Annotated in this window: 38 protein-coding genes and 1 riboswitch; of the genes, 11 read left to right on the top strand and 27 right to left on the bottom strand. The window is 39.2% G+C overall.

Annotated elements, in window-relative coordinates:
• Positions 1-24 precede the first annotated feature (24 nt).
• The 9 genes from JHD79_RS15260 to JHD79_RS15220 all read right to left on the bottom strand — a co-directional run bounded on the left by JHD79_RS15260 (position 25) and on the right by JHD79_RS15220 (position 9,494).
• Positions 25-909: a sugar phosphate isomerase/epimerase gene (locus tag JHD79_RS15260; protein ID WP_199120163.1), complete on the bottom strand. Its 885-nt coding sequence runs from the start codon at positions 907-909 to the stop codon at positions 25-27.
• Between the two features lie 2 nt (positions 910-911).
• Positions 912-2,138, bottom strand: coding sequence for a nucleoside permease (locus tag JHD79_RS15255; RefSeq protein ID WP_199120162.1), 1,227 nt, complete (start codon positions 2,136-2,138; stop codon positions 912-914).
• Between the two features lie 90 nt (positions 2,139-2,228).
• A complete protein-coding gene (locus JHD79_RS15250; protein WP_199120161.1) occupies positions 2,229-2,918 on the bottom strand; it encodes a DUF1080 domain-containing protein in 690 nt (229 codons plus the stop codon).
• A gap of 40 nt (positions 2,919-2,958) precedes the next feature.
• On the bottom strand, positions 2,959-4,416 hold the full coding sequence (locus JHD79_RS15245) for a Gfo/Idh/MocA family protein (protein WP_199120160.1): 1,458 nt from the start codon (positions 4,414-4,416) through the stop codon (positions 2,959-2,961).
• Between the two features lie 25 nt (positions 4,417-4,441).
• Positions 4,442-4,831, bottom strand: coding sequence for a c-type cytochrome (locus JHD79_RS15240; RefSeq protein ID WP_199120159.1), 390 nt, complete (start codon positions 4,829-4,831; stop codon positions 4,442-4,444).
• 55 nt (positions 4,832-4,886) lie between these two features.
• Positions 4,887-5,945: a sugar phosphate isomerase/epimerase gene (locus tag JHD79_RS15235; RefSeq protein WP_199120158.1), complete on the bottom strand. Its 1,059-nt coding sequence runs from the start codon at positions 5,943-5,945 to the stop codon at positions 4,887-4,889.
• Between the two features lie 6 nt (positions 5,946-5,951).
• On the bottom strand, positions 5,952-7,106 hold the full coding sequence (locus tag JHD79_RS15230; RefSeq protein ID WP_199120157.1) for a Gfo/Idh/MocA family protein: 1,155 nt from the start codon (positions 7,104-7,106) through the stop codon (positions 5,952-5,954).
• A gap of 71 nt (positions 7,107-7,177) precedes the next feature.
• Entirely contained in the window at positions 7,178-8,878 is a 1,701-nt protein-coding gene (locus tag JHD79_RS15225; protein WP_199120156.1) for a GMC oxidoreductase, read from the bottom strand.
• A 31-nt stretch (positions 8,879-8,909) separates the two neighbouring features.
• The gene (locus JHD79_RS15220) at positions 8,910-9,494 is read right to left on the bottom strand and encodes a gluconate 2-dehydrogenase subunit 3 family protein (RefSeq protein WP_199120155.1); all 585 of its coding nucleotides are present in this window, start codon (positions 9,492-9,494) and stop codon (positions 8,910-8,912) included.
• Positions 9,495-10,081: 587 nt separating this feature from the next.
• Here JHD79_RS15220 and JHD79_RS15215 point away from each other — a divergent pair.
• Together JHD79_RS15215 and JHD79_RS15210 are read left to right on the top strand one after the other, a co-directional pair.
• The gene (locus JHD79_RS15215) at positions 10,082-11,026 is read left to right on the top strand and encodes an NAD-dependent epimerase/dehydratase family protein (RefSeq protein ID WP_199120154.1); all 945 of its coding nucleotides are present in this window, start codon (positions 10,082-10,084) and stop codon (positions 11,024-11,026) included.
• A 71-nt stretch (positions 11,027-11,097) separates the two neighbouring features.
• Positions 11,098-11,826, top strand: a complete 729-nt coding sequence (locus tag JHD79_RS15210) for a YebC/PmpR family DNA-binding transcriptional regulator (protein ID WP_199120153.1) — start codon at positions 11,098-11,100, stop codon at positions 11,824-11,826.
• Positions 11,827-11,901: 75 nt separating this feature from the next.
• Here the strand turns inward: JHD79_RS15210 and JHD79_RS15205 are convergent, their stop codons facing one another.
• The 12 genes from JHD79_RS15205 to JHD79_RS15150 all read right to left on the bottom strand — a co-directional run bounded on the left by JHD79_RS15205 (position 11,902) and on the right by JHD79_RS15150 (position 33,737).
• On the bottom strand, positions 11,902-12,360 hold the full coding sequence (locus JHD79_RS15205) for a DUF1569 domain-containing protein (protein WP_199120152.1): 459 nt from the start codon (positions 12,358-12,360) through the stop codon (positions 11,902-11,904).
• Between the two features lie 24 nt (positions 12,361-12,384).
• Entirely contained in the window at positions 12,385-13,161 is a 777-nt protein-coding gene (locus JHD79_RS15200) for a prolyl oligopeptidase family serine peptidase (RefSeq protein ID WP_199120151.1), read from the bottom strand.
• A 212-nt stretch (positions 13,162-13,373) separates the two neighbouring features.
• Entirely contained in the window at positions 13,374-15,668 is a 2,295-nt protein-coding gene (bglX, locus tag JHD79_RS15195) for a beta-glucosidase BglX (protein WP_199120150.1), read from the bottom strand.
• A gap of 64 nt (positions 15,669-15,732) precedes the next feature.
• Positions 15,733-17,064 carry a glucoamylase family protein gene (locus JHD79_RS15190; RefSeq protein ID WP_199120149.1) on the bottom strand — a complete coding sequence of 444 codons (1,332 nt, stop codon included), beginning with the start codon at positions 17,062-17,064 and terminating at the stop codon, positions 15,733-15,735.
• Between the two features lie 12 nt (positions 17,065-17,076).
• Positions 17,077-18,765 carry a glucoamylase family protein gene (locus JHD79_RS15185; RefSeq protein WP_370583343.1) on the bottom strand — a complete coding sequence of 563 codons (1,689 nt, stop codon included), beginning with the start codon at positions 18,763-18,765 and terminating at the stop codon, positions 17,077-17,079.
• A 60-nt stretch (positions 18,766-18,825) separates the two neighbouring features.
• Positions 18,826-19,713 (bottom strand): LamG domain-containing protein, encoded by an 888-nt coding sequence (locus JHD79_RS15180; protein WP_199120148.1) that lies wholly within the window; start codon positions 19,711-19,713, stop codon positions 18,826-18,828.
• A gap of 7 nt (positions 19,714-19,720) precedes the next feature.
• Positions 19,721-21,271 (bottom strand): RagB/SusD family nutrient uptake outer membrane protein, encoded by a 1,551-nt coding sequence (locus tag JHD79_RS15175; protein WP_199120147.1) that lies wholly within the window; start codon positions 21,269-21,271, stop codon positions 19,721-19,723.
• 23 nt (positions 21,272-21,294) lie between these two features.
• Positions 21,295-24,312, bottom strand: a complete 3,018-nt coding sequence (locus JHD79_RS15170) for a TonB-dependent receptor (protein WP_199120146.1) — start codon at positions 24,310-24,312, stop codon at positions 21,295-21,297.
• 256 nt (positions 24,313-24,568) lie between these two features.
• On the bottom strand, positions 24,569-27,469 hold the full coding sequence (locus JHD79_RS15165) for a triple tyrosine motif-containing protein (protein WP_199120145.1): 2,901 nt from the start codon (positions 27,467-27,469) through the stop codon (positions 24,569-24,571).
• Between the two features lie 250 nt (positions 27,470-27,719).
• A complete protein-coding gene (locus tag JHD79_RS15160; RefSeq protein WP_199120166.1) occupies positions 27,720-28,652 on the bottom strand; it encodes a rhodanese-related sulfurtransferase in 933 nt (310 codons plus the stop codon).
• An 88-nt stretch (positions 28,653-28,740) separates the two neighbouring features.
• Positions 28,741-31,161 carry a DUF5686 and carboxypeptidase regulatory-like domain-containing protein gene (locus tag JHD79_RS15155; RefSeq protein ID WP_233164728.1) on the bottom strand — a complete coding sequence of 807 codons (2,421 nt, stop codon included), beginning with the start codon at positions 31,159-31,161 and terminating at the stop codon, positions 28,741-28,743.
• A gap of 122 nt (positions 31,162-31,283) precedes the next feature.
• Positions 31,284-33,737, bottom strand: a complete 2,454-nt coding sequence (locus JHD79_RS15150) for a DUF5686 and carboxypeptidase regulatory-like domain-containing protein (RefSeq protein WP_199120143.1) — start codon at positions 33,735-33,737, stop codon at positions 31,284-31,286.
• Between the two features lie 105 nt (positions 33,738-33,842).
• Here JHD79_RS15150 and kbl point away from each other — a divergent pair, with 105 nt between their 5' ends.
• The 4 genes from kbl to JHD79_RS15130 all read left to right on the top strand — a co-directional run bounded on the left by kbl (position 33,843) and on the right by JHD79_RS15130 (position 37,211).
• Positions 33,843-35,030, top strand: coding sequence for a glycine C-acetyltransferase (gene kbl / locus JHD79_RS15145; RefSeq protein WP_199120142.1), 1,188 nt, complete (start codon positions 33,843-33,845; stop codon positions 35,028-35,030).
• A 149-nt stretch (positions 35,031-35,179) separates the two neighbouring features.
• The gene (gene pheS / locus JHD79_RS15140; RefSeq protein WP_199120165.1) at positions 35,180-36,220 is read left to right on the top strand and encodes a phenylalanine--tRNA ligase subunit alpha; all 1,041 of its coding nucleotides are present in this window, start codon (positions 35,180-35,182) and stop codon (positions 36,218-36,220) included.
• Entirely contained in the window at positions 36,220-36,636 is a 417-nt protein-coding gene (locus JHD79_RS15135) for a hypothetical protein (protein WP_199120141.1), read from the top strand. Before pheS ends, JHD79_RS15135 begins: the two co-directional genes overlap by 1 nt.
• Positions 36,636-37,211, top strand: coding sequence for a TetR/AcrR family transcriptional regulator (locus JHD79_RS15130; protein ID WP_199120140.1), 576 nt, complete (start codon positions 36,636-36,638; stop codon positions 37,209-37,211). Before JHD79_RS15135 ends, JHD79_RS15130 begins: the two co-directional genes overlap by 1 nt.
• 153 nt (positions 37,212-37,364) lie before the next feature.
• Here the strand turns inward: JHD79_RS15130 and JHD79_RS15125 are convergent, their stop codons facing one another.
• The 5 genes from JHD79_RS15125 to JHD79_RS15105 all read right to left on the bottom strand — a co-directional run bounded on the left by JHD79_RS15125 (position 37,365) and on the right by JHD79_RS15105 (position 41,326).
• Positions 37,365-37,739, bottom strand: a complete 375-nt coding sequence (locus JHD79_RS15125; RefSeq protein WP_199120139.1) for a DUF423 domain-containing protein — start codon at positions 37,737-37,739, stop codon at positions 37,365-37,367.
• A gap of 105 nt (positions 37,740-37,844) precedes the next feature.
• Positions 37,845-38,876 carry an LLM class flavin-dependent oxidoreductase gene (locus JHD79_RS15120; protein WP_199120138.1) on the bottom strand — a complete coding sequence of 344 codons (1,032 nt, stop codon included), beginning with the start codon at positions 38,874-38,876 and terminating at the stop codon, positions 37,845-37,847.
• Positions 38,877-39,184: 308 nt separating this feature from the next.
• Entirely contained in the window at positions 39,185-40,042 is an 858-nt protein-coding gene (locus JHD79_RS15115) for a helix-turn-helix transcriptional regulator (protein ID WP_199120137.1), read from the bottom strand.
• 38 nt (positions 40,043-40,080) lie between these two features.
• A complete protein-coding gene (locus tag JHD79_RS15110; protein ID WP_199120136.1) occupies positions 40,081-40,419 on the bottom strand; it encodes a n-acetylglutamate synthase in 339 nt (112 codons plus the stop codon).
• Between the two features lie 34 nt (positions 40,420-40,453).
• Positions 40,454-41,326 carry an alpha/beta hydrolase-fold protein gene (locus JHD79_RS15105; protein WP_199120135.1) on the bottom strand — a complete coding sequence of 291 codons (873 nt, stop codon included), beginning with the start codon at positions 41,324-41,326 and terminating at the stop codon, positions 40,454-40,456.
• 310 nt (positions 41,327-41,636) lie between these two features.
• Here JHD79_RS15105 and JHD79_RS15100 point away from each other — a divergent pair, with 310 nt between their 5' ends.
• The 3 genes from JHD79_RS15100 (at position 41,637) to JHD79_RS15090 (ending at position 46,741) form a co-directional block, all read left to right on the top strand.
• Positions 41,637-44,528: a DNA gyrase/topoisomerase IV subunit A gene (locus JHD79_RS15100; RefSeq protein WP_199120134.1), complete on the top strand. Its 2,892-nt coding sequence runs from the start codon at positions 41,637-41,639 to the stop codon at positions 44,526-44,528.
• Between the two features lie 163 nt (positions 44,529-44,691).
• Positions 44,692-44,862, top strand: a riboswitch (TPP riboswitch).
• A 66-nt stretch (positions 44,863-44,928) separates the two neighbouring features.
• Complete coding sequence (gene pnuC / locus JHD79_RS15095) at positions 44,929-45,561, top strand: nicotinamide riboside transporter PnuC (protein ID WP_199120133.1); 633 nt, start codon at positions 44,929-44,931, stop codon at positions 45,559-45,561.
• A gap of 64 nt (positions 45,562-45,625) precedes the next feature.
• A complete protein-coding gene (locus JHD79_RS15090; RefSeq protein ID WP_233164727.1) occupies positions 45,626-46,741 on the top strand; it encodes an acyl-CoA dehydrogenase in 1,116 nt (371 codons plus the stop codon).
• A gap of 100 nt (positions 46,742-46,841) precedes the next feature.
• Here JHD79_RS15090 and JHD79_RS15085 read toward each other — a convergent pair whose 3' ends face one another.
• Positions 46,842-47,891 (bottom strand): hypothetical protein, encoded by a 1,050-nt coding sequence (locus tag JHD79_RS15085; RefSeq protein ID WP_199120132.1) that lies wholly within the window; start codon positions 47,889-47,891, stop codon positions 46,842-46,844.
• 284 nt (positions 47,892-48,175) lie between these two features.
• On the opposite strand from JHD79_RS15085, the gene JHD79_RS15080 reads away from it, so the two are divergent.
• Both JHD79_RS15080 and JHD79_RS15075 read left to right on the top strand, forming a co-directional pair.
• The gene (locus JHD79_RS15080; protein WP_199120131.1) at positions 48,176-50,470 is read left to right on the top strand and encodes a TonB-dependent receptor; all 2,295 of its coding nucleotides are present in this window, start codon (positions 48,176-48,178) and stop codon (positions 50,468-50,470) included.
• A 50-nt stretch (positions 50,471-50,520) separates the two neighbouring features.
• Positions 50,521-51,594 carry an HmuY family protein gene (locus JHD79_RS15075; protein ID WP_199120130.1) on the top strand — a complete coding sequence of 358 codons (1,074 nt, stop codon included), beginning with the start codon at positions 50,521-50,523 and terminating at the stop codon, positions 51,592-51,594.
• Positions 51,595-51,939 lie beyond the last annotated feature (345 nt).

The following is a 51,939-nucleotide window of genomic DNA, read 5'->3' as shown; positions in this document are numbered from 1 at the left end:
AAACTTCGTAAGTCTGTTCGATCTTTATTTAAGAAGATTATTTTTAATGTAATTGGCACTCTCCCCAATGGATTCGATGTAATTAGGTTTGTAATTGGTTTCCTGTTCTACATAGATGTGTTTTACGCCCGAAAGGGAAGCTTTTTCAAAGATTGATTTGAAATCAATGGAACCTTTTCCTATTTCCGTATTCCAATTTCTGTTGGTCTTGTCCATATCCTTTACATGCCACATTTTAAACCTATGGGGAGACTTTTTGAAAATCTCTATAGGCGCGTGACCAGCATATACTGCCCAATATAAATCCAGTTCGTAATAAACCAAGTTGGGATCCGTTCCTCCTAAAAGGAGGTCAAAACCTGTGGTATCGCCATGTTTATCAAACTCAAAACCGTGGTTATGGTAGGCTACATTAATTCCCGATTTTATACAGAGTTCTCCCGCCACATTCAATCTTTCCGCCACTTTTTTGTAATCGTCGGCCGTTTTACGTAGATTTTCTGAAAGCCAAGGTGCTACTACATATTTGCTGCCCAAAATATTAGAGGCCTCAATGTAGGCTTTTATATCGTCCAGGTTACCTGAAGTAATGTAGTTCTCGAAACTAAAATGTCCACTTGGGGCATATAGGCCATTGGCATCTAATAAAGATTTGAATGCTTTTGGCGTTAATCCCCAAAAACTACCTTTAGGCGCATAGCTATAGGTTTCTACTTCTTTGTATCCAGCTTTGGCTACTTTTTCAATTACCCCTTTCACATCTTTTCCGATGATATCCCTAAGGGTGTATAGTTGTAAACCGATAGTGGCTTGTGGTTTACTGATCAGGGCATTGGCAAATGAAGGAGCCATTGCTAAACCTGTAGCAATTAGCCCCGCATCTTTAATAAAATTTCTTCTAGTCGTCATCGTTAAGCAGCTTCTGTTTTTGTTTTATCGTTAAATAATAAACTAAATAATAGGAAAACGATGAAAGCTATGCCCGCAGGGATAACCCAAATCATTTTCCAATCTTCTATGCCATTTACTTTATAGGTTTCGGTGATTTGACCGGCTACTATAAAGCCAATTAACATCCCAACACCATAAGTAGCTAAGGTGATCAATCCTTGTGCAGAACTCTTGAATTTCTCTCCTGCTTTTGAATTGGTATATATCTGACCCGAAACGAAGAAAAAATCATAACAAATTCCATGTAAAGCAATACCTAGAATGAGCATGAAACTAAGTTCTCCAGCATTTCCAAATGCAAATAATATATACCTCACTGTCCAAGCTAACATACCTACCAGAATTGTCTTTTTAAAGCCGAACTTTTTGAAGAAAACAGGGATGGCGAGTAGAAACAATACTTCAGATACTTGACCAATGGTCATTTTTCCTGTTGGATTATCTACGCCTATTTTAGATAGGAATAGGTTCGCATTTTGATAGTAAAAGGCGAGAGGAATGCAGATTAATATCGATGAGATGAAGAAAATCAGGAAGTTTTTATCTTTAAGTAGCTTCAGGGCGTCTAAACCTAAGATCTCTGAAATTTTTATCTTTTCGGTAGACTTGTTTTTTGGAGGCGTTTTTGGCAATAAAAAGCTAAAAATTCCCAATGATAATGAGGCTACTGCAGACATCAAGAAAGTGTTTTTAAGTGCTCCACTAGCCGAAGCTTCCTGAGAATCCCAATGAAAGAAGTAGCTGATTAATACGCCAGCTAATATCCATCCAATGGTACCCCAAATTCTAATGTTCGAAAATTCTTTTTCGGGATCGCCCATTTGATTGAAGGACACAGAATTTACCAATGCGAGGGTTGGCATGTATAATACCATATAGGCGAAAACATATGGATAAAATATACTGATGTCGGTAGCACTATACATCTGATACATTAAGATGGCACCAATGATATGCAAAACACCCAATATCTTTTCTGCGTTGAAGTACCTATCGGCAATCAGTCCTATGATAAAAGGTGCAATAATGGCCCCCCAAGATTGCGTAGAGAAAACAGCGCCTATTTCTGGTCCAGAGGCAGTTAAGTTTTTATCAAGGAAAGTACCTAATGTTACAAACCATCCACCCCAAATAAAAAATTCGAGGAACATCATAAAGGATAGCTTGAAGCGAGTTGTTGAGTTCATATTTAGTTGATGGTTTTTTAGTTTATGGTTGGTTAGTTTTTTGGCAGGAAAAGTTTTACTGATTCCTAATCACTAATTCCTGTTTCCTTTTTATAATTCTTTAATCATAATGTTACGGAACCAAACTTCATCACCGTGATCCTGTAAAGCTATTTTGCCAGTTTTATAAGTGCCAAAACCGTCCCATTTTGCAAACTTGCTTCCAGCAATCAGATTTTTCCAGTTTTCGTCCCACATGGTGGTTTTTACCACTGTAACTCCATTTAATATAAAGGTCAGCTTACCTTTGTTACTAATGATTTCTGCCTTATTCCATTCTCCAACAGGTTTTACTGGCTCACTGGTGCTTTTGATCAAATCGTATAGATCGCCGGCACGGTGCTTGGTAATCTTACCATCTGGATGACCATCATTGTCCAGTACCTGCATTTCTGGTCCGGTTAAGTAGGTCTGCTTGTATTTGGATAGGTCCTCATTTACATAGAATATGATACCGCTGTTCGATTTCGGAGCCACTTTCCATTCTACTTTTAAATGGAAGTTTCCGTACTCCTTATCGGTCACCAGATCGCCATTGTCGTTATTTCTTGCTTTGGGATCGAAGTGTAATACGCCATCTTCTGCTTTCCATCCCTTGCCTACAAAATCTTTACCGTAAGTATGCCAACCATTGGTAGTTTTTCCATCAAAAATAGGGGTAAAGCCTTTGTTTTTTTGGGCCATTGTTTGCGAGGTAACTGTGGCAAACAAAACTACTACTGTTGCAATATATTTTTTCATAAATTTTATTTTTTAAATTGATATTAACGAATTTGAAGGGTTATTTTTCACCTAATGACCAACCTTCACGATAATCTCTTTTCACGAACTGGTTCACATCGTCAAAATTGGTAACTTTCATCTGCTCGTTGTTCCACAGTAATTTACGGTACCTGCCTGGATAAGTTTCCTTTCCTTTATCATTTATCTTTTGAATATCAGCGGCCCTAATGGCTAAATTGGCCATTAATAAGCATTCGGTAAGCGGTCCTGCAATTTCAAATGGAGAGCTCAGTTCTTTTTTGCCATGACCGGCAATACAAGCCTCTACCCATTGGCCATAGTGACCATTGGCCTGGTTAGGTACACGGGCAAATTTTTGGGCTATATTTAAATTCTCATTTCTGGAAAGCGGGAGTAGACGGGCCTTGTCGCCATAAGTATTGCTCATCATTTTACCTTTTGTGCCAATGAATAAGGTGCCATTTCCGCCATCTCCAAAAACTTCATTTGCGCCAAGTTCTTCTGGACGTGTAGGTTGTATGCCACCATCCATCCAATGTACGGTTACATCACCAAGGGTTTTATCTGTTTTAGGGAATTTTAAGGTTACGTGGCTAGAAGGAGGACAGCTTTCAGGATAATATCCGCGTTTAAACGAGTCGTAATACACCGAACCCACACTGGCTTCTACTTCTGTGGCATATTTTAAATTTAATACGCTGAAAGGGGTTTCTAATAGGTGGCAGCCCATGTCGCCCAAAGCGCCAGTTCCATAATCCCACCATCCACGCCAATTAAATGGAACAAGTTTATCTACATATTCCTTGTAGGGAGCGGTGCCCAACCATAAATTCCAGTCGAGTTCTTTAGGGATCTCTGCCTTATTTTTAGACCAAGGAATACCTTGTGGCCAAACAGGCCTGTCGGTCCAGGCATAGATCGTATGTACATCGCCAATTAAGCCTGCATCGTACCATTCGCGTAATAAACGAGGGCCATCGTTACTGGCACCTTGGTTCCCCATTTGAGTTACTACTTTGTATTTTTTAGCCGCCGCAGTAAGTATGCGAGCTTCGTAAATGTCGTGAGTTAAAGGCTTTTGCACATATACGTGCTTGCGCAGCTGCATGGCAGCCAAGGTTTGTATGGCATGATTATGATCTGGGGTGGAAACTGTAACGGCATCAAAATTTTTATGCTCTTTGTCGTACATTTCCCGCCAATCTTTGTAGAGTTTAGCTTTCGGGAAACGTTTTACACTGTTAGCTGCCTGGCGTGTATCTACATCACATAAATAGGCAATTTCAGCTTTACCGCTTTCGTGAATTAATTTTAAATCGCTTTCACCTTTGCCGCCTACACCTATACCCGCCACGATAAGTCGGTCGCTTGGCGCAAGAAAACCTTTGCCCCCAAGTACATGACGAGGTACGATCATAAACGCAGAGGCTATAGCGCTTGCTTTTAAAAAATTACGTCGACTTTGGTGGTCTTTATGGTCATTTGCCTGGTTCATAACTTTGGTTTTTGGTTGATTTTCCTTATTTCTTTTTTAAAGATAAGATATACTTGGCCATTAATTTGGCATCGTTAGTAGAAATTTTTGGATGTGGTGTCATTGGAATTTTGCCCCAAACTCCAGAACCACCCTTAATAATCTTATCGGCCAAATAGTCGATATTCTTATCGGTTGAAGGGTACTTCTTGGCAATGTCGGTATAAGATGGACCAATCAATTTATTGATCTTATGATGGCATCCAATACAGTCTGATTTGTTGATCAACAGCTCACCACCACTCATTTGCATGGTACTGATATTAGTTACGGTAGGGGCACTGATATTAATGGCAGGCTCATTTTCTGGTTTAGCTTTGGTAAAGGAAGCCAAAAAAATTACGCTAGCTCCCAGGATTAAAATGGTTTTTTTCATTAGTGTTATATTTTGTTTTGTATTTAGGATTTTGTGTGATATGGGAGATTACAATTTACGATGATAAACCTAATATCTTTTTATTAAAGGTAGCATCACTTCCCGACGCTGCAAAATCATCAAAAGCTTTATCGGTCACGTTGATAATGCGGTTCTTTATGAATTCGGCACCTTCTCTGGCGCCATCTTGTTGGTTCTTGATGCAGCATTCCCATTCCATTACGGCCCATCCTTTAAAATCATATTGGCTCAGTTTGCTAAAAATGGTTTTAAAATCTACCTGCCCATCGCCTGGAGAGCGGTAACGGCCAGCTCGGTTGGCCCAACTTTGGTAGCCACCAAAAGTTCCCTGTTTGCCCGTTGGGTTGAATTCTGCGTCTTTAACATGGAAAGCTTTTATTCGTTCATGATAGAAATCAATGTATTGAATATAATCCAATTGTTGCAATACAAAATGGGAAGGGTCATATAATAGGCAGGCTCTAGGGTGCTGGTCCACTTTGTCGAGGAACATTTCGTAGGTTATCCCATCAAACAGATCTTCCCCGGGATGGATTTCATAGCAAACGTCTACACCACAATTGTCAAATTCATTTAAAATAGGTAACCAACGTTTGGCCAGTTCGGTAAAGGCTTCATCTACCAACCCTTCTGGACGTTGTGGCCATGGATGGAAATACTGCCATAATAAAGAACCACTAAAGGTAGCATGCGCATTTAGTCCTAAGTTTTGGGAAGCTTTTGCTGCATACTTTAACTGTTGTATCGCCCATTCGGTACGTGCTTTGGGATTGTTTTTAACTTCTGGAACAGCAAAAGCATCAAATAATTCGTTATAAGCTGGATGAACCGCTACCAATTGTCCTTGCAAGTGTGTAGAAAGTTCAGTTATTTTTAAACCATGGGCAGCTACTTTTCCGGTTAACTCATCAGCATAGGTTTTGCTTTCCGCCGCTAGTTTTAAATCGATAAAACGATTGTCTAGCGTAGGCATTTGGATACCTTTAAAACCCAAATCAGCAGCCCATTTACAAATGGAATCCAGAGAGTTGAAGGGGGGCTCATCCCCTATAAATTGAGCTAAGAATACTGCAGGTCCTTTTATTGTTGTCATGTTTCGTTAAACTATAAAATTATGCCATTTTTTGTCTGATTGGTTAGAGGCTACTACATTTTCTATGAAGGCCATTCCCCTCACTCCGTCTTTTGCCGTTGGGAAATCCAGTATTTCTGGGCTAGGGATTTCTCCATTTTGTTTAGCATTTAGCGTAAGTGCAAAGTTCCTGTAAATATTGGCAAAAGCTTCTAAATAACCTTCTGGATGTCCAGAAGGCGTTCTGGTGTTGTGTTTGGCAATAGGGTATAGGTAATCGCTGCCTGTTCTATAGCGCTGAGCAGGTTGATCTGGCCATTTCACCATTAGGGTGTTGGGTTCCATTTGATGCCATTCTAAGCTGCCTTTTTCTCCATAAACATTAATTTTTAGGGCATTTTCTTCTCCAGTGGCAATTTGGCTTGCCATTAACAGCCCATTGGCACCATTATTAAATTTCAACAAAACATTACCATCGTCGTCTAGTGCCCTACCTGCTACAACAATATTCAGGTCGGCGCAGATTTTGGTAATTTCTAAGTTGGAAATGTATTCTGCCAGTTGAGCAGCATGAGTTCCGATATCGCCCATGCAGCCACTAATCCCACTTTTTGAGGGGTCTGTGCGCCAGGCGGCCTGTTTGTTGTCTGCGCTTGTTGCCTTACTTAGCCAGCCCTGGGGATAGTTAACACACACTTTTCTAATCTCACCCAGATCACCGTTTTTTACCATTTCCCTAGCCTGTTTCACCATGGGGTAGCCAGCATAAGTATGGGTAAGACAAAGCTGTAAGCCTGTTTCTTCTACTTTTTGTTGTAGGGCTTTGGCTTCGGCTAGGGTAAAGGTGATAGGTTTATCTATCATAACGTTAAACCCATGTTCCAAGGCTAACATTGCCGGCTCAAAATGAAGGTGGTTTGGGGTTACGATGCTCACAAATTGCATTCTTTTGCCTACTGGCAACCGACTTTCGTTTTCGAACATTTCCTTATACGAAGTATAGATACGGTCTTCAGGTAGAAAGAGTGCTCTACCTGATATTTTAGCATTTTCTGCATTGGCACTCAACGCACCACAGCAAAGTTCGATCAATCCATCTAGATTGGCGGCTATACGGTGTACGGCACCTATAAAGGCATTTTTGCCACCACCAACCATTCCCATTCTTATTTTTTCTTTCATATTTTGGAGGGTGTAAGTTTTACGTTTGGACATGTGCCTACTTATAACTAAAACCTACAACTTTTAACGTTTTAAAGGTTTCCTTTTTTCAATTCATTAACCGCATGGTCACAAGCACGGGCAGTTAGCGCCATAAAGGTAAGCGAAGGATTTTGACAGGCTATGGAAGGCATGCATGATCCGTCAGTTACAAATACATTTTTTACCTCGTGCATTTGGTTCCATTCATTTAAAACAGAAGTTTTAGGGTCTTTACCCATTCTGGCCGTTCCCATTTCGTGGATAGCCATACCCGGATAACAGCCATTGTCATACGTTCTGATATTTTTCATGCCCGCTGCCTCTAACATTTCGGCGGCGTCGTTCATCATATCGGAACGCATTTTCTTTTCGTTTTCTTTGTATTCGCAGTCAATTGCCAATACGGGCTGTCCCCATTTATCTGTTTTGCTTTTGTCTAGATATACCCTGTTTTCATAATAAGGCAGCATCTCACCAAAACCTCCCAAGCCCATGCTCCATTTCCCCGGTTTGGTCATTTTGTCCTTAAATTCTGCGCCAAAGGCGAGTTCGGCTACATCATTTTGCCAGTTTGCACGGCTGGCTCCACCTTGATATCCGAATCCACGTAGGTAATCACGTTTGTCATTTCCTACATTTTGATAACGAGGTACGTAAATACCATTGGCCCTACGACCATAGGTATATTTGTTTTCAAAGCCAGGCGCTTCGCCAGAGGCACCACAGCGGAAATGGTGGTCCATTAGGTTGTGGCCCAATTGACCACTACCATTGCCCAGACCTTCTGGATGCGCTTCTGAAGTAGAGTTGAGCAAGATAAAGGTAGACCCTAAAGTAGAACCGTTTACAAAAACAATCTTAGCATAAAACTCCATCGTTTTGTTGGTCTCAGCATCAATTACCATTACACCCTTGGCTTTTTTCGTGTCTTTGTCATAAATGATATGGTTGACAATAGAATAAGGCCTTAAGGTAAGGTTCCCGGTTTCAACGGCTGCTGGGAGGGTAGAAGATTGCGTACTGAAATAAGCACCAAAAGGACAGCCACGGCTGCATAGGTTACGGTATTGGCAATTTCCACGGCCCAAATGCGGAACGGTAAGGTTGGCCACACGGCCAATGGTCATGATTCTTTCTTTTTTATATTTTTCCTCAATTCTGGCTTTTACCGATTTCTCTACTACGTTTAAATCCATTGGAGGGAGAAATTGACCATCAGGTAGTGTAGGCCAGTTTTCTGCCTGTCCGCTGATGCCAGCAAAACGTTCAACATAATCGTACCATTTTTCCAGATCCTTGTAGCGTATAGGCCAATCATTTCCATAGCCATCTTTGGCATTGTCTTCAAAATTGTGATCGCTAAAACGATAGCTTTGACGACCCCACATGAGGGATTTTCCACCTACGTGAAAGCCTCTGTACCAATCAAATCTTTTTACTTCTGTATAGGGACATTCCAGGTCGTTGACCCACCATTTTTCGGTAGCTTCATTGTAGGGGTAATCTCTTTTTTGCACGGGATGGGTACGTTTCATTTCTTCCGTTAATCTTCCGGCGTGTTTGATGTCCCAAGGATTTTTCATGGCTGAATCGTAATCCTTGATGTGCTCAATGTTCATTCCCCTCTCTAGCAATAAAACCTTCAAGCCTTTTTCGGTCAATTCTTTAGCTGCCCAGCCACCGCTAATACCCGAACCCACAACTATTGCGTCGTAAGTGTTTTCTGCCTTTAAATTTATGTTTAAGTTCATTTTGTTTTGTTTGAGTGTTTAGGAAAAGAGATTAGGTTGCCCAAGATTTTTGACCTGGCTTTAAGGTGGTATTACCGTCATAGCTGCCAGGTATTGGCAAATATTCCCGGGCCTTTGTGCAGCCCACTTCTGACGAAAAATAGCCTAAAGACGTAAGATCTCTTGTAATGGTAAAGAAATAGGTAATGTCTGCTTGATCAGGATTTTTTGCTTGTTTTTGATCTAGTGTTTCCTGCCTAAGTTCTGTAAGTAACTTCTGACGGTCTTTCAGGGGAATTAGGCCATAACTTTTTCCATAGGTTTTTTTTACCCTCGCTTCAAATTCAGTTAGGCCCTTATAAAAAGACTGTTGTTGTTTAGCAGGATAACAGTCATTGATCATCATAGGGATAAACTTACCTACGCCGGCAACTTTGGCTCCCGGAGATGATTTGGTGGTTGGAATAATCACATCGGCAATTTCTGTAAGCAATTTACGCTGCTCTACAGAAAAAGTAACGTTGTTTTTTTCATTTTCCGGTAAAGTGTAACTGCTGAACAGGATGTCGGTGGTTCCTGCAGAGATGGTGGTTCCTAAAAGGATAGCAACACTTCTAAGTGCTTCTCTTCTGTCCATATTTACGGTATATTTTGGTTTCTAAGTGTGATTTGTACACTATATAATTTAGTGTAATAATAATAATTAAAAATTTGTTATCCATGTATGTTACGAAATTGCTACAAACTTGGTATCAAATTCACACGATTTTATCATGTTTTTAATACATTTTTTTGTCGTACATCACTTTTCTGATCATGAATAGGGTTTATGTATTGGTGTTTAGTGAATTAATGTGGTATGGGTTTAATATTTTTAATGCAGACCTCTTGACGCTTGTTAGATTAAAGAAATACCATTCGGTCGAAATGAAAAGATTATTCTCGTGTGAATTTATGTTGGATACTTTTTCATGAGTTTTAGTGTTCAAATTTCAAAAGACGATAGATATCATAAAAGTATATAATTTTTGTTCATCTTATTTCTAAAAAAATGAAATAAAAAACAATATAACGAATGTTTAATTGTAATGAAAAGTAAGTTTAATGAAATGCTTTATTGAAAAGTTTCCTAATTAAGTAGCTTTAATGAAATCATGAATTGCTATTAAAAATTGATACGGCTTTTAGCCCAATTTTTTACCTTTGTCAAATTTCAATTTACTTATGAAAGAAAAAATATTAGTATTAGGCTCAAACGGACAGATCGGTACCGAACTGGTCAGTGCGCTTCGGCTTGATTATGGTAGTGATAATGTGATTGCCTGCGATATACGCAGGCCAGATTACGAGATTAAAAATGCTGGACCATTTGAGTTCGTCAATGTTTTGGACAAAGATATCTTAAAAGTAATCTTCGAAAAATATAAACCTACGCAGGTTTATCTACTAGCTGCTTTATTGTCGGCAACTGGCGAACAGAACCCTAAATTAGCTTGGGATTTGAATATGAACGGTCTGCTCAACGTATTGGATTTTGCTTTGGTATATAAGACTGCGAAAGTATATTGGCCAAGTTCCATTGCTGTTTTTGGACCTAATTCGCCCAAAAATAATACGCCACAATATTGCACCATGGATCCTAATACGGTATACGGAATTAGTAAGTTGGCAGGTGAGCGTTGGTGTGAATATTATCACCAAAAATACGGTTTGGATGTGAGAAGTATCCGTTATCCTGGGCTGATCAGTTGGAAAGCTGCGCCTGGAGGTGGTACTACAGATTATGCGGTGCATATTTTTCACGAGGCATTGAAAAAAGGTAATTACGCTTCTTTTTTGTCGGCCACAACAGCTTTGCCCATGATGTATATGGATGATGCTATTCGCGGAACGATTGAGTTGATGAATGCACCGGCCGATCAGATTACCATTAGATCGAGCTATAACTTTGCGGGGGTAAGCTTTACACCGGAAGTATTGGCTGCTGAAATACGTAAGCACATACCAGATTTTAAATTGAGCTATACAGGAAATGATCATAGGCAACAAATTGCAGATAGCTGGCCAAGTTCTATTGATGATGGTTTTGCAAAAAAAGATTGGGCTTGGAAGCCAGAATTTGACCTAGCCAAAATGACGGCCGATATGCTGATAAACTTAAAAAAATAAACTAAGGTATGGGGTTAGGGGTTAAGACGTAGCGTCTTGATACTCGGTACTCGTACTCAATACTAGAAAAAATGGGAAGAGCATTCGAATTTAGAAAAGAAAGAAAATTTAAACGTTGGGCCAAAATGGCCGTACAGTTTACACGTATTGGTAAGGATATTGTAATTGCCGTTAAAGATGGCGGTCCACATCCGGAAACCAACTCTCGTTTACGTACTGCTATACAGAATGCCAAGGCGGTAAACATGCCAAAAGATAGGGTAGATGCCGCTATTAAACGTGCCTCTGATAAATCAATGGCAAACTATGAGGAAATTGTATATGAAGGTTATGCCCCTCATGGAGTAGCAGTGCTTATTGAGACCGCAACAGACAATACCAATCGTACGGTAGCCAATGTTCGTAGCTATTTCAATAAAACGAATGGCTCTCTGGGCAAAACAGGTTCTCTCGATTTTGTTTTCAGTAGAAAGTCTATTTTCAGGTTTGCTCCAACAAATGAACTAGATTTAGAAGAATTGGAGTTTGAACTTATTGATGCTGGTTTGGAAGAACTTTATGTAGAAGCAGATGAAGAGGGAAACGATATGGTAGTGGCACAAGGAGCCTTTGAAGATTTTGGACGTTTACAGAAGGCCATTGAAGAAAAAGGTATCGAGTTGAAGAGTTCTAAGTTGGAACGTATTGCATTGTCACATCACGAAGTAACAGAAGAACAGGCTGCTGATGTCTTGAAACTTATTGATAAGTTAGAGGAAGATGATGATGTACAGGCCGTTTACCACAATATGGCTGAATAAGCTAAGTTGTGAATTTTTATTTTAAGCCTCTTTTAGTCGATTAAACCTCGTAGGTTTTCAAAACCCACGAGGTTTTTATACGCCAAACTGTTTAAGGTGGTGATCTAGATGTTTGTAGAACATATTATTCCATTCATTAGCACTTAAAGTGCCAAATGAATGGGAAACTTTACCATCAAAAATATAAGTGCCCAATACTTGGGTCTCTCTAATGTAATCAACTAGGCATTTCTTTTCTGCTTCAAAATCTTTTTCATCGCGAACTAAAAACGCAGGTGCAGTTTTCGAATTTTTAGGATAGGCCTTGTGCGATACTACCATTTTCTTTATAAAGTTTTTTAAGATAAAACTCATAAAGAAGCCTGGTTTCGGATGCTTGTCGGTATATACCATCTCGTAGGATACACAACAATGCGCCAACATCTGGGCAACACTCATTTTGCCCCATATAGGTCGTGAACTTGGTGTTAATTTGTTTATTCTTTCAATAACACCTTCCGCTACTTCTTTGGTAAAAATATTAGGTAAATCCATTGTCTAATTTTTTACGAAATTAGCTTATTTTTTGTGGGAAAGTAACCAAGGTAATAAATTGGGTTCGGCAAAGGCACTGTCCCAACTGTTATGGTTGGCTTTTAAGTAAACGGTAAACTTGGGCTCATTACCCAATTTTTTAAGTTCTCTATAAATACCGTAAGAAAATTGTGGCGTAACCACATCATCTAGGCCTCCATGAAAAATCCAAAGCGGAATGTTTTTGTATTTCTTTACATTTTGTACATTATCTCCACCACAAATGGCAAAAGCAGCTGCAAAGGTTTTGGACTTTCTTCTCAAGATTTCAAAGGTGCCCATGCCTCCCATGGATAAACCGCCCACATAAATACGAGTAGGTTCTACAAAGTTGTTTTTTAAAAACTGATCGGTGAACTGTAACAGTAAGCTCATAGATTTGGTGGCCTTACCACCTTTTACAAAGGTGAAAAAGCGTTTGTCATTTACGGTTTCTATTTCTACGTTTGCCCAATAGCTGCTTTCTGCACATTGGGGGAAAATGGTAATCACTTCATAACTTTTTCTGAAATTATCGTCTAAAAACAGTTTGCCACCATGGGTTAGTTGTTTTTCATTATCATTTCCACTTTCTCCGCGTCCATGTAAAAATAATATTACCGGATATTTTTTGCTGCTATCAAAATTCTTTGGATAAAGTATCCGATATTTTAACGTATCACCTTTATTTATAAATTCTTCCTTTTTAAAGGCGGAAAAGTCTTGGGCAAAGGTGGTGATGCTAAGGAAAAATAATAGGATTGCTATACTTATTCTTTTCATATTATTTAATTTACGACATTATTCCTTTTTCGTCATTTCGACTAAGAAGGAGGAGAAATCTAACAAGATGCTATAAGGGTATTAGATTTCTCTCCCGAAAGTTCGGTACTCGCTTAGACTTACGAAGTTTAACTTTAATTATTTGTTGTTTTTAAAGCAAAAGTTGAGGGCTTCTCCGTTTTAAAGCTTCGTAAGTCTTTAGGATACGCAAATTACTTCACTAATTTAAAATCAATTTCCTTTACATCTCTAACATTAGGCCCGATAAATGCTTTAAAATCACCCGGCTCTGCTACAAATTTAAGATCGTTGTTAAAGAATTTCAGGTTTTCTTCCGATAGGATAAAGCTAACCATTTTGCTTTCTCCAGGCTGTAGGGTAATTTTTTGAAAGCCTTTTAGCTCTTTTACAGGTCTGGTACTACTGCCTACAAGGTCTCTGGTATAGAGTTGCACCACTTCCTGACCTGCTACTTTACCCGTATTGGTCACTGTAGTGCTTACCGTAATTTTTTGGCCAGGTTTCAATGTATTCGAACTCAATTTGAGATCTCCATAGTTAAATGTGGCATAGCTCAAACCATAACCAAAAGGGTAGAGTGGTTCGTTACTTACATCTAAATAATTAGAACGGAAGCGGAAAAACCACTTTTCGTTATCTAATGGGCGACCCGTATTCTTATGGCTGTAATAAAGCGGGATCTGTCCTACATTTTGTGGAAAGGTCATCGTTAATTTTCCAGAGGGATTGACGTCGCCAAATAATACATCGCCTATGGCTCTTGCGGCCTCCACACCTCCAAACCATACGTTTAAAATGGCTGGAACGTGTTCATTTTCCCAAGTTAGGGTCATTGGGCGACCGGCAAATAATACCAATACCACTGGTTTCCCAGTTTTTATTAATGCGGCCAACAATTTCTTCTGTGTATCTGGAATGCCAATGTCTGTTCTGCTTGAGCTTTCTCCGCTCATTTCAGAGGCTTCGCCTAAAGCTGCTACTACTAGGTCAGACTGATTGGCAATTTTTATGGCTTCGGCAATGATATCGTCTTCGGGGCGATTATCCCTTGGGATATCACGACCATGGGCAGTACCCCATATTTGTTGCTTTTCATCAGCAATTAAATTGGAACCTAGGGCATGAAGTACTTTTACATTTTTACCTGCAACTTCTGTTAATCCTTCCAAAAGGGTAGGTATTCTGTCAAAATCGGCATTTACACTCCAAGTGCCGGGCATGTTCGACCTGGTGTTTGCCAAAGGTCCTATCAGTGCAATTGTTCCAGTTCTTTTTAAAGGTAAGGTCTGTTTTTCGTTTTTGAGTAGCACAAAGGTTTTGGTGGCTGTTTCGCGAGCAAATTTCAGATTTTCGGGTGTAAGAATTTCTTTTGCGGCCCTTTCTTCACTACAATATCTGAATGGATCATCAAATAATCCGAGCTTATATTTTGCCTCTAAAATTAGGCGGCAGGCATTGTTGATTTGCGCAATGTTTACTTTTCCTTCATTTAATGATTTTTTGAGCGTGGTTAAGAAACCTTCGCTTACCATATCCATATCTGTACCTGCTTTCAATGATAGTGCAGAAACAGTTTGGAGATCTCCTAGACCGTGATTGATCAGTTCGCTTACCCCAGTGTAATCGGATGCTACAAAACCTTTAAAGCCCCACTGTTTACGTAGTAAATCTGTAAGTAACCACTTGTTGGCGGTAGCGGGTACCCCGTTAATGTCATTAAAGGAAACCATAATACTTCCTGCGCCGGCATCGAGAGCTGCCTTATAGGGAGGTAGATATTCGTTATACATCCTGTCTAAACTCATGTCGGTTGTATTATAATCTCTACCGGCTTCTGATGCGCCATAAAGTGCAAAGTGTTTCACGCAGGCCATCATCGTGTTTAGTTGTTTTAAATCATTCCCCTGATAACCTCTTACCATGGCTTTTGCAATTTCAGACCCTAAAAAGGTATCTTCTCCACTACCTTCGGCCACGCGACCCCAACGAGGATCTCTTGAAATGTCGACCATTGGCGAGAAAGTCCAGTTCAGACCATCAGCACTTGCTTCTGTGGCTGCAACTCTTGCCGTTTTTTCAATTAGTGATAAATCCCAACTTGCTGCTAAAGCTAATGGTATAGGAAAGGTGGTTTTATAGCCATGTATCACGTCCTGACCAAAAATCAAAGGAATTTTTAACCTGCTTTTCATGGCAATTTCTTGGGTTTTTCGAATTTTTTGCGGTGTAGTCATGCTAAATATGCCGCCTACATTTCCCTTGGCAATTTTCGATTCGACATCAGTGCTTACCGCTGCTCCAGTGGTGGCTTCGCCTCCTGTCACCAGGTTTAACTGCCCAATCTTTTCATCTACTGTCATCTTGGACATTAGATTAGCAATAAAATTATCCATTTTCTGTTTTTCTATAGCAGCTTTTTGGGCTTGTGCGGTAACAGTATGAAAGGTGAAAGTAGATAGTAGAAGTAGGAAACTGATTTTTTTCATCGAGTAATGTATTTGTGTGTTATCTTAGCTCATTCATGTATTGATTGTCCTTGTGTGCTGTACTTTAGATCTGTGGACTTTGGAAACCTAATTTTTTTAGGCCCAGTTTTATTTCAGGTGCACTCATAAATAGATTCCAGAGTAGGCCTGTTCTTCCGTTCTCAATCATAACTACAATAGGACCTTGATCAATACCAATATATCTTTTAGGATACCAATTGGCTGTTTCACTATAGGCATCGTAAAACCCAAACGCTCCCCAAACCTTATCTTTCCTATTTTCATATAAATACCTAATCATTTGCATGCTTTCTTTGGGCGTGTATGGATAGGAGGATAGTGCTGCAGTTGGGCTGATGACCCCTAAGTCTTCCAATGGCATATGGGCAGCGTAACCTTTTACAGAATAACTGGCCGTCAGTCCCCATGAGTTTTTGCCATAACCTTTGTAGCCTTTAGGGTTGGCAATGCAGTAATCATAGTTGATTAAGGTTTGGTTACGATTTTCCTGCCAGTAATCGGCATATTTGTCTTTTAACCCTTTTGGGTTTAGGCCTAGGTAAGAATAGTGTGCCCAAAATAGGGGGCCAATACTTTCTCCATTAACATTATGTTTAAGTTTAATGGGATGGCCATAAACAGAGATATTGGTATTGATGGCGCCATTTTTGGCCCATCCCTGATGATAAACTTCGGCAGGCACACCATGTGTTGGTGATGCAGCGGCCATGACATAAGTAATTAGGCATTCGTTATAGCCCGTAATGGCAAAATTCATTTTCCAGCCCGAATTAGGCGACCAGTGCCAGTAAAGTACATTTTGGTTATTTTGCCTATAAAAATTCCAATCGATACCCTTCCACAGTTCGTCTACTTTTTGGGCTAGGGCTTTTTCCTGTGCATTGCCATTTGCATAATATTGGCGAACACAGATTAAGGCTTGCGCCAGAAAAGAGGTTTCGACCAAATCTCCAGCGTCATCGTTCTTACCAAATGCCTTTGCTTTGCCAGAAGGTAATATCCAATGGGGCCAAACGCCATGAAACCGGTCTGCTTTAGCCAAAAAATCTATCCCTTTTTTTAGGTGGTTAAAGCCCTGTTCTCTTGTGATGAATTTGCGTTCTATGGCTACTATGGTTCCCATGAGGCCAAATCCGCTTGCACCAGTTGCTATCACATCCTTATCATTCTGTGGGTAGGTACCATCGGTATGGTAACGTTCCCTAGACAATCCAGAGATAGGTTCGGCACCTTCGTAAAAATACTTATAGGTCTGTTTTTGTACAAGGGTAAGCAGCTCTTCGTCGCTTAGTTTTTTTTGTACTTTATCATTGGTTTTTGAAGCAGAGCAACTTCCCATTAAAACCATTAAAACAATCAGATAATTCAGTTTCATATGTGTGGTGTGTTATAATTTAGGGCTTGAAAAGCCTAGGCCTTTCATTCCTGTTTTAATTTCTGGAGCACTCATGAACAGGTTCCATAATAATTGTGTTCTATAATTTTCGATCATGATAATGATTGGACCTTGGTCAATAGCTAAAAAAGAACTGGCAAACCAAGGTTCATTAAGATTAAAGGCATCTATAAATCCATATTCTTTCCAAATTTTATCACCCAGTTTATAATAGAAGAACTTAAGTGCGGCCATAGACTGGCTAGGTGTATAAGGAAAGGAGGATAAAGCTGCAGTAGGTGCTATAACCCCTCTGTCGTTGGTGGGCGAACTTGCCGTATAGCCTCCAGGAATATCGCTTGCAGTTAGGCCCCAGCACTCGGCACTATAACCAATGTTCTTTGCCGGGTTTGCCACGCAGTAGTTATAATTGATCATGGTGTGCGCTTTGTTTTGGGTCTCATAATTGGCATAAACATCAGTCAAACCATTAGGGTTAATGCCCAAAAAGGAATATTGAGATAGAAATAATGGGCCTCCATTGGCATTACCCAGAGGTAGTTGTACCCCGTAATAGCTATTGCCATTTTTCATGGCCCCATCTCTGGCCCAACCTTGATCGTAAACGGTCTTGGAAATAGGATGGGTTGGCGAAGAGGCGGCCAAAACATATGTAATTAAACACTCGTTCCATCCTTGTATTTTAAGGTTCATGTCCCAACCATAGTTGGGGCTCCAATGCCAATAAAGGCTATTGGTACCGTTTCTGTACCAATTCCAATCTACTTCGTTGTACAAATTGGTGATATCGTTTCTTAAGGTCGTTTCTGTGGCATTTGCTCCATCAAAATACTGACGTGCAGTGAGCAGTCCTGCCATGAGTAGAGAGGTTTCTACCAAATCACCGCCATTATCTTTGGTACTAAAGGCAATAACTTTTCCCGTATTGCCATCTATCCAGTGTGGAAAAGCCCCATGGAAGCGATCAGCGGTTTTCAGGAAACCAACTATTTGCTGCATTCTGGCTAGGCCATCGGTTCTACTAATAAAATTACGGCTAATGCCCGTAACCAATGCCATTACGCCAAAACCTGAACCACCAGCTGTTACGGTATTGCCCGAAGTATTTCTTTCTCTGGCCATGCCACTTGTAGGATGGGCAAAATCCCAGAAATATTTAAAAGTTTGTTTTTGTACAAGGGTTAACAGCTCATCGTCGGAGATACGGGGAAACTTATCTGTATCGTCTAAACCAGCTATTAACGCAATGTTCACAGGGTTGATCAATCGGCCGCCACCAGCTGATTTTAAAAGATCATTTACGGCTAGTGTATAGCCACTAAATGATTTTAAGTTGTTTTGGGGAGTAATGCTTATGGTTTTATTGCCATCTTGATAAACTGTAACATATGGAATGACTGCGCCTACCTCATCCGTTAATAAAATCCCATTGGTCACTGTTGCGGTATTGATGGCTTCTGTAAAACTGAATTTTATGACAGGTTTAAGGTTAAGGTTTGTATATTTTAATGTCCCATTATTACTTCCGTTCACCCAAAAGGAAAGGGAAGTGTCAGTATTAACGGTCTTTTCAGTGTTGCTTTTTTTACAGCTAGAAGAAAAAATAATCAAAAGTATAGCCAGTAAAAAATTGACTAATTTGTTATTCTTCAGATAATTGACATGACTTGATTTTACCACTTATATTCGATATTATTTAAAGTAGCATAGTGCCAGTTATTTGGCACTATGCTTAAAATGTTATTTGTTGGCTAAGCCTAGTTGATATAATGCTTTTGCAATGGCGTCTGGCATAAATCTATTATATATTCTTACCTCATCAATTGTACCTGTCATAGCGGCATAAGAAGCGTCGGCATTAATGGCTTTTCCCGGAATTAAATTGTAGTTGGCACCAAAAATTAACTCACTAGGTTCATAAGACTTGAAAAGACTGTTACCTACACCTCTATCAGAATAACTGCCGATATTTACGCCGTTTGCGACAATGTTAAATCTTCCCGTTGAACCATTGTAGGCTATTACTAAGTGAACCCAATTATCAGGACCAATTTTAGGGGAGCTGTTGGCATTTAAATTATCTTGTGTTCCACCTCCAACTGTTGCAAAAACAGGTTGTATGCCAATAAAATCTAAGTTGGTTGCGGGCCTAGAATTTGTATTCAAATTTATATTCAAATTGCCTTGCAGATTGCCAGGGCGTGCCAATGTAAGTAGCATGGTACGTTTGGATCCATTATTTGAGATTTTGATCCATTGACTTATGGTAAAGCTTTTAAAGGCGTCTGTTTTAAATGCAGCAAATTGTGTGGCATAATATAAATAGCCAGCATTTAAGCTCAATGCCTTACCTTTAAAACCGCTAACAAAGCTATCTCCAGTCTTTAAGGTAGGAGAGGCATTCGAAAACTTTTCATTGTAAGTATCATCGAAGCTGAAGTATGCAACAAGGTTATCGGAAAACACTTCATCGGTGCTAGCAAAACCATCAATTTTTCCTTCGTAGGCTGAGGGACTAACACTAGGAAGATTATTTGGGTTTCCATCTTTTTTACATGATGAAAAAGTTAAGCCTGCCAGAAATAATCCTAGCAAACAACCTTTAGTATATATATGTGAAAATTTCATATTCATATTAATTATAACCAGGGTTTGGAGTTAATTTGTTAGGCTCTTTACTTAAATCTATCTGAGTTTGAGGGATGGGTAGCAACACATCGCGAAACTCAGCGAAGTTAGGTCTGTTCGCAGCAGCCATGGCCGTTCCTGCAATTCCCCACCTTACGATATCAAAGAAGCGTTCGTGTTCCATGGCTAATTCTATTCTTCTTTCGTGGCGGATGGCTTCTCTAAGTTGGTTTTGGTCTATGAAAGGTACATCTGGTAAAATGCTGCTATTTCCAGCCCTAGCTCTAAAGCGTACGCTATTTAGTGCATCTTTTGCTGCGGTAAAGTTAGCGGTTCCACCTACTTCATTTGCAGCTTCGGCGTACATTAATACCACATCTGCATAACGTAATATTCTGATATTCATCCACCAACCAAATCTATTGCCTATGGATGCTCTCCTTGCAGGATTAGTATAAACTTTATGGTTATAAATTGGGTTTTGCCAGGTGGTAGCAGTCGCATCGCCATATACGGTTGTATAAGTAGTATTGGCAGTACTTCTATATAAGAAGGTTCTTGCTTTACGTGGGTCATTAGGTTCGTACGCTTGGTCTAAGGTGATGTTTGGTACATTGAAGCCATCTCCAAGGTTCCAGTCTCCAGCAGCCCTTACACCTTGGTTAGCTGCGTACTGTACGCCATTTGCGGTTGGTATTGCGGCTGACGCAGTTGCCTGTACTTCAAAAACACTTTCTTTGCTATTTTCGCCTTCTTCCTTAAAAATTTCGTTATAAGGGGTCGATAAATTATATTGACCGCTAGTCATCACTAAATTGGCAGAGGCCATAGCGGCACCCCATTTTTTTTGGGTTAAATAGACCTTGGCCAATAAACCATTTGCAGCACCACTTGTTGCACGTCCAACAAATCTTGGGTCCCAAGATGGTGGTAAGTTTAATGCGGCAAACTGTAAATCGCTTTCTATTAAGGCATAGATTTGGGCAGGTGTACTTTGTGCCGCACTGGTTTGACCAACGACCTGCGGTTTTTCAATTAGTGGAATTCTACCGAATAACCTGACCATGTTAAAGTAAGCATAGGCCCTTAAAAATCTAGCTTCTGCTTGAGATTGAATCTTATTTGCATCGGTAGCAATAATATCTTTATTGTTTGCGATCTGATCTAAGGTTATATTACATTTATCTATCAACCCATAATATTCTACCCACATGCCATTTATAATGCTATTAGCGGGTGAAAGCGGGAAGGTTTCAAAGGTTTGTACATTTGCCCCACCGTCACCAGCTACGCTCCCAATATCGGAATCGTCACTTCTTACGGCTGTAGAAAGTATAAAGCCAAATGCGTGTACACCATATGCCCTTAGGCTTTTATATGCTGCAAATATATATTGATCATAAGGACCAGAGCCTCCAGGGTATGGATAGTCTTTATCGGTATACTGCCCTTGTGTCTGTGTGTCCAAAAATTTTTTACAGCTAGATACTGATGCTATAAGTGCTATTGCCAAGCACGCTATACCAATATTCTTTGTTGTTTTATATAATGTTTTCATTTTTCAAAAATTAATTACGATGGTTAAAAGGTTATATTTAATCCAAAAGAATAAATAGCTGGAACTGGATAAACACCATTATCGGCACCGCCTTGAAGAATGTTTCCTATTTGAGCTTCAGGTGTATAACCTGTTGCTTTTGTCCATGTCTTAATATTTTGACCACTGATGAAAACACGTAGCTTTTGTAGACCTATTGCCTTGATGTTGGCAAAAGTGTAGCCTACCTGTACATTGCGTAGACGAAAATAATCTCCTGGCTCTAAGAAATAAGAACTAAATAAAAAATTATTAGCACGGTTTCTGTTGATGATCGGTTCCACATTGCTGGTGCCTGGGCCTGTCCAGGCGTTTAGTCTGTTGGTTTCATAGTTTAGGGCTGCAAAGTTCCCTGTACGACGTTGCGTATAGATCTTATTCCCTGCAACTCCTTGACCTTCTATGCTTACGTCGAAACCTTTATAGCCCATAGATACATTTAATCCGTAACTATATGGGGGAAAAGGAGTACCCAAATAAGTCCTGTCGGCAGCGGTAATTACGCCATCGCCGTTAACATCTTCGTAAGCAATGTCTCCAGGAGCAGAGTCGGTAAAACCTGGCATTCTAGCAATGTCAGCAGAACTTTGATAAATGCCAATCTGTCTATAACCATAAAAGTAACCAATAGATCGTCCTGTTTCTGTAAGATTGGTTCCTCCCCTAATAATTTGAAAGTTTGTGGTGTTGCCAATTGAGTTGACGATGTTTTTATTGTAGCTGAAATTACCAGAAACGTTATATTTGAAATCACTTCCAATAATATCATTCCAAGCTAGACTAAGCTCAATACCTTTATTGGTAATCTTGCCTAGGTTGGTGAAATAGGTAAGGTCTGTACCTGGTTGCACCAGTTCGCTCAAGATACCGTCAGTAGTTTTGTTGTAATAGGTCGCTTCTACGCTTAGCCTGTTTTTTAAGGTCTTTAGTTCTAGACCAACATCAACACCCTGTACAATTTCGTAGCGTAAATTTGGATCTGGGAAATACGCATTCCTTATTGCGGGGTATACGTTGTTCCCGAAAACCGCTACCTCACCTGTAGTTAATCTTTGTTGATAAAGGTTTGCATCTACACCATTCGAATTACCCAATCTGCCCCATGCCGCACGCAATTTTAAGAAGTCAATTCCTTTAATATTGTTTTTAAAGAAATCTTCTTCACTGGCTATCCAACCCAATCCAACGCTACCAAAAGTTCCCCATCTGTTTTGTGGAGCAAATCTAGAACTTCCGTCTCTTCGTATGGTTGCATTTAATAAGTACTTGTTGTTATAGGCGTAGCTCACTCTAACAAAGCCACCAGCATTAGATTCTTCATAACCGGCACCATTGTTAAAAGTTGGGTTGTTTGGATTGATTATATTGTCTGATAGATACCAGAATTTTGGATCGAACGGTACATTCAGCGTAGTGTCTCTACGAGATCCGCTTAGTGTAGTACTAGATGAAAACACGGTCGTAAAACCAGCTATCACATTAATCCTGTGTCCACCGTTAAGTTCCTTGTTATAGCTTAAGGTATGGTCTTGTTGGTACTTTCTGCTTTCGAAAGTGTTTTGGCTGATGGCAGTTCTAGCAGAATTGTCATACACTGTTTCCGTAGCAATAGTGCCTTCTCCTAAACGTATAAAATTAAAAGGAAGGGGAGTATAGCCTCTAGCATTGTTGAAGCCTAAGTCGGTGTAAAATGTAGATTTCCAGGTAAAATCCTTCAAAAATTTAACTTCTGCATATACACTGCCATTAATCCTGTAGCCTCTGTTTATAGACGTATTTCTACCACGATCTAGTTCTGCTACTGGATTAAGTACCTGCGTTTGGAAGGAAGGCATCATGTAATAGGTGTTTTCATTGGCTTGTATTGGCGCAATTGGTGCTGCCCATATAGCCCTGTTTAGGGTTACCGATGTAGGCTCGTTTCTCCAATGGAAACCTGTAATATCTCCTCCAATTTTTATGTTATCAGTTATTCTGATTTCTTCATTTAAACGGGCAATGAATTTTTTATAATTGTTGTATTTTACAACACCATCTTGATTGTTGTAGCCTAGGCTGAATAAGGTGCTTGTTTTTTCGCTATTGTTAGATACTGTTAACGAATTGGTATTGATTACGGCATTGCGAAGCACTTGGTCTTGCCAATCTGTATTTGCGGTAAAATTCGTATAATCAAAGGGAGCTGACCCTGTATTTGCCAATTGTGCCGAATATAATTTCTTAAATCCTTCGGCATTGGTAACGTCTATCCTATTCGTAACGTGTTGTATGCCGACTGTACTTTGGAAGTTTACACTTGTTTTTCCTCTTGCAGCTCTTTTGGTGGTTATCGCAATTACGCCATTTGCACCCCTTAAACCATAAATAGCGGTTGAAGAAGCATCACGTAATAAATCGATGCTTTCTATGTCACCAGGATTTAAGAAGTCAATATTATCTTGTAATAACCCGTCAACTACATACAGCGGATCTGCGAATTTAGTACTTGAAATGCCACGTAAACGTACAACGGGGCTTGATCCTGGCGCACCAGAATTAACTACCGTCATACCAGGTACCTTTCCTTGTAAAGCGGCAATTGGATTGGTAACTGCTAGTTTTTCTATTTCTTCTCCTTTAACACTAGAAATAGACCCTGTCACATCTATTTTCTTCTGCGTACCGTAACCCACTACTACTACTTGCTGTAAATCATTAGCTGAAGGCAATAAGGTTACGTTAATGGTTGTCCTGTTGTTCACAGGGATTTCTTGATTGGCAAAGCCAATATAGCTAAATACCAATGTGCCGTTTGCGGGGGCGCTGATGGAATAATTTCCACCAGCATCTGTTTGTACACCATTACTCGTTCCTTTTATGATTACGCTTACAGACGGGATCGGAATATTCTGATCGTCTTTAATTACACCCTTAACTGTAACGTTTTGGGCAAAAGCTGCGTCTGATAATAAAAGCAAACAAAAGCAGGCTAAAACAGAGAGTTCTGTAAAGATTTTTTTCATACCGTTGTTTAATATTTGATTATTTGTCTACACGAATTTTGAACTTTTGTTTGGTATGAACAACTAAATTTACTTGCACATTACTACATCAAATGGTTTGAGGGTGCTATCTCAGTTATAGTCTAAACCCCTGTTTTTGATTTAAAAACAGGGGTTTTATGTGAATGAAGCAGGAAAGGTCTACTACTACAAGTGAACTTTTAGGTAGTGGAGCTAATGGCTCTTAAAATTGATGATGAGAGGAAATGATGTAGTGTTAAAGTTCGATTAGAAACTCAGTTAGGTTCTTGTCATGGGGTACGGCAAGTTTCTTTCGTAACCTATAGCGACGAATTTCTACGCCCCTTAAAGAAATATTTAGCAGTGAGGCCATTTCCTTACTACTCATATTCATGCGAAGATAAGCGCATAATTTAAGGTCATTTGGTACCAGGTCTGGATGGTTTGCCTTAAGCTTTTTAAAGAAGCTTTCATGGGCTTCGTTAAAACTATTTTCAAATAGATTCCAGTCACGTTCATCATTCATTCCGTCGTCAATGATTTTCTGAATTTTTCGCAGTTGATCTTCCTGTGGCTTTTGATCTTTACCGTCCTTTAGCTTGTTAAGTTCCTGGCTGATTTTTTGCAGAAGTTCATTTTTATAGACCAAGCTCATGGCAGAGTTAGCTAATTCTCTGCTCTTACTGGCCAATTCTGTCTGGAGTTTTTCCGTTTTTAGCCTACTGATCTGTTTTTCGGTAGCTTCGGTTTTCTTTTGCAGGTATTCTTCCTTTTCTTTTTGTAGCTTATCGGCTATTTTTTGTTGATCCTTGCGCAGTTTGGCCTCGTATATTTTTTTCCCGATAATGAGTGCAATTACAATACATATCAAGTATGTGAATAAAGCCCAATTGTTGGCATACCATGGAGCTAAAATGGTCACTTTTAAGGTGCTGATTTCACTAACAGATTGTTCATCTATTTTTGCCCGAACTTTGAAGATATAGGTGCCATTGGCCAAATTGGTAAAATCTTTCTGCGTGGAGGTACTCCACTCTGACCATTGTTTAGAATGTCCTTCTAGGAAATATTGAAACTTGATCTTGGATAAGCGGTAATAGGGCAGGGCAAACGAAATGCGGATATTGTTTCTGGTAAATGGGATCTCTAGTTCATCTTCGCTATTGCCACTCTCTGTTATGATGCTGTATTTATCTGTAATATCTTCTACTTTGCCAATGAGCACATTTGGTAGCTTAACTTTAGCTTTATTTCCATCAACCGTATTGGTATAAATGGCAAAACCATCATCCACACTGATCAGGTAAATATTATTGCTGATCTGGCTAATGTTTTCGTAGTATTGTACCATTCTTCCATCAAGGATGTCGAATCTGTTAGAATCAATGAAAATCTTACCTGGTTCGCTAAAACTGGCCAAACCCATTTTTCCATGGTTAATGAACCAGTATTTACCCTGGCCTGCATTGATCACTTTGTTGGAAGCACTAAAACTTCCTAGCTTGTTGTTCAGTGATTGGTAGCGATTGAAACGATCGCTTATATCATCATAATTGTAAAAACCCAAGTCTGAAGAAAAAATAATCTGATTTTCTAAATTGAAGGCATTGATGTTATAGCTGCTTGGCAGTCCATTTTTTTCATCGTAATACTTAATGTTGATTGCTTTTTTTAGGTCGTTACTTAAAGATATCCTATACAGTCCCTTATAGGCATGGCTTACCCATATGTTGCCTTTGTGATCTTGTTCTACATATCGGGAGGGTTCACCGAAATTGGCTATTCTATGACTGTATGTCCAGTTGCCCTGGCCATTCTTGGTGTAGATGACCAAGCCGGTATAAGTCCCTTGGATAAGATAATTTGGATTGGAATTGAGCTTTTTTAAAGTCCAGCCACCATTAATACTTGACAGTTTTTCAATTCTGTCGCCAATTACATTAAATGTGCCATTGTTATGGCCACAAATCAATTGATTGTCTATACGTGTCAAGTCCCATACCTGACCCTGGGAATTAGGAATGAGTCTAAAATTGAAGCTATTGCTCAAGTTATTCGAATTTTTATTCCAATTACTATAAAATAGTCCCTGATTTGTACCAAGGTATATTTTATCGCCAAAAATTAGGCTGGAATAAACTGTTCCAAACTGTCCGGTCTTGTCGAAATAAAAGGACAGCGGAGAGTTGAGCTCTATTCGATCTATTCCATTGTCTAGACCTGCCCATAAATTGTTTTCGTTATCATTATATAAACTTAAAATGGTGTTGTTTTGTAAGCCGCTGGTCTTATTAATGGTTTGGACAATGTTGCCATTTTCATCAATAATAATAATGCCATTTAAGATGGTTCCATAGGCAAAATATTTGTTCAGTACCAGTGCCCCATTATTAAGTTGATAGGTTTTTAAAAAATTGTTAGCCTGATTCTGAAATGGACTAAATTTAGATCCATCAAAAAGGAAAAGCCCATTTTTACTGGTGCCTATAAGCAATTGGCTACCTTTGTAAGGAAGTATGGACAGAACACCTGTATGACCAATTACTTCACTTCCATCTAGTTTTACCAGTTGTTTACCTTTTAATTCGAAAAGCCCTTGTTCTAATACCTCAGCAAAAATCCGGTTGTTGACCTGATGTAGGAAAAGGAGATTGTTTGGTGGTTTGATCACCGATATCTTTTTGTTTTCGTAGATGAAAATATTAGAAAAAGTTTGAAATATTACCTTGCTGCCTACTACATAGATTTTCCATACTTCTGCAGTTAATTTAATGTTTTTGGGAAGCTGATCGACCAGTGAAGTATAGGTCAGTTTTCTGTTGCTAAAGGTCCAATAACCAAATTCACCAAAGCCACCGGTATAGATCAGGCCATGGGCTCCTGAGGCCACAGACCTTACAATTTGTCGATTGGGCAATTCGTGTTTTTGCCAATATTTTCCATCGAAGGAGAGGAGACCCGCCGCATTTCCGAAATATAGCTGACCTTTTTGGTCTTTGCTAATCGCCCAATTTTGGTTTCCTGCAGCATATAGGGATTTGGGATAGTTCTGTACATAGGGCACGCCAATTCTTTGAATTTCACTGGCAAATGCATGGTTTATACCGAATAAAAGAGTACAAACGTAAAAGACGATATTTCGCAGGCTGATCTTCATTTACTAAATTGTAAAAGGGGCTTGTTGCAAATTAGGAAATTTAAACGCTATAAATAAAAACTGTCTATCTTTATTTCTTGATAAAGCCAAATAAAATGGCCAAAATGATCAATCCAAAAACCGCTCAATGTTAAATTGCAGACAGCTATGCAAAGCCGATAGCATAAAGGAGGTTTGATACCTGTAAGAAGATCATGACAATCAGTTTTTGTATGTCAGTTTGCTATAAATTTTAATAGAAAGTACTAAGTTAATCTTTTAAAATGGGCTGCGGCACTTTTACATAATAGCCAGTTCCATCATATGGACGTTTGCGTGGGTGTGTAGTACACTCAATTGAGCAACATCCTTGTAGCTCTTCACCACAGGCATCGCATTGGGTGAAATGTTCGTTGCATTCAGGATTGGCACAATTGATCATTTTCGACGAGATGGTTCCGCAGTTGAAGCACTTGCTCACCACCGTTGGGTTTACCGAATTAACATCTACTGCAATTCTGTTATCGAATACATAGCATTTCCCCTCAAAATCTTTTCCACCAGCTTCTTTCCCATATTTGATAATGCCCCCATGTAATTGATAAACATCATTAAACCCATGATGAAGCAATAAAGCAGATGCTTTCTCGCATTTAATGCCTCCGGTACAATAAGTGAGTACTTTTTTGTCTTTATATTTGGCCAAAGCTTCAATCTGATCTGGAAAGTCGCGAAAGTTTTCAATATCTAAGGTGATGGCATTTTTGAATTTGCCAAGGTTATGTTCATAATTAGATCTTACATCCAATACAATTACATCATCTTGGTTCATCATTTCGCTAAATGCTGTGGGCTCTAGGTGTTTCCCAGTCTGCTTATTGGGATCTATAATGGTTTTGTCACGTAAGCCAGAGTGTACAATTTCTGCCTTGTAGCGACAGTGCATCTTGATAAAGGAAGGTTCATCTACTTCATCAACCTTAAATTCTGTTTTTGCAAATCGCTCATCAGCATGTAAGTGTTCCATATAGGTTCTGCAAGATTCTATGGAGCCAGAAACGGTACCGTTCAAACCTTCGTCGGCCACTATAATACGGCCAACTAGCCCAATAGATTTACAGAATTTTAAATGATCTGCAGCGAATTGTTCTGCATCTGCTATTGGCGAATAGCAGTAATAAAGTAAGGTGTTATATTTCATAATTCATTGATACCGATGCAAACGGCGTTTAATGCGATGCAAAGATAGTAATTTGTAGCTAATGTTTGAAAGATATGATTTACATCATTAATCAGAAACCATAAGATAGCTTAAAGCCCTTTTTGATCAACGTATGACGGTCGTAGGCGTAACCATAATGGATCCGGAAATTTAGGCGTTTGATGCCGAAGTAAAACTCGCTGTAATTTCGTTTTTCTGGAGAAGATAGGTAGGCGCCACCTATAATCTCTTCTAGTTTTAACCTTCTGAGCAGAGGAATCTTATTGGTGAAAAAAGAACCGAAGTTATGTTGGAAATGGGCTTCGAAATACTGTTTGGTTGTGTTGAAGATGTAAAAGTCCAAAAAGTGGAAGTTCCTTTCGTCGGCATCGAATATTAGAGATTGGTTGGCCCTGAAATGCTTCCAGTCTGGATAATTTAAACTTTTGGTGGTCAGAAATTTTCCTGCGCCAACAAGTATGGACGATTTGCCCATCAATAAAAAATGAACATCTTTTTGAAAGATTTCTAAGGAGATGAAATCATAATCTGCCGCCGACCTGAAGATGCCTGAAATACCTTTTCTATAATTGAACTCAATTCTTGGGAACTCACTTTCCATATAAAACCGTCCATCTGGGCGGGTAATATACTTTTGGGCAACAGTATAGGCCAAAGTTCCGCTTAATACCAAGGCCCTATGCTGTGGAAAAAGGTAGCTTTGTTCATCTAGGGGATTAAATGGATCATTTGAGGTAAAATTGGGTTGATTCCTAAAGCTTTGGAAACTCGAGTTCAGTAAAGCGGTTCGTCTGGCATAGTCTGCGCTAAGGGTAAGTTCAAAGCTTGGTGCAAATTCTCTGGTGGCCTGAATGTTAAAGAAACGGCGTTCATAAAACTTGGCCACATTTTTTCCAAATACCAATGCATTAATGCTGTTTCGTAAGAGGTTGGTTTGCTTTTGTGAATTTAAGTTGGCTACCTCAGAGCCGAAACCAATAGATATGGATGCATTTTTTGTAGGATCATATAAATATTTTGCTTTGATATGGGCATTGAAATGTTCATTGGCAAAACCATACCGGGCCTCTGGTTTTATGGTGTAATAGCGGCCGTCATTGAAACCCTGTCTAAGGGTAACGGCATATTTTAGTCCAAGTCCTTCCACCGTATTGTAATAAACGCTCGAAAGGAGTGCGTCATAGGTAATGCTTTTTTGATTGTAACTTCGATAATAGATATAGGGAGTGATTAATATTTGGCTAGCATTGAATCTGTTCTTTACCCGATCTACCGAATCTAGATAATGTTGAGACGATTTTAGACGGCTTATGCTATCTTTCCTAACGTAGTTTTCGCGTTCTTCGCTGGTTAAAGGCACAGATCGTGATCTTTCCCAATAGAGGGAATCTTTTTTATTCGATGATGCTTCAATCTTTAGGATTTCATTGCTGAAAAAATTTTTCCTGAAAGAAGGTGTTACATTATAGTTTTTATAAACGCCAATAACATAGCCTGAAAATTTGAAACCAAAAACTTTGCCAACGAGGTTGAATTGTATGGAGGTGGGAAGATATACGTCGTTTATTTGAACAAGCTGTTGTTTGATGCTTAGTGTATCAATAAATTCTATACCCGATTTTTTGGTAATGAAAAGATTAACCGCACTCAAGCGCCAAGTATCGTTCACAATGTAGATGATGCCCGAAAATGCGGGGGCATTTGGTTTCTTTGGAATGACCTGTATTTTATTGATAATTTTTCCTTCGTTTTCACTTGTTCCCAATAATTTGTATTTGTAGAAAGAAAAAGCGTTGTCGGCAATGGGCGATACAAATCCTCGAACACTCAGTTTGTCCTCAAAAAGAACGTTCTCATAGAAGTTGATGCTAAGATCAGAAGCCTTGTTAAAGCTAAAACCATTATCATTTCCTGCCACTTTAGAGGAAATCATCACTTCCTTAATTTTATTCTTTCTTTTAAAGTCTAATTTTGACTCGGTTTCCGAGAGGTAGATAATGCCCTGTCTGTTGCTGTCTAAATCGAGTATGGTAGCCACATCCCTGCCAAAAAACTTTTTGGGTGCAGTAAGTAGCTTCTGCATGCCTTTGGTGTACACTTCACAAGAAAAGGCCTCGATTTCGTTGAGATAGGTTCGACGTTTTAGGATGGTTTTTCTGATGATCTCATCGGCGCGGTTCTCATGGGAAGAACTGATCACCACATCATTTAAGGTGAAGACCTTTGGGGTTAAAATAATATCTAGTACCTTGTTTTCCTTAATAAGGATGCTGATCGTTTTATCTTCATAACCTATTGCGGTAAATTGTAGATCTACTTTTCCTGCAGGAAGGGTTAGTTTATAGTCGCCGTCTATATTGGAAGAAGTACCTTTGGTGGTTGCGTTAATATAGATGGAAACAAAAGGCACTACAATACCTTTGCCATCTGTTATTTTGCCTGTTATGGTATACTGTTGGGCAGATGCACTGAGCCCTATAAATATTAGCAAAAGATATGTTTTTAGGCAAAATCTCATCAGACAGTCAACATAGCTAGATTTTCAATTGGAACAATATATCCAATAGTAATTAAATTATATCGCTTAATTAAAGGTAATGGTTTAATTTTTCGCTAAAAGCCATAGCTAAACCTGAAACCTTGCGATATTTTCTTTTTTTCGTCGTAGGCAAAGCCATAGCTTGCCCTGAAAATCAATCTCGATAAACCAAAATAAAATTCGGTATAATTGGTTTTTAGGGGTTGGGTCAAATAATTTACTCCTACAAATTCTTCTAATTTGAGTTTGCGTAGCAAAGGAATTTTATTGATGAAAAAGCCCGAGAAGTTATGCTCCAAATGTCCTTCGAAATATTGTCTGTCTGTACTATATAAGTAAAAGTCTAAATAAGAGAACTTACGGAGGTTAGGTGGAAAGATCAGGGCAATGTTTCCTCTGAAATGCTTGAAGTCTGGGTAGTAGACCGTTTTGTTATTTAGAAATTTGCCTGCACCCAATACAAAAGAGGTATAGCCCCATAGACCTAGACTAATTCGTTCCTGATAGAGTTCGGCACTGATCAGGTCATAATCTACATCGCTGCCTAAGATGTTTTTTATACCAGTTCTATAAGATAAGCTGATTCTTGGATATTTAGCTTCCATATAGATCTTGCCATCTGGGCGACTTATATATTTTTGGCCAATAGTATAGGTAAGGTTGGCAGAAATGCTTAATGCATTATAATTGGGAAATAAAGGATCTTCACGATCTGGCGTAAAAGGATTGTTAGAGGTAAACTCTATATCTTTTACATCCCTGAATTTATAACTACTGTGATTGGTTAAGGTTTTGTTCCTGTTGTAGGAAAGGTATAGGTTTCCTTGTAGCCCATTTGCCAACTCGCGGCTGGTATATATATTCACAAATTCCTTTTCATAAAATTTGGAGAAGTTTTTTTCATATAATAGGGAGTTTAAGCTATTGCTATACAAGGGCATAGAACCATAATTATTCAGGTCGAAAATACCACTCCCAAAGGAAAGGCCTATACTGGCTCGCTTAAGCGGATCATAGTAATAGGTATTGGTCAGGTTTGCTGTAAATGTTTTATTGGCAAATCCGTAGCGTATTTCCGGCCTGATGCTAAAAAACTTTCGGTCTTCCAGATTTTTTCTAAAGGTAACCCCATATTTCAGTGCAAGGCCTTCTACCGTATTATATAACACCGACCTAATGATGGGGTCAAACGTATAGTATTCTTTATGGTACCTGTTGTTGATACTGTAGCTCGTTACTAATATTTTGCCCAAGGTAAAGTTATTGTTTACCTTTTCAATAGAATCGAGATAAGGCTTGGATTGCATACGTAGGGCAATGCTGTCTTTTTTTATGTAATCTTTTTTCTCTTCTTCCGTAAGCGGAATTGGCCTGTTATTGGCCCAATATAGCGAGTCCTTTTTGTTTACCGCTTTATTGATCTTTAAGATTTCAGCGGTAAAATAGTTTTTAGGGAATGTAGGGTTAATGGCATAGTTGCTATATACGCTTATAAAATAACCTTCGAACTTAAAACCGAATACATTGCCATTAAACTGAAATTTCATATTTGAAGGCATATAGGTATTTTCAACCTTAATGTACTGCTGTGAAATATTTAAGGTATCGAGCAAATTAATGCCTGCATCTTTTGTAAGGTTTAGGTCGGTGCCCATCAATCTCCATGTTTCATCGGCAATATAGATTATCCCTCTAAACACAGGGTCGTTCTTCCGACGTGGAAATACTTCTATTTTGTTGATCACCATGCCATTCTCTTCTATGGTACCCAACAATTTGTATTTATAATAGAAAAGAGCATTGTCGGCAATGGGAGAAACAAAACTCCTGGCACTTAGTCCTGTGTTTTCTAAAAGCAGGTTCTCGTAGAAGTTGATCTGCATGTCAGAGGCTTTGTTGAAACTAAATGAATTGTTTCTTCCCGATATTTTGGAAGATACCATCTCTTCATGGATCTTATTGCGCTTCATGAATGCGAATTTGGATTGCGATTCGGAAAGGTATAAAATGCCATTTCTGTTGGTGTCGAGGTTTAACGTCTTTTGTATGTCCCTGCCAAAGAATTTTTTGGGTGCACCGACCAACTTCTGCATGCCTTTTATATATACATCGTTACTGTAGGAAAAAATTTCCTCTAGATAGTTTTTTCTGTTTTTGATGGCATTTCTAACAATTCGGTAAGCAGGATCCTCTGCATTGGCCTTGATCACTACACTGTTGAGTGTATAGTTTTCAGCAGCTAAGCTGGTGTTGAACGTAATATTTTCGTTGACCTCTACTTCCTGCTCTAAAGTTTTGTAGCCAATGGCCTTAAAAATTAAAACCACCTTGCCCTTGTCTACTTGTATCTTGTAAATGCCGTTTACATTGGCAGATACACCTTTGGTGGTTTCCTTTATGAATACAGATACAAAAGGAATTTCTTCCCCTGCCTTGTCTGTGATCTTACCATTAATTTGATACTGTTGTGCCTTTGTAAAAAAAGAAGAAAGCAATAGACCTAGAAATAGGAGAAAGGTTTTATTCATAAGGTATAAATATAGCAATTTGCCTTACATAACGTAAATTGTTGTCTAAAGTTTGTTAACGTCCAAAATACTATATTTGTCCTTAAATCTATCAAAAATAACATTATGTATAAAACCCTTCAACCCGTACTTCAAAAAGAATTAGAAGAAATTGAAAATGCTGGTCTGTATAAACGCGAACGCATTATCATTACGCCACAAGGTGCCGATATTAAAGTGAGCACCGGAGCAGAAGTCATCAATTTCTGTGCAAATAACTATTTGGGGCTTTCTTCCCATCCTGCAGTGATCAATGCGGCCAAAAATGCCATCGATCGATATGGTTATGGTATGTCGTCCGTACGTTTCATCTGTGGTACCCAAGATATACATAAAGCGCTAGAAGCTAAAATCTCTAAGTTCTTGGGAACAGAAGATACCATTTTATATGCAGCAGCTTTCGATGCGAATGGAGGGGTTTTTGAGCCATTACTTGGCCCTGAAGATGCTATTATTTCTGATGAACTAAATCATGCTTCGATTATTGATGGGGTAAGATTATGCAAGGCACAGCGCTTTCGTTATAAAAATTGCGATATGGAAGATCTGGAAAAGCAATTGATCGCTGCTAAAGATTGTCGCCACCGTATGATCGTTACCGACGGAGCATTTTCTATGGATGGTTCTGTGGCACCATTGGATCAGATTTGCAACTTGGCCGATAAATATGAGGCCTTGGTCATGATCGACGAATCACATTGTTCTGGATTTATTGGTAAGACAGGTCGTGGTACCCATGAGCACTTCAACGTAATGGGTAGAATAGATATTATTACGGGTACTTTGGGCAAAGCCTTAGGTGGTGCTTCAGGAGGCTTCACCTCTGGCCGTAAGGAGATTGTGGATATGTTGCGCCAGCGTTCAAGGCCTTATCTGTTCTCTAATACCTTGGCCCCTTCTATAGCTGGTGCTTCTGTGGCCGTTTTGGATATGTTGAGCGATACCACCGAATTAAGGGACAAATTAGAGTATAATACCAAATATTTTAGGGAAAAAATGACCGCTGTGGGTTTTGATATCAAGCCTGGTTTTCACCCTATTGTACCAGTTATGCTATACGACGCTAAAGTAGCACAAGCTTTTGCGGCCAGAATGTTGGAAGAGGGTATTTATGTGATTGGTTTTTTCTATCCCGTAGTACCTCAGGGCAAAGCCCGTATTAGGGTACAGCTTTCTGCAGCACATGAACAACATCATTTAGACCAAGCTATTGCTGCGTTTACCAAAGTAGGTAAGGAATTGGGCGTCATCTAAACATAAATTCTATACCAAATGATAGAGAGGGTGATTTTTTCACCCTTTTTTTATTTGTGGATTTTATAATCTTGTTTGGAACGGCTTTTTTGCCAGTTTTTGAACTCACACTGACAAAAAATAAAGATAAATTGCTGTATATTTGGCAAATGTTACAAGAGCAAATTACGCAGTACACTGAAGAAATCAATGCATTTTCAACTAGCAGCGCAGCAGAATTGGAACAATTCCGAATTCGCTTTTTAGGTACAAAAGGTATTATTAAGGATGTTTTCGATGAATTTAAGGCTGTTTCACCTGAAGAAAAAAGAACTTTGGGAAAAGTTTTAAATCAGTTCAAGCAGTTGGCCGAAACTAAATACCAAACTTTAAATGAAGCTTTATCTATACTACAGGACACATCGGAAAGCGAACAACTTGATCTTACTCTCCCAGGGGAGGGATTTGAAATTGGAGCCCGCCATCCATTGGCCTTGGTACGTAGAGAGATCATTGAAATCTTCAATAAGCTGGGCTTTAGTGTAGCAGAAGGCCCTGAGATAGAAGATGATTGGCATAACTTTTCGGCACTTAATTTTCCTGAAGAACACCCGGCTCGCGATATGCAGGATACTTTTTTCATCAGAAAAGGTGGAGAAAAGGGAGATATCGCCCTACGCACACATACCTCATCGGTGCAGGTACGTATGATGGAAGCAGGACAACCTCCCTTCAGGGCACTGATGCCCGGACGTGTTTACCGTAACGAAGCCATTTCTGCCCGGGCACATTGCTTTTTCCATCAGGTAGAAGGACTTTATGTTGATGAAAAAGTTTCCTTTGCCGACCTTAAACAAACCTTGTTTTATTTTGTACAAGAACTTTACGGAGAAGGTACAAAAGTGCGTTTCAGACCTTCTTATTTCCCTTTTACAGAACCTTCTGCAGAAATGGATATCTCCTGTACCATTTGTAAGGGCAAGGGATGTCAAATGTGCAAACAAAGTGGATGGGTAGAAATTTTGGGCTGTGGTATGGTCGACCCTAATGTACTGGAGAACTGTGGTATTGACAGTAAAAAATATAGTGGATTTGCTTTTGGTATGGGCATAGAACGCATAGCCAATCTCAAATTCGAAATCAAGGACCTGCGCTTGTTCTCTGAAAATGATGTCCGTTTCTTGAAACAATATCAATCCGCAATTATATAATGATGAGAAAATTAATTGGCTTTGGCATATGGTTGTTACTTTTCTCCGCCTGTGGAAAGGAAGAAAACTTTGTGCCAGACTATCCAGTTAATTATAGCTCCCTGTTAACCGATCCGAATTTAAGTAGGTTAAGTACACCAGGAGGCGCGGTAAGTATCAATGGTTATGGAGTAGCTGGAATTATCATTTACCGAAGGGCGGACAATGCCTATGTAGCTTATGATAGGTGTAGTACGGTAAATCCTGAGCAAAAAAATGCCATTATAATCGATGACCCTTCACTTACGGCCACCGATCCGGTATCTGGAGCAAAATATTCGTTGTATGACGGTAGCCCGGTGAAGGCACCGGCAAAAACATCTTTAAGGAAATACACGGTTAATATAGCAGGTAATACACTATACGTTAGGAATTAATGGAGCCAGAAAAAATAAAGGAAAGTATCCTAAGATCAGCAAAAGAACTGTTTAGGAAGTATGGGTACCATAAGACCAGTGTTAACGAAATAGCAAAAAAAGCAAAGATAGCAAAGGCAACGATCTACAAATACTTCGAAAGCAAAGAGCAAATCCTAGACTTCATCTTAATGGATTATCTTGATGTAAACCTTCATGAAATTATCAGTAATAAGGTACAGTTTGCAAATGAAGAGGAACATTTAAAAGCGTTGGTCATGAAGACCTGTCGCCTATCCTATACGGCATGTAACGAGTTTATTGGCTGGGATTTTGTTCGAGAAAATACCAATTCGCAAGAATTCTTAAAGCACCTGTCCGATCAGTTGGAAGCATTATTGCTTTCTGCCTATTTAGAGTTGGAACACTTTAAGAAGAATCCGGCACGTAGGGGAGGACTAGCCTTTCTTTTAAAGGCCAGTAAGAGTATTGTTTTCTCTTTCGCATTTACCTCCGTTAGCGACTCGGATGTAAGGAAGAATTTTGTTACTTTTCAAAAAGAGATACTTCCATATCTAGTTAAGGCTGCCTTATAATTGCATTTTTTGGAGAAATCAAATTTGTGGAAGTATTGAAAGATAGTTCTGCTATATGTTTTACTTGGCTCATGTTTCACCAATGCATTCGCTGTGATAACGGTCTTTGTTCCATACAAAGAATGAGGCGCAATTGAGTAATAAACAGTCGTATTAAAAAAGAGAAATCAATAAACAACCCCAGCCTAAAATCATCAACAACCCGCCAAGTGGTGTAATCGGACCAAAAAACCGAAAATTGCGTTTCAGGTAATTTGCCAAGGAAAGCAGGTAGATGCTAAATGAGAATAATATGGTGCCAATGGTAACCAGATAGTAGCTCCATACCACCAGACTCGTTCCAAAATCCCCAAGACTACCTAATATCAACAGAAAGAAAGCCGTATACATTTGATATCTTACCCCAACTTCAAAAGAAGCTAGCTTATCTTCGGAAAGTATTTTTTTTAGGGCATGCGCCCCAAAAGCACCCAAAATGATGCCTAATATGCCGAAAAGTGTTCCGGTCATCATCGCAATATTATTCATGACCATAAAATTAGACAATTACGCCGAAGTTTTACTTACTTCTTATGGGTAATCTTAAGTGTTTTAGGGTTAGGTTTATATAAAGCTCAACCCTAAAACAGTATGTTATTTCTTTAAGGCTTCCCTTACCTTAGGGGCAATCTGTGTGCCGAATAATTCTATAGATTTCATCATATGTTCATGTGAAGGGCCTCCAACATCCATATGTGCCGAAAATCGGGTCAAACCAAAGAGCTCTTCCATCTGCAAAATTTTATCTATCGCCTCATTCGGATCTCCAATAATCAGTGCGCCATTTTTAGATCTACCAAAATCAAATTGGTTTTTTTGGTAGGGAGGCCATCCACGTGAGCGGCCAACCCTGTCCATCTGGGCGCTATATAATGGATAATAGTAATCAGCAGTTTCACCACTATGTTCTCCAAAAAAAGAATGCATATGTACACCTACCTGAAACTTACTCAAATCATGCCCATAGCTTTCGTACACTTCTTTATAATAGTTGAATAAAGGTTGAAATTGGGCAGGGTTACCACCAATAATGGCAAACATTACGGGCAGGCCAAGCTTTCCTGCTCTTACTACCGATTCGGGGGTGCCACCAACAGCTACCCAAATGTTCAAGTGGTTGTTTACGGCACGAGGCAATACCTGCTGGTTCTTTAGCTCTGGCCTAAACTGTCCTTTCCAAGAGAGGTGTTCTTCTTGGTTTATTTGAACCAATAGATTTAACTTCTCCTCGAATAAGGCATCATAATCGGCAAGATTGTAGCCAAATAATGGAAACGATTCGATGAAGCTGCCCCGGCCTGCCATCAGTTCGGCCCTGCCATTGGAAATAAGGTCGATGGTTGCAAAACTCTGATAGAGTTTTACCGGATCGGCCGAACTCAATAGCGAAACGGCACTGCCCAGCTTAATGTTTTTGGTTACCGTTGCGGCGGCGGCCAAAATAATTTCAGGACTAGAAACTGCATAATCTGGCCTGTGATGTTCGCCAATGCCATAGAAATCTAGACCAACTTCATCCATCAGTTTAATTTCCTCAATGATTTCCTGTAATCTTTGTTTTGCCGATTGCACTTCGCCTTTAGCGTTGACCTGCAAATCGCCGAACATGCCGATACCTAATTCCATAGCTTAATATTTTTAACAAAGTTACAAGCTATAATTGAGAAAGATTTTGATCTATGTTAAGATGTTGATGAAAATAAAAGTCAACCCGTCTTTGATCTGATTGATTAATAGGTTGGCAGTTTGCAAGAACGATCATATTCTAGCTAAATGGTAGGAGGTTGTATATGGTATTTTTCCATGAGTTGATGAATAGCCCGAATTATTCTTTGCTGGGATGGAAGATCCATGTCTATTCATGTTTTTTTAACTTATTTATATTGATGAATGCCTTTGTGCTCATGTGAACAGTATGGCTATCCATATCACTTTTAACGGTGTTTTTTTCTGAAAGTCAATGCGGTAGATTGGGTGACCTTGTTAAATAATCGGGAAAAGTAGGCGTGGTCTTCATATCCCAGCTCATGGGCAATTTCTTTAACAGAAAGATCCGAATGGTAAAGCAGCCTCTTGGCTTCTAAAATAACACGTTGTTGTATATGATGAGAAACTGAAAGACCAGTTGTATTACTTACACATTCATTAAGATAAGATGTTGAAATGTTCAGTATTTCGGCATAATCTGAAGGGAACTTTATTTGGGCGAATGAGCGTTCCAGCAAAAGCTTAAAGGATTTTGTAATGGTCTCGAAGCGCGAAAGAGCAGGTTTGGGGTTCATTTGGGTAAGATATTGAGCAATGGCCAAGCCTATAAAAGCATTGGCATGGTCTTGCAGAATGACTGTATGCATGGTAACTGTTTTCTGCTCAAAAATGGCTCTCAATAAGGAAATTTCTTCATGCAAAAGATCGAAATAATTTTTATCGAGGGCCAGGGACTTTGGAGGGAAGATAGATTGTTCTAAGGTTTGAAGATACTGGGGCCTTAAATTATCATTGTCTATTCCTAACAGATAGCAACTTGAATTAATAAAATCTATAATCCTATGCACCTGGCTGGGATTGATATACAATAAGGCGGGTGCTCCTATTCTTTGCTTTTCAAAATCGATCTCCATTTCTATTTCCCCTTTTTTGAGAAGGAAGAAAATATGATAATCGTGTCGATGCGAATGGTTGGCTTCATTTAGATGAACTAAGTCACCTTCTTCTACCTTACGGATAATAATGCCTGTATTGAAAGTTGGGGCTAAAGAGTTAATGGATATAGAGGGCGTTTTTTGACTCATAGTTGATTAGCTAATATAGATCATGAAAAAAGTTTGTCTTATTGTTCTTCAATTATCGATTCTCCTTTTGATTTATCACCGGAAGTCCATTCCCAAGTTTCGTGGAGCCTAATTTTGCCATTGGGCAATATTTCTGGAACGGATCTGCAAATGCCCGTCATCAATTCACCTTTATGGTTAAGCTGATGATAGCGCATGTCAATGTTGCCATTTTCATCAACCAAACCGATCAAATGCCCACTGATAATATGGCCTCCTGTATACTCAGACGTGAGTAAATGGCCATGTTGTTGATAAAGGAAAATGGTCTCGTTAGAAGTTTCGCCGTTTTCGGTGTTGCTTATGGGCCTGAATTCTTTATTGTGGTAATTAATCATGTTTAGCGCCTAAAATCTGATTAAGATAATCATCTTATTTCTTTTTATAAAAACCAGTTGATGATTTTGTACGATATGCTGATTTACTAAACAGCCACCTAGGGATGTTGTCGCCCAAAATGAGGGGAGAAATGATGTTGTGATGCGTGGTGTTTTCTAATTGCCAGAACTTTACTCTCTGGCCAGATTGCAATCCCTCATAAAATTTCTCACTGCCAATAAATGGATTTTCAAGGTCTTGTTTGCCATGTATAAGCCAAATGGGTAATTGTTGAAGCTTGTTTATATTATCGAACTGGGGTACACCTGAAATGGCAACTGCAGCAGTAAATAATGTGGGGCTATAATTAAGTAGGTTGATGACCGAAGAACCACCCATAGAATATCCCATAAGGTAAATGTCTTTGATAGGGTATTGTTGTTTTAGCGAATCGATCAACTCGGTGATGGCCAATAGTTGATCGGTTGGTTGGGAAACCTCTATTTTCCTATCGGCATCATATTGATAATTGGTAGAGCGAGCGGCAAATTGTGGAGCAAGTACAAAAGCAGGATATTTCTTCCTGATGGCTGCCTTAAGCCAAATTCTGGCCAAAGGTTCCAATTGGTTTTCATTGTCGGTACCTATTCTGCTCGAATTATGTAGGGTAATGACCAAGGGAAATGTTTTTGAGGCGTGAATCTTCTTGGGTTTTAACAGGCGATAAGGGATGTTGATATGACCTTTGGAGGTAAAGTGTCCCTTCGAAAAATCTTGAGCATCTAGTTGATTTAGATCGTTTTTTGCCTTGGCTATGCTGAGGCTGTCGCTAGTGTTAGCTAAGCTATTTAGCTCATAACGGTAAAGCTTGGGTTGGCAGGAAGTTAAGCAGGTAATGATAAATAAGAAAGCTATATTTTTATACATATTAATTAAGAATGAAACAGATTATGGGTGAGGTTAAAACTATAAAATCTTTTTTATAATGATAGAAGAGGCCTTGCTGCGATCAATTATTTCTCCACCCGATTTGACTAAGTTGAAAAAATCTAGTTGCAATCTACATAAACCGTATTTGTCAGACCCAATGCCAGCCTTCAGTTAAAGGGTGGGTAATCCTTAAAAAAGGATGCTGATAGGGCAGTACAGGGCATATTGGCCAGGGTTGTTTAAAACTTCTATCGTAGAAATGGGTATCAAATCTTATATTTACACATCCCAAAATCTTTTTTAGCGAATGAGTGACGAATTAGAACACCTAGAAGATGCCGACTTGCCAAAAGAGCAGGAGAATAAGAAAACCGTTACGCCCATAAACGGACTATACGAGAACTGGTTTCTTGACTATGCCTCTTATGTAATTTTAGATAGGGCCGTACCACATATTAACGATGGCTTAAAGCCAGTACAGCGCCGTATTATGCACTCGCTGAAAGAGATGGATGACGGACGTTTTAATAAAGCGGCCAATGTCATTGGGAATACAATGAAATACCATCCACATGGCGATGCCTCTATTGGCGATGCCATGGTGCAGATAGGACAAAAAGATCTATTGATCGACTGTCAAGGTAACTGGGGAGATCCTATTACGGGAGATAGCGCTGCGGCACCTCGTTATATTGAGGCCAGACTGTCTAAGTTTGCCAATGAAGTTGTGTTCAATGCTGATACAACGGTTTGGCAGCTCAGCTATGATGGACGTAATAATGAACCCTTAACCTTGCCCGTAAAGTTTCCGCTATTGTTGGCGCAGGGAGCTGAAGGAATTGCGGTAGGCTTAGCCACCAAGATTATGCCCCACAACTTTGTGGAACTTTTAGATGCTTCTATTGAGGTGTTAAAGGGAACCAGGCCTAATATCCTGCCCGATTTTTTTACGGGCGGTATGGCCGATTTTTCAAATTACAACGAAGGTCAACGTGGAGGAAAGATCAGGGTACGGGCTAAAATTACCGAAAGGGACAAAAAGACCTTGGTCATTACCGAAATTCCATACAGTACAACTACTGGATCTGTAATCGATAGTATCTTGGCGGCCAATGATAAGGGCAAGATCAAGATCAAGAAAATTGAAGATAATACTGCTGCCAATGTAGAGATTGTGGTGCAATTAGCACCCGGAATTTCACCTGATGTAACCATTGATGCACTGTATGCTTTCACGGCCTGCGAGGTTTCTATTTCGCCCAATACCTGTATCATTAAAGATGATAAACCCCAGTTTTTGAGCGTTAATGATATTCTTGAACAGAATACAAGATATACCAAATCCTTACTAAAACAGGAACTTGAAATAAGGTTGCACGAACTGCAGGAAAAGATTTTCTTTAGTTCACTATTGAAGATATTTATCCAGGAGGGAATGTACAAAAACACTGAATACGAGAATTCAGGAGATTTTGATACCGTCGTAACGGTATTGCACCAATTGTTTGCCCCTTTTAAACCTTCTTTATATAGGGAGATATTGCCAGAAGATTTTAAGAAGCTGATCGATAAGCCAATGAGTAGCATTACCCGTTTTGATGTGAAAAAGGCCGATGAACAAATGAAAGCCTTAGAAGATGAAATCAAAACGGTAAAAGGACATTTACGCCATTTGACAGAGTATACTATTGCATGGTTTCAGAAAATCAAGGATAAATACGGTAAGGGACGTGAGCGTAAAACCGAGATTAGGTTGTTTGATAAGGTAGAGGCCAGTAAGGTAGCGCTGGCCAACGTAAAGTTGTACATGAACCGAGAAGATGGTTTCATTGGAACAGGTTTACGTAAGGACGAGTTTGTGGGCGACTGTTCTGATATTGATGAAATAATTGTTTTTAGAGAAGATGGCCGTTTTATAGTCACCAAAGTGGCTGATAAAACTTTTGTAGGCAAGCACATTATACATGCGCAAGTATTTAAGAAAGGCGACGAGCGTACCGTATATAACATGATCTATAAAGATGGAGGCACTGGCATTACCTACATTAAAAGGTTCTCTGTACTGGGAATTACCCGAGACAAGGAATATGACCTTACCAAGGGCAACAAAGGCTCAAAAGTATTATACTTTACGGCCAACCCTAACGGCGAGGCCGAAATCATTACCGTTCAGCTTAAACCGCATTCTAAGCTTAAAAAACTGAGTATAGACATAGATTTTGCCAACGTTTCCATTAAGGGCAGAAGCTCAATGGGTAATATTGTGGTCAAATTCCCAGTGAAAAAAGTAGTGCTGAAAAGTAAGGGTATTTCTACGCTGGCGGGTATTAAGATTTGGTATGATGATATCTTAAAACGTTTAAATGTAGATGGTCGAGGTAAATATCTTGGGGAGTTTGATGGTGATGATAAGATACTTCAGGTCTATAGCAATGGTACTTACGAGTTAAGTACTTTTGAGCTAAGTAACCACTTTGACGAGGGTATAGTGCTAATGCAGAAGTTTAACTCAGAACATGTTTACGGTGTGGTACATTATGATGGTAAGGCAAAAAACTACTTTGTGAAACGCTTTGTGTTCGAAGTTCAGCCAATTGGTAAGGTGGTAAGTTTTATCAGCGAAGAAAACGGATCGAAAATGGTATTTATTACTGGTAAACCCGATGCAAAACTTACCGTTGATGTGGAAAAAGGTAAAACCAAGACACCCGAAACTTTGGAGCTCGAACTGTCTAGCTTAATTGATGTTAAGGGATGGAAGGCCAATGGAAATCGTTTAACACCACATTTGGTAAAGAAGGTAAGCCTTGTAGATGCCGAGTCTGAAATAGGTATAGACCATTTAGAAGATTCTCATTTCGAAGTAGTAGAGGTGCATACCGAACCATCAGATCAGGAGGAGGAAGTGATTACGGATACTGCAGCATTGGCCGAAGAAATTCAGGTAGAAGACGTTGTACCGGAACCTAATGAGGAAAACCCTACTTTCGATGCAGCCGAAGAAACTCCTGCGAAAAAAACAAAACCTGTGTTTAAATCAGTCGTAAAATCAGAAGAGCCAGTAAAAATAGAGGATAAAACTGAAAAAACTCAGGAAAAACCAGACGAACCAAAACCAGAGAAAAAAAAGATCAGCTTTGAGATTACCAACCCTGATGATATAAAGATAGACGATAAGGGGCAGGGTTCTTTGTTTTAGAGAATCAATAGAAGCTTCTTGTATTTTAAATGGCTAAGCTTTTCATTCTGAACGTAGGACTTACGAAGTTTTTAAACGGCGAAGCCCTCAACTTTTCCCTTTAAAAAAGCAAATATTAAAGTTAAACTTCGCAAGTCTGTAACCTTTATATTTTATATATTTGCCATACTCAAAGGGGTGCTTGTCATTAACCCAATTAATGACAGGCTGAGATTATACCCAGTTTTGAGTTAAAAGTAGGAAGTAGCCAGTTCAAAGTAACGCTTCAACTTTTAACTTTCAAACACACCTGATTCGGATAATACCGACGTAGGGATAAGAGGTCATAGACCAATACTGTTTCGCCCTGAAAGCAGTTTTCAATGTTTTTTAATCGCCTTTATGGCAAAATGTATTGAGAATGGAAATTCAGGAATGGCTGCACCTATTTGTGGAGCAAGTAAAAGCAACCTCTTACCTAGAATGGGCTGCGGTTGGATTTGGTGTAACAGAGGTATTGCTGGCAAAGCGTAATCATATTGCCCTTTATCCGGCAGGCATTATTGGTATTCTATTATCTCTTTATTTAAAGCTTAATGCAAGGTTATACGCCGAAAGTTTACTCAGTATGTATTATTTGATCATGAGTGTTTACGGTTGGATAATTTGGTCGAGACGTAGAGCCAGAAACGAGACCTTAACTGTTAGTTGGACCAACAAACAAGAGCTACAAATCGCTTTTTACATAGCTATTGGCGGATATTTTGTGTTGTACTATGCGCTGATTAATTTCACTAATTCTGATGTGCCCATTTTAGATGCTTTTGTTTCATCTACTGCATGGGCGGGAATGTGGCTTTTAGCTCGTCGTAAAATAGAAAACTGGATTTTCCTTAATGTATCTAATATAGTAGCCATTCCCTTAATGTGGCATAAGAACTATGTCATGTTTGCGCTATTAACCTTATTCCTTTTTATTGTAGCCATTTTCGGTTATTTCGACTGGAAGAAAATTTATGAAAGAAATAAGCTGAGTAAACGGCTAGTTTCTTAACCGTCTGAATGTTGGGAAGTATGAAAGAGGAAAAATTGATATTTGGCTATCAATAATCCAAAAAATGAAACAACGAACCATCCAAACCAAAATAGAAATGGAACAAATTATACATACTTGGCAAGAAGCTATTTTAGCATTGGCCCCACAATCGGAAGCTTTGGGTAAACTACATCCCGATATCTTAGAAATAGCCTACCAACAAGAATGGTTTAAACTTTATGTGCCTACCGCATATGGTGGACCAGCTAAAAAGTTGCCCGAAATTTTAAGATTGGAAGAAGAATTGGCCGAATTGGATGGCAGTTTGGCGTGGACAGTAACCTTATGTAGTGGTGCAGCCTGGTTTGCTGGCTTTTTGGATGAAGAGCTGGCAAAGGAAATTTTTTCAGATAGAGAAGTTTGCTTCGCTGGCAGCGGTGCAGTAGGAGGTACAGCTAGAATAACGACTTCTGGTTATCTCATTAATGGGTATTGGAAATACGCCAGTGGCGCCTTACATGCTACTATATTTACTGCTAACTGTACATTACAAGATGAACATGGTAACGATGTACTGGACGAGCAGGGTAATCCAGTCATTAAGGCATTTATCTTAAAGAAAGATGAAGTAAATATTCTGCCGGGCTGGTCGTACTTTGGTCTCGTGGCTACAGGTAGTCATGCATTCGAAGTGATCGATATAGAGGTGCCTACACAACGATCATTTAAGATCAATACGGAGATTAAAGTGGCAGATGAAGGTTTTGATTACCCATTTCTGCAATTGGCAGAAACCACATTGGCCATAAACAGTTTGGGAATGGCTAAAAGATTTTTAATCTTGGTAGAAGATTACTTCTTCAATCGTTCCGGATTAAAAAGATATAGCACAGAACAGGTTGCTTTTTTTAGAGCGGAATTGAGCAAGTATAAACATACACTTTATACCATTCGTGAACATTTTTATGAGACATTTGATCATTCTTGGGAGCAACTCATTGATCAGCAGTATGTGGATGAGCCAGTGTTGAACGAAGTGAGCAGATTAAGCAGGGAATTGGCCCATCAGTCACGAATGGTAGTTGACGCCCTTTACCCATACTGTGGTTTGGAAGCAGCTAAAAAAGATACCGAGATAAATAGGGTATGGCGAGATCTGCATACCGCTAGTCAGCATGCCTTGCTCACCTTTAAATGAAAAGAGCATCTTTAAGATGCTCTTTTCATTTAACTATTTCTATATTTCTGCATTCATTATATGTACAGAAAGGCTCATTTAACCTGTATACGATATGGGCTTACTGATATTGTATATAGATGGGTATTGGTTTTAGCTTCATAAGCTCTTCTGGAGTCATTAGCCTATTTGGCACTTTTTTCAGGTCATTTTTATAAAATAACTTAAAGCCCGTAAACTGTACAGGTTCGCCATAAATAAAATGACGATAAGTGCCTAGTTTTAGGTCCGGTTCGCCCCATCCGTCCATGTGCATCACTATCTGTACTTCTGGTCTTAACTTAATGCTTGTCGAGTTGGTTACCATTTTTTTGGTAAAGCGGTGTACCACAAAAACCTTCGGAGGTAGATTGTATTTTTTTACCAAATCTGCTAAATAACCAGAAACATAGTTGATGTCGGCAGCATCGTAAGTGCCAATTCTTTTGCCTGGTAAAGAGCCGTCTTTCATAGAGAACTCAGGGTCAATGCCTAAATGCACATAGGGCAATTGCAAATATTTTTCAATATGTGGCAATTCGGCTTTGATATTGCTCAAGGCTACTTGTAAATCTAAGAAAACAATGGTATTAGGGCGCATTTTGGCAATCTTTAAAACAGAATCTATCTGCGAGTTAGCCATACGGTTAATGTACTTGCTATCTTTACCTGGTGTACCGCTTGCCACGGCGGCTATATAGTGCAGACCTGCCTGTACAGGAGTGCTCGGGTCTACTTTTTCCCAATGCTTAATTTCTGCATTTAGTCGTCTCCACATCTCCTTGGGCTCGTATTCTCCTAATGCCCCCATTTTTTTTGAGTGCAGGTTACCATAATAAACTACAATGCGTTTAAAAGGTAAAATGGCACCCGCCAAAGGGTAAGGTTGATTTTTTACCGGCCATTTCCCTGTAGTATCACCATTGGCCAATTTTTTTACCAATTCATTATATTTTGCAGTGTCAACAGGGGTTCTTAGATTGCTTTCCTCCACAGGGGCTACTTTGGTAGAATCACCCGAATTAGTGGCAGTTTTGCCAGTTTTGTCTTTTGCACCAGAAGTGCAGTAGGTAAAGGAGCAAATAGTAGCACCCGCTACTAAAGCTATACTTGCCATCTTAATTAATCTCATACAATCCTTGATCAACTTTAGTTTTTTCCAATTTTCCAAAAGTACATTATTTGTTGCATGTTAATAGCTATAATTTTCAACACATCAACATTTTTGCAGCCAATTTAATGGACAATATCCAGTAGATTAAAATTATGGATTTGGTTATTGGATCACTATCCTACATTTTATGCTCTTTATCGACCTCGTTATGGGCATTTTCACAAAATTTTACTTATTATTTGTAATTAGTCTAAATAAACTATATAATTGCATCATTATTTGAAATCATTCTAAATAAAGAGGTGAAAAAACAACTACTATTCGCGTTAACTTTCTTTTTCGGCATTAGCTATGCCTTTGGGCAAAAAACAAATGTGATCATTAAAGGCCAGGTTCTAACGGCCGATGGACAGGCAGCATGGGGTTTAATGCTGTCTATAAAAAATACCAAACATATTGCCTATACCGATAGGGAAGGGATGTTTAAGATATCAGCTCCTATTGGTAATTCAGTATTGGTCATTAACTCGGGTGTTTCTAGTGAAGGGCAGGAAATCAGCATAGAAGCCAATGGCGATAAAATTTTGGAGCCAGTTAGAATCAAAGAAAAATCATATGAATTGAGTGAAGTGGTGGTTACTGGACAATACGGCCCACAATCTCTTAAAAATACAGTTTATAAGGTTAGGTCAATAAGTGCTGAGAAAATTAGATTGCGGGCTGCGATCAATGTACAGCAAATATTAAATACCGAGTTCGGTTTTAGGTTTAGCAATGATTTAACTCTTGGAACTTCCAATGTAGAGATGATGGGGATGTCAGGTCGTAACGTCAAAATTTTACTTGATGGAGTGCCTTTGGTAGATCGATCCGACCTTAAAGAGAGCCTAAATCAGGTTGATGTCAATATCATAGAACGTATAGAGATTGTAGAAGGGCCCATGTCGGTGGTGTATGGCACCGATGCACTTGCTGGAGTAATTAATATCATTACCAAGGGCAAAAATGGATACAAATTTGGGGTGTCTGCCCGACTTCAGGAAGAAACGGTAGGAGATGAGTATAAGGCATTGGATGGAAAGGGAAATCATAATAAGAACATTACGGTAAACTGGCAAAATAACGGTTGGAGTGCCGTGGCCGGCTTTTCTAATAATACTTTTGGTGGATGGAACGTGCCCGATAAAACGGAGGTAAAGGCGGTGGTAGATGCCCTTCAATTCTGGAAACCAAAAGACCAATACCTTGGAAATGTGAAGGTAGGCTATAACAACACAAAACTTAATATCTGGTACCGGGCAGACTTTTTAAATGAAGATATTGTTTCGAGGGGTGGTATTAACCCTAATTATACCGTGGTTACACAAACTTATACCACTGATAGGCTTAACAACCAATTACATGTCGACTTGAATTTAAATAAGGCCATGAGCTTGACCATGGTTGGCGGTTATACCAGTCTGCAACGTAAAACAAAGACTACGCTTTATGATTTTGCAAGCAGTTCGGAAAGTCTAACCTCGGGTGCCGGAGAGCAGGATAAAGCAAAATTTAATGCTGGAGTATTTAGAACTACGCTACAATACAGCATTTCTAATATTATCGCTTTTCAGCCTGGCGTAGAATTTAATAGGGAGGAAGCTTCTGGACAGCGAATTAAAGGCTCGCCAGTCATTAACGATTATTCATTTTTTGCCTCGGCAGAAATCAAACCCATTAAAATACTGAAGTTTCGCCCAGGCGTTAGATTTATTAATAACTCCGTATACGATGCACCAACTGCGGTTCCTTCTCTTAATACCATGGTTAGTTTGACCCATAATTTGAACTTAAGGTTAGGCTATGGCAGAGGTTTCAGGGCCCCGGCACTAAGGGAGCTTTATTTCGATTTCTTTGATGCTAGTCATTCCATCGTGGGCAATGAAAACCTAAAGGCCGAAAAATCTAACAGTTTTGATGCCTCATTGACTTGGAATGCCATTAGAAAAGATCGCCTACAGTTAACAAGTGCATTGGCAGGTTTTTATAACAACTTTTTCGATAGGATAGAATATGGCCAATATGCGGAAGATGCTACCATAACCACACTGATCAATATCAGTAAGTATAGGACAACGGGTTTGTATTTGGATAATACCTTAAATTATAAAAATCTACAGGTTAATTTCGGTCTGTCCTACATTGGCCGATACAACGAATTGTCAAAGCAAGAGATGGAAGATCAGGTTCCACAGTTCTCTTGGACACCAGAGTTGTTTAGCAATGCAATTTATACTGTTCCTAAGCTTAAAGGCTCAGTTAGCTTATTTTTTAAACATACTGGTAGTAGGCCAAGCTATCAGGTTAATAGCGCCGTTCCTACAAATGTCAGACTGGTTAAAATAGGTAGTTTCACTTGGGCCGATTTGTTGTTCAATAAAACATTAGCCAGCTCTATCACAATAAATGCGGGTGTTAAGAATCTTTTTGACGTTACCCAGCTTACCAACACCTCTACCTCAAGCGGTGGAGCACATAGTACAGGAGGTGGTGTAGTTCCTTATAGTTATGGTAGGTCTTATGTGCTGGGACTAACCTTTAACTGGAATAAATCATAATAATATCTTATTGAATTTTAAATGTTAAACTAAAATAAATTTTAAGGAAGATGAATAAAATCAACTCAATTGTAGCAGTAGCATTATTGGCTATGACACTTATAGCTTGTAAAAAGGATAATAAAGAACCTGACATTGTGGTGCCTGTTTCGGATGGTAGTACACTTACACTAAATGGAATTGCAGCAAGTGAAGCAGGTTCTTCAGCAGCCAACAGTGTATATATAGACTTAAGCGCTGATAAACCGACTGGAATTTTGAGAAGTTTATGGACTTTGGGTTTTTACGCTGGCTCTGATTATAAAGTAATCTTGAATGCAAATAATGGAGTTTCGGCCGCGGTTGTAAATAAAATAGATTTGAATGCAGTAACTGCAGCAGATCTTGTTCAGGCCAAATTGGTGGTTGAGTTGGGAGTTGCTGCTGAATCTGAATTTGACAAAGTAGATGATCCTAGGCAAAATAATGCGCTTGGAAGAACGGCAATTGGTACAATATCTGCAACAGATACTGAAAATAAAGTATATTTAATTAACCCTGCAGGAGGTAGTCATACTACCATTTTTAGTGCTGATAATGTTTATAAAGTTAGAATTCTAAGAAAAGGAACAGGTTATACGCTTCAATATGCTAAATTAAATGCAATCACTTATAGTTCGTTAGATATTACAAAAGATTCAAAATTTAATTATGCCTTTGTATCCCTTGCAGATAATAAAGTAGTGAGCGTTGAACCTGAAAAGGCTAGTTGGGATATTGTTTGGACCTGGTCATTATATTATGGTGGTACTACTGGTAGCCAATATCTATATGGCTTCTCAGATCTAGTTTTCACCAATACATTGGGGGGTGCTAGTTCGGCAGAGGTATTAACTGCAACAAAGTCTTATGCAAATTTCTCAGAATCAGATTTGTCAAATGTTAATTTCTCTGCTAAAAGTAACCTGATTGGTGAAAATTGGAGGGTAACAACGGGAACAGGTATTAAAGCAGACCGTTTTTATTTAATTAAAGATGCTGCGGGGAACGTTTATAAGTTAAAATTTGTGAGCATGGGCGTAGGAAGCGATGGTGGTACCCGTGGTAAACCAGTAATCGAATATAAATTGGTTAAAAAAGGATAATTGGTTCTCAATTATTAATAGTTTGTTTTGTTTAGGGAAGGCCTCCAAGAAATTGGGGGCTTCTCTTTTGGACGTTTATCCTCTTTATGCCGTATGCGGGAATCGTAAATAACTTAGATTAATTCGTTTGTTTTAATGGATATATTAAATAGCATCTTGTCTATTATCCCAGAAACACACTACAAGAACATCATGCTCATAAATTTTATAAGGATAGAACAATTTTTGTGAACTACACATTCTGTCTCTTATACACATCTGACGCTGCCGACGATCGAGCCATAGTGTAGATGTGGGTGGGAGGGGGAGCATTAAAAGGGGGGGGGGGGGGGGGGGGGGGGGGGG

This window comes from Pedobacter sp. ASV28, from assembly GCF_016428855.1.
In the GTDB taxonomy this organism is placed as follows: Bacteria; Bacteroidota; Bacteroidia; order Sphingobacteriales; family Sphingobacteriaceae; genus Pedobacter.
Note: the sequence above shows the minus strand (reverse complement) of the source record. Positions and strands in the feature narration are given on the sequence as shown.

What these genes read in the sequence shown, in the direction of transcription:
- JHD79_RS15260 (WP_199120163.1), bottom strand. Translation starts at nt 909, where the DNA reads ATGACGACTAGAAGAAATTTTATTAAAGATGCGGGGCTAATTGCTACA.
- JHD79_RS15255 (WP_199120162.1), bottom strand. Translation starts at nt 2,138, where the DNA reads ATGAACTCAACAACTCGCTTCAAGCTATCCTTTATGATGTTCCTCGAA.
- JHD79_RS15250 (WP_199120161.1), bottom strand. Translation starts at nt 2,918, where the DNA reads ATGAAAAAATATATTGCAACAGTAGTAGTTTTGTTTGCCACAGTTACC.
- JHD79_RS15245 (WP_199120160.1), bottom strand. Translation starts at nt 4,416, where the DNA reads ATGAACCAGGCAAATGACCATAAAGACCACCAAAGTCGACGTAATTTT.
- JHD79_RS15240 (WP_199120159.1), bottom strand. Translation starts at nt 4,831, where the DNA reads ATGAAAAAAACCATTTTAATCCTGGGAGCTAGCGTAATTTTTTTGGCT.
- JHD79_RS15235 (WP_199120158.1), bottom strand. Translation starts at nt 5,945, where the DNA reads ATGACAACAATAAAAGGACCTGCAGTATTCTTAGCTCAATTTATAGGG.
- JHD79_RS15230 (WP_199120157.1), bottom strand. Translation starts at nt 7,106, where the DNA reads ATGAAAGAAAAAATAAGAATGGGAATGGTTGGTGGTGGCAAAAATGCC.
- JHD79_RS15225 (WP_199120156.1), bottom strand. Translation starts at nt 8,878, where the DNA reads ATGAACTTAAACATAAATTTAAAGGCAGAAAACACTTACGACGCAATA.
- JHD79_RS15220 (WP_199120155.1), bottom strand. Translation starts at nt 9,494, where the DNA reads ATGGACAGAAGAGAAGCACTTAGAAGTGTTGCTATCCTTTTAGGAACC.
- JHD79_RS15215 (WP_199120154.1), top strand. Translation starts at nt 10,082, where the DNA reads ATGAAAGAAAAAATATTAGTATTAGGCTCAAACGGACAGATCGGTACC.
- JHD79_RS15210 (WP_199120153.1), top strand. Translation starts at nt 11,098, where the DNA reads ATGGGAAGAGCATTCGAATTTAGAAAAGAAAGAAAATTTAAACGTTGG.
- JHD79_RS15205 (WP_199120152.1), bottom strand. Translation starts at nt 12,360, where the DNA reads ATGGATTTACCTAATATTTTTACCAAAGAAGTAGCGGAAGGTGTTATT.
- JHD79_RS15200 (WP_199120151.1), bottom strand. Translation starts at nt 13,161, where the DNA reads ATGAAAAGAATAAGTATAGCAATCCTATTATTTTTCCTTAGCATCACC.
- bglX (WP_199120150.1), bottom strand. Translation starts at nt 15,668, where the DNA reads ATGAAAAAAATCAGTTTCCTACTTCTACTATCTACTTTCACCTTTCAT.
- JHD79_RS15190 (WP_199120149.1), bottom strand. Translation starts at nt 17,064, where the DNA reads ATGAAACTGAATTATCTGATTGTTTTAATGGTTTTAATGGGAAGTTGC.
- JHD79_RS15180 (WP_199120148.1), bottom strand. Translation starts at nt 19,713, where the DNA reads ATGAAATTTTCACATATATATACTAAAGGTTGTTTGCTAGGATTATTT.
- JHD79_RS15175 (WP_199120147.1), bottom strand. Translation starts at nt 21,271, where the DNA reads ATGAAAACATTATATAAAACAACAAAGAATATTGGTATAGCGTGCTTG.
- JHD79_RS15170 (WP_199120146.1), bottom strand. Translation starts at nt 24,312, where the DNA reads ATGAAAAAAATCTTTACAGAACTCTCTGTTTTAGCCTGCTTTTGTTTG.
- JHD79_RS15165 (WP_199120145.1), bottom strand. Translation starts at nt 27,469, where the DNA reads ATGAAGATCAGCCTGCGAAATATCGTCTTTTACGTTTGTACTCTTTTA.
- JHD79_RS15150 (WP_199120143.1), bottom strand. Translation starts at nt 33,737, where the DNA reads ATGAATAAAACCTTTCTCCTATTTCTAGGTCTATTGCTTTCTTCTTTT.
- kbl (WP_199120142.1), top strand. Translation starts at nt 33,843, where the DNA reads ATGTATAAAACCCTTCAACCCGTACTTCAAAAAGAATTAGAAGAAATT.
- pheS (WP_199120165.1), top strand. Translation starts at nt 35,180, where the DNA reads ATGTTACAAGAGCAAATTACGCAGTACACTGAAGAAATCAATGCATTT.
- JHD79_RS15135 (WP_199120141.1), top strand. Translation starts at nt 36,220, where the DNA reads ATGATGAGAAAATTAATTGGCTTTGGCATATGGTTGTTACTTTTCTCC.
- JHD79_RS15130 (WP_199120140.1), top strand. Translation starts at nt 36,636, where the DNA reads ATGGAGCCAGAAAAAATAAAGGAAAGTATCCTAAGATCAGCAAAAGAA.
- JHD79_RS15125 (WP_199120139.1), bottom strand. Translation starts at nt 37,739, where the DNA reads ATGAATAATATTGCGATGATGACCGGAACACTTTTCGGCATATTAGGC.
- JHD79_RS15120 (WP_199120138.1), bottom strand. Translation starts at nt 38,876, where the DNA reads ATGGAATTAGGTATCGGCATGTTCGGCGATTTGCAGGTCAACGCTAAA.
- JHD79_RS15115 (WP_199120137.1), bottom strand. Translation starts at nt 40,042, where the DNA reads ATGAGTCAAAAAACGCCCTCTATATCCATTAACTCTTTAGCCCCAACT.
- JHD79_RS15110 (WP_199120136.1), bottom strand. Translation starts at nt 40,419, where the DNA reads ATGATTAATTACCACAATAAAGAATTCAGGCCCATAAGCAACACCGAA.
- JHD79_RS15105 (WP_199120135.1), bottom strand. Translation starts at nt 41,326, where the DNA reads ATGTATAAAAATATAGCTTTCTTATTTATCATTACCTGCTTAACTTCC.
- JHD79_RS15100 (WP_199120134.1), top strand. Translation starts at nt 41,637, where the DNA reads ATGAGTGACGAATTAGAACACCTAGAAGATGCCGACTTGCCAAAAGAG.
- pnuC (WP_199120133.1), top strand. Translation starts at nt 44,929, where the DNA reads ATGGAAATTCAGGAATGGCTGCACCTATTTGTGGAGCAAGTAAAAGCA.
- JHD79_RS15090 (WP_233164727.1), top strand. Translation starts at nt 45,626, where the DNA reads ATGAAACAACGAACCATCCAAACCAAAATAGAAATGGAACAAATTATA.
- JHD79_RS15085 (WP_199120132.1), bottom strand. Translation starts at nt 47,891, where the DNA reads ATGAGATTAATTAAGATGGCAAGTATAGCTTTAGTAGCGGGTGCTACT.
- JHD79_RS15075 (WP_199120130.1), top strand. Translation starts at nt 50,521, where the DNA reads ATGAATAAAATCAACTCAATTGTAGCAGTAGCATTATTGGCTATGACA.